The organism is Flavobacterium suzhouense, assembly GCF_042684765.1.
GTDB classification, from domain to species: Bacteria; Bacteroidota; Bacteroidia; order Flavobacteriales; family Flavobacteriaceae; genus Flavobacterium; species Flavobacterium suzhouense.
On the sequence record NZ_JBHUMD010000013.1, the window covers coordinates 1 to 47,302 of the forward strand.

The window sequence follows — 47,302 nt, forward strand, 5'->3', positions numbered from 1 at the left end:
AGTTTATTGCTCCATCAGCAGGTGAATATTTTGTAACTATTACAACTGCCGAAGGTTGCACCGGTGAAGATTCTATCATTGTTTCTGATACTAGTTGTGAAATACAAAGAGGTATCTCTCCAAACGGGGATGGTATGAATGATGTATTTGACCTTGCAGCGCTTAACGTGAAAAAGCTGAGTATCTTTAACCGTTACGGTCAGGAAGTATATAGTAAAAACGATTATAAGAAAGAATGGGGGGGCCAGGACAACAATGGAAACGAACTGCCTACAGGAACTTATTTTTACGTTATTGAGTTTTCAATTAGTGATTCAAAAACCGGATGGATTTATATTAACAGACAGCAATAAGAATAATTATTATAAAAGTTCAACAAATGAGCCTGGTATTTTACCAGGCTTATTTATTTATTATCTCGTCCTGAAATAGCGATATGCAAAAGTATCGCACGAACAATTACTCAAAGCACAGAAAAAAATCATACACTTAACCTTAAGCTTGGTGCTGTTAAAGAAGTTGAGTCTGGTGTTTTTAATATGCTATGTTATTTAAATTTAATAACATATGCTTATTCTAAAAAGATAATGGGATATGATTGTCTGACTCTCTAAGCACACAATGATGTTTAATGCTCTTAAGGTGGTTAGTCATTAATAAGCCAATTTCTTCAGGTCCTGCATAAAATGGTTTGAAATTTGTCCCGTTGGAGTCACAAGCAAAAATCTCTAAATCAATATTATTTAGGGATTTTTTGTTTCAAATAGCACTTAAATGATCAACCTCAACGCCACACATTTTCATAATCTCTACAACATTCCTATGGCTTAAAATATATTGTCTGAAAAACAATAGGCTTAGGATAACCAATGACCCCTCAGTAATCTTTTAGGTATTTATTAAACTAAAGGGAAAAAGTTATCCCTCGATACGACATAACTCTTTTTTCAAAATAAATAAAATTATCAGAGAAATTAAAATCACGTAAAAATACGTGGAATTTTAGCATCAGGATTTAATACATTGTTCTCTCTAAGAGCGAGCTGTCTATGGCTCCAAGCCAGGCACAATAGCATAATTAGAAAACCTGAAAGACAATTTACAGTCGTATTTGATAACACTTGTAAACTGAGTTAACAATAGAACATTTTACAGGCGGTTGCCGGTCAAACCGGACTGAACAGGTAATTCAGGTACACGTATATCATTCATACCTATTTACAATATCTATAATTTAAAAAAAATACTAATGCCCGCATCGAACATTAAATCACCCGGTGTTTATATCAGCGAAATAAACGCTTTTGAGAATTCGGTAATTCCGGTAGCTACCGCTGTTCCAGCATTTATCGGTTACACACCACAGGCACAATGTAATGGAAAATCTTATACCAACAAAGTACAAAAAATCACCTCATTTGCAGAATTTCAGGCTATTTATTGCCTGCCAGCCCCAGCACCGCCAGCTAGCCCTTCAAAACAATATAACCCACAATACTACCTTGTTCAGCAAAAAAATAAGCCAGACAATGGGGATTTTATGGTAATTAATAATAATTACTATTTGTTGTTGCCTGATCCAAATACGATTTATTACCTGTATAATAGTATCAGGCTGTTTTATCAAAATGGTGGCGGTGATGCTTATATCGTTTCCGTTGGGGGTTATGGAAACCCGTCAGGCACGTCAATGGCCCCTGGTACACAAATTATAAACCCCAATGTACAGCTAAACGAGCTTATATACGGCTTGGCATTGCTTTTAAATGAACAGGAGCCTACCATGTATATATTCCCTGATGCGACACTGCTTTCCATAACCGATAATGGTACACTTATGCAGCAAATGCTGTTGCAGTGCTCTCAAATGCAAACTTCAATAGCTATATTTGATATAATAGGCGGGAGAAACCCCGACCCTATTATGTATACAAATGATATTACAAGTTTCCGTAACAATACAGGCTCACAGGGGCTCGATTATGGCACTGCCTACTACCCTTTCATTGGTACAACTGTAATGCAGAATCAGGATATTGACTACACTAACCTGTTCGGCGGCGATATAAAACAGTTATCATCTCTGCTTAGTCCTGCAGACAATCCGAATACGAGTGTAACAACCATTTTGGATATGATTGAAAATCCTGGTGCAAACCCACTAACAGTTACACAATATAACAGTGCTTTACTTAATGCAAGCAAAATCTATAGCCAAATAATAAAATATATATTAGCCGATGTGAACCTACTGCCACCGAGCGGAGGTATGGCAGGTGTAATGACAACTATAGACAACCTGCAGGGTGTATGGCAGGCTCCTGCAAACACAACCATAGTGGGTGCAGCATCCTTGCCTATAAGGTTATCGGAAAGTCAGCAAGCCAATCTTAACATGGATGCTTATTCCGGTAAATCAATAAATGCTATCCGTTTCTTTAACGGCTTAGGCATTTTGGTCTGGGGTGCCCGTACTCTCGATGGTAATAGTCAGGATTGGAAGTACCTTTCGGTACGAAGGACGATGATATTTTTAGAACAATCCTGCAAACTGGCTGTAAAACCTTATACTTCCCAGCCTAACGTAAAAAACACATGGGAAGCGGTAAAGGGAATGATTAGCAGTTTTCTTACTTCTGTATGGAAAGAAGGCGGCCTTCAGGGCGTATCAGCATCAGATGCTTTTTCGGTGGAATGCGGGCTTGGCAGTACGATGACATCTGATGATATCCTTAATGGATTTATGAATGTTACCGTAAAGGTAGCGGTAGTAAGGCCAGCCGAATTTATAGTTTTTACCTTTCAGCAACAAATGGCATCATCAAGTTAATAACGATTAGCTCTTATTAACTACTGACATTTTCATATACTCCGATTGTGTAAATCTAAGTGTAAAATATACTGCCTGAAGAATAATAGGTTACAGATAGCAATGACCTTTAGTGTTCTTTTTGGCGGTATTTATCAAATATAAAGGTAAAAGTTATTGGTATACGTAACAGAACCCTTCACTATTAACAGGTCCACCCATCGACATGATGAGTGATGATATGGTCATGCACAGTACGAGCTCTATACTGAGTCGTTCCCTAGCCATTTTGAAAGTATATCAACAATATTCTCTTCCCTTATAGGCTTTACTACATAATCGTTCATACCCGCATTAAGGCATTTTTCTTTTTCACCCAAAACATTGCCAGCCGTTAAGGCTACAATAGGAACGGATTGCCTTTGATCTTGTTTCCGTATGTTTTCGGTAGCTTCACAACCGTTCATTTCTGGCATCTGAATATCCATTAAAACAAGATCCGGTTTATGCTGACTGCAATATTCCACAGCTTCCAGACCATTACTGACTTCTATCAGGATAGCTCCAGGCACCAATCGGTTGAGAATAGAACGTACCAGCATCATATTTACCGGATTATCCTCAGCTATTAATATTGTTAGGTTTTCTGAAGTAACTGCTTCTTCTGACTCCGGGTCGGGCATAAAAACAGCTTGTTCTTCATGAGAGAGTCTTTCCAACGAACTGTAAATATCATCAATCTTTAAAGGTTTGACAAGGTGACTACTGACATTAAGTTCCTTACAGGCTTCAATGATCTTTTCGTCATCTGCCGAACTGTGAAGCAATATTATAGGCTGCTGCGCTGCACTTGGGTAAATATTTTGGCGTATTTTCGTTATGGTTTCCAGCCCATCCATAACCGGCATATGATAATCCATCAAAATAACATCATACTTGTTTCCACCAACCAACAACTGAAGAGCCTCGAGTCCGTTTCTGGCTTCTGTCACCTTTATGTTTTTTAATCCCAGGATTTGTTGTAGTATAATCCTGTTGTTTTCATTATCATCAACAATCAATACTTCTCTTATCTTCTCAATATCATGCCACACTATGGGTTCTCCCTTTTCTGATCTGAAGGAAACTTCAAAATAAAAAGTACTGCCTGAACCCGGACGACTTTCCAGTTCAAGATTACTACCCATGAGTGCGAGCAACTTATTGGATATGGTTAATCCAAGTCCTGTGCCACCATATTTTTTTGTGGTCGAAGTATCTTCCTGAGAAAAAGCCTCAAAAATAGTAAACTGCTTTTCCTTAGGTATCCCGATGCCTGTATCCCGTACCGAAAAGCGTAATCGGGTTTGGTTTTCATCGGATTGCACGCAGGCAATCTTTAATTCTATTTCTCCCTTTTGGGTAAATTTAGCGGCATTACTCAAAAGATTAACCAGTACCTGTTTTAGCCGGATGCTGTCCGCGTAAATGAAACGTGGCAATTCAGTAGAAACATCTAAAAGCATTTCCAGTCCATTTTTCTGTACCTGATAACTGATGATATTAGCGGTCTGGCTTGCAAGTTCGTAAACATCGCACTTCTCTATATTTAACTCCAATTTGCCGGCTTCAATTTTGGAAAAATCGAGTATGTCATTAATTATGCCCAGGAGCGCATTGGCTGACTGGTTCACTATCGAGAGATACTGCTGCTGTGTATCGTTCAAATGGGTCTTCATCAAAAGATCCGTAAAGCCAATAACACCATTTAAGGGAGTACGTATTTCGTGACTCATATTGGCAAGGAACTCTGATTTAGCACTATTAGCATTCTCAGCTTTCTGCATAGCAAACACCAGTGCTTCCCTCTGTTCCACGATGGATGTAATGTCCTGAAATGTACCATAAAGGCGTTTGTAATTCCCCGGTTCTCCTTCGGCATTACCTATAACCCTTACCCATATTTCCCTTCCTTTTCCGGTTATAACCTGTAGTTCGATATCCCATGCCTTTCCGTTTACCAGTGCCTGCTGTACTATTTTACCTATAGTTTCACGGCTGGATCCTTCTTTATAAAAATTAATTGCCTCATCAAGGGTTGGTTGAAAATCGGCTGGCATTTCGTGAATCTCCTTTGTTATAGATGTCCAGCTCAGTTTTTGCCGTTGCAAATCAAGTTCCCATCCGCCAACTCTGGCAACGCGATTCGTCTGCTCAAGGGTTTCTTTGGTTCTGCGGAGATCCTCTTCGAGCCTGTAACGTTCTGTCACGTCTATTGCATTGCCTATTACATAAGGCTCACCGGTAAGGTCACGTTCTAATATGTTATTATATTGCCATATATGATACTCTCCATTCTTATGTGTGGTTACCATCTGCCCTTTGGCACTACCGGCTCTTTTTATTTCCGCCAGATAGTCCACCACAAGTTCATGCCTTCGTTGGGGAACAATATTAAACAAATCCTTGCTTAGTATTTCTGCTTTGGTATAGCCCAGTATCGCTGCTCCTGCCTCGTTAACCGAGGTAAATTTACCATTAAGGTCGTGTGTGCACATAAAACCCTGTGAATTTTCGAAAAAGATTCGGGCACGTTCCTCACTTAATGACAACTCCATGTCTTTTTGATTTTCCTGAGTGATATCCCTGGCAATTGCATACAACTTTCCTTCTTTAGGTTCCGGGGTGGCCGACCACTGAAGTGTTTTGTATTCACCATATTTATTCCTGAACCTATGTACAAAATTGATAGTCTTGTTTCCCTGTTTCAAACTTTCGATTTCGTTTTGGGTAGCCTCGCGATCATCTGGATGCACAAGGTCAATAAATGAAGTGCTAAGAAGATAATTTTCGTCCCATCCTAACACTTTTTCAAATGCAGGATTAATACTTTTAAAGTAACCATCGACACCCGCTATGCACATCATTTCATCAGAAAGATTAAACAGATCAAGATAAGTCTGCAACGCCTTGCGTTCTGATCTGGTCTTTAAATGTGTCATTACTTCTTTTGCCAACAGTCCTAAGGCTTGTATTTGAGACGGTGTAAGTTCTTTAGTCTCATAGCCAAGTACGCAAATTGTGCCAATCGCAAATCCACTAGTATCCACAAGGGGATAACCCGCATAAAAAGCAACGGAAGCATTGCCTTTTACGGGATAATGCTTTCCTGAATCTGACGAAGATATGCTAATGCTGGTTTGATAGAATTCTCTTTTTTCAATAACCGTTTCACAAAAGGATTCCTTCCTAATCCCTGAAGTGTCCGTAAGTCCTATTGATGCGCTGAATAGTAACTGATCTTCATCTACAAAGGAAAGTACCGCAATAGGGGTATTGCATACTACTGCAGCAAGTTTTATAATATTGTCAAAAACTTCACCAGAAAGAGTATCAGAAACGGTATGTTTTCGTAATGCCCTTAGTCTTTGCTGTTCGTTGTTTGGTAGATGATCCATAATATATTTAACTTATCATATCTCAGTATTATATACCAAGTTAGCATATTTGATTTTATAAAACCAATACATATAGAAAAAACAACTAAAACACGGACAAATATCAACTTAAATAGAATACAAATTTATTTGTTACTTCATTCAATGAAAGTAAAGACTTATAAACGCAATTCATAACTATTTAATACTCCATTAATTTAAAAATGTAAAATCCGTTAAACTTCTCAAAACCTTATATTATCAAAGAAATACAGTTTGTAACTTTATATAAAACTGTAAAAATGAAACAGCCCCTGCTCGCTTTTAATGATAAAGGTATTTACTGTTCACAGGCCGACGTGTATCTGGATCCATGGCGTGCTGTGCCTAAAGCAATTATTACGCATGGGCACAGCGACCACGCTCGTTGGGGGCATGGCAGTTACATCACGCAACATATGAATGTCCCTATTATCAAACATCGCTTAGGAGACATTAATGTTACCGGTAAAGACTGGGGAGAAACGTTTACCATAAATGGAGTTACCTTTAGTTTTCATCCTGCGGGTCACATTGTAGGAAGCTCGCAGGTTCGGGTAGAATATAAAGGAGAAATATGGGTATTTACCGGAGACTATAAAACCGAAGATGATGGCTTATCTACACCTTATGAAGTTATAAAATGCCATACTTTCATCACTGAAAACACTTTTGGCCTCCCCTGTTTTAAATGGACACCTCAGCAGGAAGTTATGAACGACATAAACACCTGGTGGTCTCAAAACAAAGCTGAAGGGCAAACATCAGTATTATTTGGTTACACATTAGGTAAAGCGCAACGCTTATTAAAACATCTTGATCCGTCAATCGGGCGAATTTTCACCCATGGAGCCGTTGAAAACATGACTAATATAATACGTACGATGGTTGACCTACCTGAAACTGTACTAATAACTGCCGAAACCAGAAAAGAAGATTTGCCGGGTAGTATCGTACTAGCACCACCGAGTGCACACGGAAGCCCATGGATAAAACGTATGACACCTTATGTAACCGGTACTGCGAGCGGTTGGATGGCATTTCGCGGAGCAAGGAGAAGACGTGCAATTGATAAAGGATTCGTTCTTAGCGACCATTGCGACTGGACGGGTTTACTGGAAAGTATACAGGCTACGGGGGCAGAAAAAATTATTTGTACCCATGGCTATAGTGATATTTTTAGCACTTACCTGCGTGAGTTGGGTTATGATGCAAGAACCGAACAATCTCAATATGAAGGTGACGAAGGGGAAACTGACACCAAAGAATCCAATGAAACAGTCACTATGGAAGGAGGTGATTTATGAAATATTTTGCCGAACTCATTAAAACGCTTGACAGTAGCAACAAAACCAATATAAAGGTGGATGCCCTGACCCAATATTTTCGTAAAGCAAGCGACACAGATAAAGTATGGACCATTGCCATACTCTCTCACAGAAGGCCGCCACGTCCGGTAAATACAACTTTGTTACGACTTTGGGCTGCCGAATTGGCTAATATTCCACTATGGCTCTTTGAAGATTCTTATCACATAGTAGGTGATTTGGCCGAAACCATTGCTTTAGTCATACCTGCCTCTAAAAATCATAGTGAAAAAACCCTGACAGAGTTTGTAGAGGAAATGATTCTTCTCAAAAAAAAGACAGATACTGAGAAAAAAGAGTACCTGCACAATAACTGGTTATCGCTTAACTATTATGAGCGATTTGTATTTACTAAACTTATAACCGGAAGTTTCCGAATTGGGGTGAGCCAAAAACTGATGACCCGTGCCCTGAGCAAGGCTACAGGCGTAGATGAGGATATATTAGCTTACAAACTAATGGGCGACTGGGATCCGGCCAGCATTAGTTTTCAGGATTTAGTACTGGAGGAAAAAGCTCAGGATTTCCTCTCTAAGCCCTACCCTTTTTACCTTGCCTATGCTATTGAAGGTGAAATTGAAGATTTAGGAGATGTAAGCAACTGGAGCACCGAGCATAAATGGGATGGTATTCGCAGTCAGACAATAGTTCGCAACGATCAATTATATGTATGGAGTCGCGGTGAAGAGTTGGTTACTGACAAATATCCTGAATTCAATAGTTTTTTAGGAGTTATTCCAAATGGTACTGTAATCGATGGAGAAATATTGCCGTGGATTGAGGATAACATCGGTTCATTTAACGACCTGCAAACGCGCATCGGGCGTAAAGTGGTAACTCCTGCCTTATTGAAAAAAACACCTGTTATCATCCGTGCGTATGATCTATTGGAATGGAACGGCAACGACATAAGAAACCTGCCTTACAACGAAAGACGTAATCTTCTTGAAAATTTATACGAGCAGGTAAAAAATTTTCAACTACCGCTTCAGATCTCAGAGAGAATTCAGCTGAAGGACTGGAAAGAAGCATTACGCGAAAAAGCTAAAGCCAGGGATTTGCGAAGCGAAGGACTGATGTTTAAACGAAATGATTCTACCTATGGTGTTGGTCGCAAAAAAGGTGACTGGTGGAAATGGAAACTTGACCCTTTTAGCATTGATGCAGTACTTACATATGCCATGCGTGGCAGTGGCCGTCGGGCTAACCTGTTTACCGACTACACATTCGCCTTATGGCAAACAAACGACGATGGAAATAAAGAACTGGTAACATTTGCCAAAGCTTACTCGGGACTTACAGATGCTGAATTTCGTATGGTGGACGATTACATAAAAAAGAACACTCTGGAACGTTTCGGTCCCGTACGCAGTGTGACACCAAAGCTAGTTTTTGAGATAGGCTTTGAGGGAATTGCTTTTTCAGGCAGGCATAAAAGTGGTGTAGCCACACGTTTTCCACGCATATTACGCTGGCGGCATGATAAAACAATTGAGGAAGCGAACACTATTGACGACTTAAAAGCTATGATACCGGGATAAATCACACATAGAACTACATTTCAATATATGAATAGGGAAGAACTTTTTGATATCGCTACAAACTGGTTTACAGGCCGAGGCTGGAAACCTTTTCCTTTCCAGACGCAAACGTGGACAGCATTTTTGCAAGGCAGGAACGGCCTGCTTAATGCTCCTACCGGTAGCGGAAAAACCTATGCGCTCTGGATCCCCGTTATATTGGATTACATAAAAAACAACCCGGATTATAAGACAAAACATAAACCCGGACTTAAAGCCATCTGGATAACCCCCTTAAGGGCACTATCTACAGAGATTAAACAGGCGGCTGAACGCGTAGCCGACGATCTTGAAACCGGACTAACAGTTGGAGTGCGCACTGGTGACACATCTGCATCTGAGCGTTCAAAACAAAAAAATAAAATGCCCGACCTGCTTATAACCACTCCCGAAAGTATGCAGCTTATGTTGGCTTCCAAAGGTTACGAATCTGTTTTTAAAACATGCGGGGCTATTATAATCGATGAATGGCATGAGCTGTTAGGAACCAAACGAGGTGTACAGGTAGAACTGGCACTAAGCAGGCTAAAACATATAAATCCACGGTTACGGACTTGGGGAATATCTGCAACAATAGGTAATTTAAAACAGGCTTTAGAAGTACTTCTGGGGCCAAACAGCCCAGCTCTTCAAAATTCAGTAATGATACGTGCGCATATAAACAAAAAAATAAATGTGATATCAGTCATTCCTGAAAAAATGGATACTTATCCCTGGCGGGGACATATGGGGCTACATCTTGTTGATGAAGTGGCCAATATTATAAAAAAGAGTAAAACAACACTAATTTTCTGCAACACCCGTTCGCAATGCGAATTATGGTTTCAGGCGCTGCTTACCAAATATCCTGAATTTGCAGGTGAACTTGCTATGCACCATGGCAGTATTGCTCGAGAAACCCGGCAATGGGTAGAACAGGCAATACGTGATGAGCAGCTTAGAGCCGTAGTTTGTACCTCTAGCCTTGATTTGGGTGTCGATTTTGCCCCGGTAGAAACAGTGGTTCAAATAGGTGGTCCAAAAGGTGTGGCGCGTTTTTTACAGCGGGCAGGCCGTAGTGGGCATCAACCGGTACAGGAAAGTAACATTTACTTTCTGGCTACGCATGCCATAGAATTAGTTGAGGCCTCTGCCCTACGCCGCGCTGTAAAAGAAACGGTAGTTGAAGATCGTGTACCTTACCTTAATAGCTGGGATGTATTAATACAATACTTAGTTACTCTTGCAGTGAGTGATGGTTTTTACCCTGCTGATATTTTTAAAGAAATACAAGACACCTTTTGCTATCAGGGTATTACAGCAGAAGAGTGGCAGTTTTGCCTCAACTTTATTACTCGTGGCAGTCAAAGCCTGCAGGCGTATGATGAATATAAAAAAGTGGAAATTGAAGCCGACGGCAAATTTAAAGTTAACAGTAAAACAACTGCGCTCAGACACAGGATGCAGATAGGCACGATTGTAGGCGACTCAGTAATGAATGTCAAGTTTTTAGGAGGTGGCTATATTGGCAGTATTGAAGAATGGTTTGTCTCTAAGCTTATTCCCGGAGACATATTTATTTTTGCAGGCCGCAAATTGGAACTCATACGCATACGTAATATGGAAGTAATCGTACGAATGGCAAACCCAGGTGCAAAAGCCGTACATGCCAGCTGGATGGGTGGACGACTTACATTATCAAGCCAGATGAGTGAGCTGATAAGAGAAGAACTGTATGCTGCAAATACAGAATCCATGAGCAGGGAGCTAAAATCGCTAGAGCCTATGTTTACCCGTCAGCGAAAGGAAAGCATTGTACCAACAGATAACCAGTTCCTTATAGAGACATTTAAAACCCGTGAGGGTTACCATGCTATATTTTATCCCTTTGAAGGACGTTATGTACATGAAGCATTAGCTAGCGTTATGGCCTACCGCATCAGTCTGCTCAGTCCTATAACATTTTCACTAGCCTATAATGACTATGGTTTTGAATTGCTTTCGGATAAGGAAATTGATATGCAGCAGGTTCTTGATAACAACTTATTTACACCATTACACCTGCATACTGATTTACAGCAAAGCCTTAATGCAACCGAAATGGCCAGGCGAAAATTCAGGGATATTGCTGTAATCGCAGGACTGGTATTTACCGGTTATCCCGGAAAAAATGTCAAGACAAAACATCTGCAAAGCAGCAGCCAGCTTATTTTTGAAGTGTTTCGTGATTATGAGCCTAACAACCTTTTATTTCAACAGGCCTATCGGGAAACCTTTGAACATCAGTTGGAAGAAGGTCGTCTGATACTGGCTCTGGAACGTATACAAAATCAGGAAATTGTATGGAAACAATGCGAGAAGCCAACACCGTTCAGCTTCCCAATAATAACAGATAGACTCAGGGAACGTTTATCAAGCGAAACGCTGGCTGAAAGGATTAAAAAAATGACTGCGAATTATATGAAGTAATTTATTTAGCCATAGCTTTAATAATACGATTGGCTCGTCTGTCTGCATACATTCGGTTTAAAGCCGTTACTGCCCATATAAATGCAGGTATCCAGCCAATTATAGTTATTTGCAGGATAAGACAAATTATTCCACTGAGAATTTTACCTTGCAGCATTAATGATAACCAGGGCAAAAAGAAAGCAATAACATATCTCATATACTAATAAAATTAAAGGTCTAAATATAATGACTTTAGAAATAGAAATTAATAGAAATACATTTGTTTTGCATAATTCAGGGGCACTTTACTGGACAGAAAAGCGTGTGCTCCTTATCAGCGATGCGCACCTTGGAAAGGTATCTCACTTCAGAAAATATGGTGCAGCAATACCTGAAGCTGTGATAAATAAAAACTTTATAAAACTGGACGAAGTGGTAAATTACTTTGATCCTGAAAGCATTTATTTTTTAGGTGATTTATTTCATAGCGAACTAAATAATGAGTGGTACTTATTTCAGCGATGGGTAGAAAAAACAAACATCCCTATAATACTTATTGCAGGCAATCATGACATTATAAATCCGGCTAAATACTGCGAATTAAACATACAAATTACTAACGAATGGAAACTAAATGGAATTCTGCTTACGCATTACCCTGAAATCCGTGAAGGTTTTTTTAATTTATGCGGACATGTGCATCCGGCCGTAAAATTACGTGGAGCAGGAAGGCAATCTTTAAAGCTTCCATGCTTTTTTCAATCCGAAAATCAGATGATACTTCCGGCATTTGGAGAATTTACAGGAACTTATGTAATTGAACCAAAAGAAGGTGATATGGTATATGGCATTACAAAAGACACAGTACTACCAGTCATAATAACTTTTTAATCCAATAAAATTAATTAAGCTGTAACTATGGAATATATCGCGTAATCATAAGAGAGAAAAAGAATTGTATTAATTTTCGTTATTCTACAGCTTACATACTACTTACATGATTGGGTATTAACCACTTTTCTCTTCCTTCAAGAGTAACCTTCCTATACTTGTCAGTATCCATCAACAATCGCGTGTTATCCCCGATAATTATCACTTCAGATGTTTTAAAAAGGTCTGCGAATTTTTTTATCAATTTCTGCTCATTCCATTTAAAGTCTATTTTCCGTTGGTATGGTATTTCAGTATCACATTGGTAAATTGGTTTTGCTTACCGGAGGCTTCTGCTCTATTTGGGCCGTTGAGACCCGCTTTGATGAGTTTTGCCTCACCTGACTCTAATGCTTTAAGTATCATGTCACAAATCTGCTGGCGGCGCTCTTTAGTACGTGTATAAAGGGGAAGCCTGATTTTATTAGGCAGATTGACCCACATATAATATAATTTTGAGTTCTCCATAACATTTTATTTAGGTTGTTAGTATGATGTATTGGATACAAGGTATAAAAGTACCATAGTACAAGTTCTCAGTTTTACAAATGATTAACCCAATATTAACCGCATATTTGGCATTACTGACAACCAAGGTTAATGAACTACAAAATATTTTATATAAAAACCTTAAATAATACTTTCTCTTTCAGTCTTTAACAATGATTTAAATAGCACTTGTTACCCATTTGGCTAACTTTAAATATTAGCATTAACAAAATACCTGAAAACCGTTATTATAGGAACTATTAATGTAAACATTCTTAGTAACTTGAAAGTAAGTAAGGGATAAATAAAAGGGGCTATGTAACAATGATACTAACGTAAATAAACATTATGAAAAATACTCAACAACTAAAGCACAAGACAGTGGTCATTACCGGTGCAAGCAGCGGCGTGGGAAGGGCTGCAGCTGAAGCCTTTGCCGAGAAAGGCGCTAACCTTGTTATTGTAGCCAGAGGACAACAAGGCATTGACGAAGTTGTGGAAATATGCAGGAATCTGAATGCAAACGCCATTGGTGTATCAGCCGATATGTCAGTAGAAGAGGATGTAGAGAAGGTTGCTCAACAAGCACTGAGCATCTATGGTACCATTGATGTATGGGTTAATAATGCCGGGGTAATGGCCAGTGGCAAATTCGAAGAAATACCTATGCCTGTCCACGAGCAGGTGATAAAGACAAATTTATTTGGTTATCTGCATGGCGCTTACAATGCACTTAAAATTTTTAAAAAACAGAATCACGGAATAGTAATAAACAATATATCCATTGGAGGTTTTATGCCTGCTCCCTATAGTTCAGTCTACACCGCTACAAAATACGGGATCAGGGGTATGATGGAAGGTTTACAAGGGGAAATCTCTAACCGAAGGAACATCCATATCTGCAATCTTTATCCTCAATTGCAAAACTCAACAGGAAATCTGCATTCGGCAAAATACTCAGGATTTGATATGAAAATTCCTCCGATTGCATCAGATCCCCGCGACACCGCCGAAAAAATGGTTCAGCTTGCATTACATCCCCAAAAAGACCTTTTCCCTGATTTCAGAGCGGCTGCGATTACAAATATATATCGGATGTTCCCTAAAACAACCATAAATATGGCCTCCGGTGCAGTTCGGCTCATGATGAAGATGAATGAAGACAAAACGGGAAATGCCGGGAATATACTGGCCAACTCAAAAGAGCCCATGCGTATATATGGAAAAAAACCAATTTCAAAATCCATAAAAGAAATTGGTCTGTCTATGTTCGCAGGTGCGACAGTCGGTTTATTACTGATGTCACTCTCAAAACGCAATGCTTAAAAGCATGAATCACCAAAAACAATATAAATAATCATTAAAAACAAAAAAGTAATGAAAAGTTCAAAAATCGTAGGAATAGTACTTATAGTTTTAAGCCTGGCTATAGGTTATATTGGCCTGAATAAAATAGCTGACAACACCAAAGAAATTAATTTCCTGGGCATAAAAATTGATGCTTCAAATGAATCCGGCAAACAGCAGGGCTTTATCTACACAGGGGTCGCGGTGCTGCTTTTTGCAGGAGGGTTATATTCAATGAAAAAAGCTGAATAAGAAAAAGATTCCCATCTCTCTTTCGGGCTGAGACCTAAAAATTCAATTTGATGAACTTCCACTGCAAAGTATCATAAATTATCAGTTCATCATGTAAAACCGATAGGTCTGTAATTAGCTTAATTGTCTCGTGAGCCATCATACTGCCTAAAATACCCGGCAAAGTTCCCATAACGCCGTTAAGGCTACAATTAGGAACGTCTTTTGGATCAGGTGGGGATGGAAACAAGTCTCTTAAGTTCTTACTCCCTTTATGATTAAACACTGCCATCTGTCCTTCAAAATTCAGTATGCTGCCATATACAAGCGGTTTATTTAGCAAAACACATTTATCATTGACTAAATAGCGTGTTGAAAAATTATCGCTCCCATCTACAACCATATCAAAGTCGCGTATGAGGTCAGCTGCATTTTCACTTGTAAGCTTTTGGTCATAAACATTATAGTTCAAGCCCGGATTCAGCTTTTGCAGTACCTTTTTTGCCGTTACTGCTTTTGATTCCCCTATTTGTTCATCGTTGTAAAGTATCTGACGGTGCAGGTTGTGTAATTCAACAATATCAAAATCAACAATGCCTAATGTTCCTATGCCGGCTGCTGCCAGATATTGTAAAACAGGACAGCCAAGTCCCCCTGCACCTATCACAAGCACTTTAGCCTGCTGAATTTTTTCCTGCCCCGCCTCTCCTATCCCGGGAAGCATCATCTGGCGATTATAACGCAAAAAGCTATCTATTGAAATCATATTTTAAGAAGTATATATTTTATCCCAGTCTTTCCATACCGGCTCATAACCAGCTGCTCTAATCTTTTCGGCAACTTCCTCGGCTGAACGTTCGTCACTGGTCTCAAACTGTTCGAGCGATTCCGGTGCCACCACATACCCGCCCGGATTGGTCCTGGAGCCGGCACTCATGCTGGTAGCCCCTAAATGGATAATGTTATCCCTGAATTTTTCATTTTCCCTTGTTGAGACGGATACTTCAAGATCTTCATTCCATATCCTGTAGGCACAAATAAGCTGCACCATATCTTTATCATCCATAATAAAGTTTGGTTCAATAATACCCTCAGCAGGCCTCAGCCTTGGGAAAGATACCGAATACCTGCTCTGCCAGTATTTTTTCTGAAGGTAATCCAGATGGAGTGCAGTAAAGAAACTGTCGGTACGCCAATCTTCCAAACCAAGCAATACACCGAGCCCTATCTTATGGATTCCTGCCTTACCTATCCTATCTGGTGTTTCCAGCCTAAAATCAAAATTTGATTTTTTCCCTTTGGGATGGTACTGCTTATACACTTGCCTATGATAGGTTTCCTGATAAACCAGTACCGTATGTACGCCAGCTGTATGTAATGCCTGATATTCTTCAGTACTTAAAGGCTGCACTTCTACAGAGATATTAGCAAATTTTGCCCTTAACAAACTGATGGCATTCAGGAAATAATTAATATTAACTGTATAATTAGCTTCACCGGTAACTAAGAGCACATGTTCGAAACCTGCTTGTTTTATAGCTTCGGCTTCTTTTAGAATCTCGGCATCGTTCAGAGTCTTTCTCTTTAGTTTGTTGTCCAGACTAAAACCACAATAAGTACAAATGTTCTGGCATTCATTGCTAAGATACATAGGTACATACATCTGTATGGTCCTGCCGAAACGTTTTTGTGTCAGTTCTTTACTCATCGCAGCCATTTCTTCCAAAAACGGCATAGCTGCAGGAGAAATAAGTATTAAAAAATCATCTATAGTACGCTTTCTTTTGGAAAGGCTATGTTGTACCTCAGCTGCTGTAACATACTGTATTTTCTGTTGAATACTATCCCAGTGGTATTGTTCAAAGAGGCTTTTAAAAGTCGTCATTGGAAATTAGTATTAGTCATATAAAAATGAAGTAAGGGGGCTGGATGCCGAGGCTGTACTAACGCTTCCTGCCAGTTGGCTTTCAAAAGCTTTACGTCCGGCAATAACAGCCTCTTTAAAACTCTCTGCCATTAATACCGGATTACCCGCAACAGCTATAGCAGTATTGACCAATACTGCATCAGCTCCCATCTCCATAGCCAAAGCTGCATGAGAAGGCGCACCAATTCCTGCATCTACAATCACAGGAACCCTGCTTTGCTCAATAATGATTTCTAAGAAATCCAGTGTTTTCAAACCCTTATTGGAGCCTATAGGTGCCCCTAAAGGCATGACCGCTGATGTACCGGCATCTTCGAGACGCTTGCATAAAACAGGATCGGCATGTATGTACGGCAAGATGATAAAGCCCAGCTTTGCCAATTCTTCAGTGGCTTTTAGGGTTTCTATAGGGTCCGGAAGCAGGTATTTAGGATCAGGGTGTATTTCCAGCTTAAGCCAGTTGGTTTCCATCGCTTCGCGTGCCAATTGTGCTGCAAATATGGCTTCTTTCGCATTTCTTGCCCCTGATGTATTGGGCAAAAGATTAATATGACTATGGTTCAGATGTGATAAGAGGCTATCTGTATCCTTTGCAAAATCGATCCGTTTGAGTGCAACAGTGACCAGTTCACTACCTGAAGCCAGGACAGCCTCTTCCATCTGGGTGGCAGATCCAAATTTTCCTGTACCTAAAAACAGTCGTGATTCAAATTTCTTATCTCCTATTACTAATGGTTTCATACTATATTTAATTGACTGAATAGTTCTTTTTTTTGAGTGTGCGAAGTGATATAGCCCGATAATGCTACCCCATAGATACCCGTATCAATAATATGTTTGATATCATCTTGTGTTATACCTCCTATGGCATAAACCGGTGTATGAATTTGATATTCATTCATTCCCGCCATAATACTTTGTATGCCTTTTAATCCTAAAATAGGACTCAATTTATCTTTAGTTGCTGTAAAACGAAATGGTCCAAGGCCTATATAATCGCATTGTTCTGTATGGCGTTTAATCACGTCATTGAGTGTGTTTGCTGTACCTCCTATGATTTTCCCAGGCCCTATAATAGATCTCGCTTGTTCTATATCCATATCGTCAAGTCCTAAATGGATGCCATCCGCATCAACAGCTTTTGCTATATGAGGATAATCATTGATTATAAATGTGCAATCATATCCCAGCATTATTTTTTTAATCTGTTCTGCTACTGTCAGCACCTCCAATTCCGATACACTTTTAAAGCGTAATTGCACCCAATTACACCCGGCGTCAAGTACTGATCTTATATTTTGTATCTGAGCGTCAGCAGTCTCTCCCTGAGATATATATTGTATTTTACTTCTCATCATTAAACGTTTTAAATTCGCATATGGGGTCGCCTGAGTTCCATATATTTCCTAAAACGGCTACACCATCAAAACCTGCCTCAAGTATTTGTTTGTTATTTTTATAACTTATTCCTCCCAACGCTATCAGTTTTGTATTAAAATTACTACGTCTTTTTGTTGATTCGATAATATCTGTATCGGGCGCATATCCCGGTTTAGAAATGCTGTTATACACCGGACTTAAAAAGGCATATTCGTAACGATGGGATAATCTGTTAAAATCTTCAATACTGTGTGTTGAAGTTGAAAATATCCACTCTTGGTCGTTGCCAAGCATCTTGAGTGTCTTATCAAAATCAGGCCTGTTACTTTCCGTAAAGTGAATTCTGTTGATGCCGTACTGTCCTGCCAGATTATAATGCTGATGCAGTACCAGCCTATCATAATATTCCTCATGTATCAAACGCAAAAGAGATTTGAGATTGTAGATGTCTATACCAGGTTTTCGTATATGAAGCAACTGCAGTCCTTCTTCAAAAAGCCTGTTAATGATATGCGCTTCATCAGTCAAAATTCCCGGATTTGTAATAACAATCATCACTACAAATAAATTTCTTTTCCGGCCCCAACGAACTCTTCTGATTTTTCTCTCATCCCTTTTTCAGCTACCTCCCTTATTTCCTGTGATATTTTCATTGAACAAAATTTCGGACCGCACATAGAGCAAAAATGTGCCACTTTTGCGCCATCTGCCGGCAGGGTTTCATCATGAAATTCCCTTGCTGTATCCGGATCAAGCGCCAGATTAAACTGATCTTCCCAACGAAATTCGAAGCGTGCTTTACTAAGGGCATTGTCACGGTACTGTGCCCCTGGGTGACCTTTAGCCAGATCAGCAGCATGAGCGGCTATTTTATATGTTATCACACCATCCTTCACATCTTTTTTGTTGGGTAATCCCAGGTGTTCCTTAGGCGTAACATAACAGAGCATAGCTGTTCCATACCAACCTATCATAGCAGCACCAATGGCAGAGGTTATATGATCATACCCCGGAGCTATATCTGTGGTAAGTGGCCCCAAAGTGTAAAAGGGTGCCTCTCCGCAATGTGCTAACTGCTTATCCATGTTTTCCTTTATCATATGCATGGGAACATGGCCCGGTCCTTCTATAAATACCTGAACGTCATGCTTCCATGCAATTTTAGTGAGTTCGCCTAACGTTTCGAGTTCTGCGAATTGCGCTGCATCATTGGCATCGGCAATAGAACCCGGACGAAGGCCATCGCCAAGCGAAAAAGCAACGTCATAGGCTTTCATAATTTCACATATTTCTTCGAAATGGGTATATAGAAAATTTTCTTTATGATGAAACAGGCACCACTTAGCCATAATTGATCCCCCTCTGGAAACAATACCGGTAACCCTGTTAGCGGTGAGATGGATATAGCGCAACAGTACACCGGCATGAATCGTAAAATAAGATACTCCCTGTTCTGCCTGCTCTATAAGCGTATCACGGAAAACTTCCCAAGTGAGATCCTCTGCAATACCCTTCACTTTTTCAAGTGCCTGATATATAGGAACTGTACCAATAGGAACCGGGGAGTTGCGAATTATCCACTCTCTTGTCTCATGGATGTTTTTCCCTGTAGACAAATCCATTATCGTGTCCGCTCCCCAGCGACAGGCCCAAACAGCTTTTTCAACCTCTTCTTCAATACTTGAGGTAACCGCACTAATGCCGATATTAGCGTTTATTTTCACAAGAAAGTTTCGCCCAACAATCATGGGTTCACTTTCAGGATGATTAATATTATTAGGTATAATGGCCCGTCCACAGGCAACTTCATTACGAACAAACTCAGGTGTAATTTTTGTCTTGGGCGTATTTGCCCCGAAACTATTTCCAATATGCTGAGAGGCAAGTGAAGGGTTTTGCTGTTCAAAAGCTTCTAAACGCTGATTTTCACGTATTGCTATGTACTCCATCTCCGGAGTAATGATTCCCTGTTTTGCATAATGCAACTGTGTTACATTTGCGCCTGCTTTAGCGCGTTTCGGCTTGTGTAAGTATGAAAACCGTAAATGATCCAGTTTAGAATCATTAAGCCTTTGCTTACCATAGTCAGATGTAATCTGTTGTAATTCATCCACGTCATTGCGCTCCATTATCCATTGTTCCCGAATGCGTGGCAATCCTTTACGAATGTCTATTTCGGCATCAATGTCAGTATAAGGCCCGGAAGTATCATAAACCGTAACGGGTGGATTTTTCTCCAGGCCGCCATTAGAAAGCCTGGTATCGTGTAGTGAAATTTCACGCATTGCTACCTTTATAGGATGCATATTTCCTTCAACATATATTTTTTTAGAATTAGGAAAAGGAGTGCGGGAAATCTGATGTTCTGTATTTTCCATTAGAAAGTCTGTTTGATTTATAGCAATAAAATTCTATCCGCCCTGAGTGGCAGAAATAATTAATATCTGGTCTGTTGAAGAGAGGGTAAAGCTATTCCACTGCGTTTTAGGAATAACAGTATTGTTAACGGCTACAGCAATACCTTTTTGCTTCAAAGGTATTTCTATATCAAGCATAGTCTGTATAGTGACTGTACTTTCAGTAAAATGTCTTGTCTGATTATTGATTGTAAGCTCCATTCCTTGTTGGTATATATTGATATACTTTAGGAATGGCTACGACTGTACACGGAGGAACGTCAAAGTCATCTTACTTTTCCCTACGGCAGTATGAGCTGCATCAGGTTCAGAGGGTAAAATCTCAGCCTACGGTAGTAGACACCCCTAAAGTTGCAGCAAATGTAATGGTATATTCTATAAATACCATAAAAATTATTTTTTTAACAAACCAAATTCTTAAATCAATAATTTAAAATCGGGTAAATCTACGTGATTCCGAGTCCTTTTTAGTGCTTAGTTTTAGCACTCCTTAAACCTGGATCTATAATAATTAGAGGCCAACAAAAATTAAAAAAACAAGGACAGCCAAAAAAACAAACCGATAAAATTAATTAAACCAAAAATACTATGTCAAAAACTGATAAAAATCAATTGAAAAATATTGTAAACAGCAAATTAATTGCCACTGTTAACGTTGGTGTGAATCCTACAGCAATGGCAATAACATCCGATTCTGCTAAATTATATGTAGCCAATGGCAATAATTACGGAATTGCAGGAAGTGATACCGTGACGCTTATAGACTTAACAACCATGATGCCAGTCTTAACAATATCTAGCGGAACATTTAATCAGCCGTACACCATAACGCTATCTAAAGACGAAACTAAAGCTTACGTTACTAACTCCAATGCATCTACAGTGAGCATAATTGACACTGCAACAAATAAAGTTACCGGAATAATAGACGGATTTAATGGGCCATCAGGTATGGTAATTACCCCCGACGGCACTAAAGCCTATGTTAATAATTATGGTGCGAGTACAGCAATTCCATCCGGATCCGGCAATACTGTAAGTGTAGTAGATTTGATTAGCGAAAAAATTATTCAGGAAATTACTTTAAGTGAATATACACAGGCTGCAGCACCATCTGCAATTGCTATTAGTCCAAAAGGTGATTTTGTTTATACTGCAAACTACACAAATGGTGAGCCATGGCAAGGAACGCTATCAAAGATTTCTACGGCTACTAACGTTGTGGTTGATACTATAGGCGGTACTCCTTTTCTTGGAGGAACCCCATTTCTATTTGGTATGTTCGCTTTAAAAATTGATGCTTCCGGTAAGTTTGCATACCTTACCAACTTTGGGAGTAATAACTTTGCACCTTATGGCACAACGGTTTGTGTAGTAGATCTTGAACAAAATACTCAATCGGCGCTGATTGAAGTAGGAATACAACCATCCGGATTTGATATTACTCCAGATGGACTTTATGGTTTTGTTTCAAACTACAATACATTATACAGTTCAGGTGCACCTGATTACACGGGGTTGACAGCCGGACAGGGAACTGTGAATATCATAGATCTATCTACTAATTTGTTAGTCCCAATTACTATTAATGTTGGATTGTCGCCAGGATGTATCAAGATGAGCCCAGATGGTAAGTATGCTATTGTTTCTAATTATACCGGGAATACAGTAAGTATTATCAGTCTATATGGTGAATAATAATTTAGACTTTTAATATAAACATTTTGGAATTTATCCATTTATGACAACAAATTAAAAAAGCTCAAAATTATTGATTTTGAGCTTTTTTTCATATTCAAGATACTTTTTATATTATTAAAAAATTTTTAATAAAACCCTAACACTAAATATAATTACAAGAATTGCAACCAGTATCAGTGCAGTACGTCTTGGCAATTTTCCTGAAAGCCTCGCCGCAAGAGGAGCTGCGGCCGAACCTCCTGCAATAAGTCCAACAATTACATGCCAATGTGTTAACCCGAGAGAAGCAAAAAAAGCTATTGCGGCAGATAATGTAACAAAAAATTCAGCGAGGCTGACTGTTCCTACCACAAAGTTCATTTTTCTGCCTTTAGCCAATAGTGTTGAAGTAACTATAGGTCCCCATCCTCCTCCTCCAAATGAATCCATAAACCCTCCAACAAAACCTAAAACACCTACACGTTTCACTGGGCTTTTACGCCTTGCGGTCTTCAATGCCAATAAAATAAGACGTATACCTATAATCATTGTGTAGATAGAAAGGGCAGCGTATGCAAAAGCCTCGTATTTATTTCCCAAATAAATCAATGCTATGGCTCCGGCTACAGCACCTAGTACCCCAGGAACAGCAAGCCAAAGAAGCAATTTCTTATTAACATTACCAAAACGATAGTGAGTATAGCCGCTCACTGCACTTGAAAAGACCTCAGCAGTATGTATACTTCCACTAATAGCCGGCAGTTTTACCCCAAAAAGCATCATAGTAGTAGCACACATAATACCATACCCCATACCCAGGGCACCGTCTACCAGTTGAGCGAAGAAGCCAACAATCAGCATATCATAAAACCCTGAGGGTATATTGCCGACATATGTTTTTAGTTCATTACCAGAAATGATAGTTGAAAGGCCATATCCGATTACGAAAACAATGAATAGTAATGATATCTGCCCTACCAGTCTTTTATTTCGCTTCGCTATACTCTTTTCATGCGAAAGATATGATGTTGCTTTATTAAGATCGTTTAGTTTAGCGGCGAGGTCACCTGTATGTTCTCTTCGGATTATCTCAAGCTGATCAATGGAATTTTCAATACTGTTAGGAATTACATACTCAAAATATTCTCTTAGTCTTCTGGCAAGTACAGGGGAACGTCCATTGGTTGATATTGCAATTTTAAGACTGCCTTTATTTACTATAGAACCAAGATAAAAGTCACACAGTTCGGGCTGATCTGCTGCATTTACCAATAATCTTTTAGCATTAGCCAAAGCTTTTATATGCTTGTTAAGCTCTGTATCATTGGTAGCGATAATAACAATATCGGCATCATCAAGGTCAGTTTGCTTAAATTCTCTTTGTTTACTCTTCACATTTGGGTTCCACAGAATTAGTTTGTGAAGTTCAGATGTGATTTCGGGAGCCACAATGGTAATGGAAACCTCCGGATTCTGCTTAAGCAGCGTATTAGTCTTTTCAAGACCTACCTTACCGCCTCCTACTATAAGGAAGCGGCGGTTTTCTGTTTTAAGATAAATGGGAAATAACGTATTAGCCATATTTTTTTATTAAAAAGTTTTAGTTTAGGGCATATTTAAGCGTTATACCATAAGTGGCCGGATCACCTAGTACTGCCGCATATTGCCCGGCATTTCCTGCTGCAGGCAATAACTGCTCATAATAATTGCGATTAAGGATATTCCTCCCCCATATATAAGCTGACAGGCCTTTACTTACCCTAAAGCCAATACGACCATTCAGCAGGGCATATCCACCTATGTTAAGGTATTTTGATGGTGACGGACTCGATGAAAAATCACTTCTGAAATAGGTATCTATAGCCGCAAAGAAAAGACCTTGCTCGCTAAAAAATTTAGCATCGGTAGTATATTCAGCACCAATGGCACCGCTCCATTTTGAAATACCCGGAAGACGTCCCCCGGAAATATCTTTAAAGGCTTGAGTCCCTCCGGTCTCTTCGAGCGGTACGGGTGCATTTTTAAAAGAGTCGTATTTACCTTCAGTAAAAGAAATACTAAGATTAGCTGAAAAATGTTTAGCAAACTGACTATTAGCCTCTAACTCAACTCCTTTAACACTAACCTGGTCGGCATTGGAAAGATATCCCCTGTTAACACCCAACTCAGCAGTCTGAACCAGAGTCTGATAATCTTCAATTATGGTTTTATAAATTGTCAGATTAAGCCTAGTATTGTTAAACGGCGTTGATTTAAAGCCTGCCTCAAAATGCTGTACATTTTCAGGTTTGACAGTAGCAAGGTTTAACATAGGTTGACCATCAGCTGTCGGGAGTCCCCCCAGATTTACTCCTACCGGCTTGAAGCTCTGCGCATAAGTAGCATAAGCATTAGCCTTCTCAGAAAACCTATACTGTATGGTAAGCTGTCCGCTAAAATTATCATCCGAAACTTCAGTGCTGAATTTTTGATCCGAATACACCAGTTTCTTTAATGCCAACAGTTCAGGGTCAGTTGTTTCCAATCCTCCATAGGTTTCCCGATTGTAGTTTACCTTTTTCTTGTCATAATTATATCGTAGCCCCGGCAATACATGAAGTTTACTTGTTATGGACCAATCGAGCTGGCCGAATATTGCTGCACTTGTGGATTGTAATCTTGACTTGGTACGTATCCCATAACCATCAAAAAGCCCTGGTGTAGCCCAGAGTTCACTTGTAGTACTTTGGGAGAATCTCCATTGCGCAGCACCGGATTCTTCAATATGGTATGGGCTTGTTTTTAGGTCCTGTTCAATAGCATACAGCCCGATTACTCCTGATAATTTTTCACTAAAATTACCTGCATACCTGACTTCCTGTGATAGTTGATTATGTTTTGAGGGAGCTTGTGATTTGGTCAGCACAGGCAATCCCGTATAGTCCCTGTCATTCGATGGGTTCCAGTCCCAGAAACGCCATGCAGTTGTAGAGACAAGCTTGCCGTTGCCTATGGTGTGTTCATAGTTAACAGAGATACCTCCCAGATCATTATCAGAACGCCAGGCTGTATCCTGGTCCACTTTCCTGTCAAAAGCACTTTTATAAGGAAGACTATAGCCAAGATCAGCCACTATCTGGTCAAATTGACGGTAATCAGCCCTTTGGGTCCTCACGACTCCTGCAATAGCCTGCGCATAACCGTTGGGACGCTGTGATGCATAATCCGCTGAAAGTAAAAGCTCTGCATTTTCATTAAGAATGTATAATAACTGTCCTTTAACTCCAATATTATTCAGGTCATTGACACCTTGTCCTGTAGTAACATTTTCAATTACTCCATTACGTTGAGTTCCCGAAAAAGATAAGCGCCCCGCAATATTTTCAAGTAATCCACCGTTTAAAGACGTCTTAGCTTGTATGTAACCATAGTTACCATAACTTACCTCTGCCACAGCTGTTGGATTAAAAGTAGGCCTTTTAGAAGTAATATTAAACGCCCCGGCAGTAGTATTCTTACCAAAGAGCGTTCCTTGTGGTCCGCGTAAAACCTCGATCCGTTCAATATCGACAAAATCCAGTGTTGTGGCTGCCGGTCTGGCATGATAAACACCATCAATGTAAAAACCTACACCTGGGTCTATCCCATCATTGGTTAAGCCAAACGTGGAGCCTATACCTCTGACATTAAGCGTAGTATTCCTTGGATTTGATGAATATAACTGAACTGAAGGTACTAGTTCCTTTACTCTATTTACATTGAATGATCCGCTTTGTTCAATTTTAGAAGCACCAATTACAGCTATTGGAATTGGTATATCCTGAACCTCTTCTCTCCTTCGACGGGAGGTAATCTGAACTTCATTCAATACGGTTGATATCGGAGTCAGATATACGGCAAGCTGTTGATCGCTATTAAGAATTTCTACTTCTTTATCTTTATAATCCCCATGTGATAAAGTAAGATAAACAGGAAAAATCAAAGCTTCTCTGATTTCAAATTTTCCATTTTCATCCGTAAATACACTGATGGGAGAATCTTTAATTATTATTTTCACATTAGTTACAGGATGCCCGTCAGTGCCACTTGTTATTACTCCTGAAATTAAATGTTGGTTTTCCTGGGCAAAGCTATTGTAAGTCTGTAAAACAACTATAATTAATGCCTTGTTAGCCAGTTTCTGTAATAGTTTAAGCATCGTGGTTAGTTTAATAAAGTTTTAATTCCCGGTTAGCAAAATCACCAAAAGTTTCATTCAGGTTTTTTTCGGTTTTGTATTTATAGAATAATTCATCTAATACCGAAAGTATCTCTGTTTCATTTACTTTTTCTTTATAAATTTTGTTGAGCCTTGTTCCATAACGGTCTCCGCCAAGCATCAAATTGTACTGACCGGGACCAGTTCCTACAAACCCAATTTCTGCAACATATGGTCTGCCGCAACCATTAGGACAGCCTGTCATACGTATAACAATGTCTTCTTCCTGCAACTGATGCCTTTGCAAAAGCGGTTCCAGCTTAGTAACCAGTTCCGGTAGATAGCGTTGCGCTTCTGCAAGGGCTAAAGGACAGGTAGGAAGCGCAACACAGGCCATAGAGTTTTTTCGCAGGGCACTTATATTTAAGTCGATTTGATACTCCAGGAACAATTTTTCTATAACCTTTTTATCACTTTCGCTTACCTCTCCAATAATGAGATTCTGATTTGCTGAGAATATAAAATTGGATATTCCAAGCTGGGCTACTTTGTACAGAAATTCCTTTTGATAAGGTTTAACTACACCATGCTCCACAAAAAGCGTATAATACCATTTTCCGTCTTCACTCTGTTCCCAGCCATAACGATCACTGCGTTCTGTGAAAGTGTAAGCTCTTGCAGGTTCAAGGTCAAAACCTATGCGCCTTTCCAATTCTTCTTTAAACCATTCTACCGAAACTTTATCAATTGTATACTTAAGCCTTGAGAATTTGCGGTCCTCACGGTTTCCGTAATCACGCTGTATCGTCAGTATCTCATAGACAGCTTTCAGGGTCTTCTCTTCTGTATCTGTAAAACCAAGTATACTCCCCAGCCTTGCATAGGTATTAGGGTTACCGTGGGTAGTGGCCAGCCCGCCACCTGCAACAATATTGAAACCCTTAAGTTCATTATTCTCAATTACAGCTATGAGACCAATATCGTTGGTAAATACATCTACATCATTAGATGGCGGAATCGCAATACCGATTTTAAATTTGCGCGGTAAATAACGGTCCTGATAAAGCGGATCGGCCTCTGCAGATCGCTCATATATTTTCTCGCCATCAATAAATACTTCATAATATGCTTGTGTTTTTGGCAACAGCAATGTTGAAATCTTTTCTGCATAAGCATGTATTTTCCCATGGAGCGCTGAAACTTGGGGATGAGAACTTACAATAACATTCCGGTTAACATCACCGCAAGCTGCTATTGCATCCAGTTTTGCTGTATTAAAAGACTGAATAGTTGGACGCAACTGATGTTTCAATAGCCCATGAAGCTGCACAGTTTGCCTTGTAGTAATCTTAAGTGTACCTGTGCCGTACTGTTCGGAGGTTTCATGCAAATTAAGCCACTGGTCTGCAGTTATTGTTCCTCCCGGAATACGCAGTCTTATCATAAAAGAATACAGTTTGTCGAGCTTCTTTTCAGCACGTTCGGCACGTCTGTCCCTATCATCCTGTACATACATTCCATGAAACTTTACAAGCGTCTGGTCATCCGGACGTACATTACCTGTATAATTGTCTTCAAGGCTTTCTTTTAATGTTCCGCGTAGCCCATCGCTACTGGTTTTTATCTTTTCTATTGGCGATAACTTCTCACTCATAATTCTTTATTTAATAAACGTCTTTTAGTAATCTTCCCTCATCTATCAGGGTACTAACAATTTCTTTAGCTTGTTCAAAGCTTATTTTTCTTTGGGTACTGACAACTTCAGTTATAGCTTGTATTACATCTATACTCATGGGAGCCTTTTGCCCACATATATAAATTATTGCCCCATCTTCTATCCATTGATTAAGCTCTTCTCCTTTTTCACGTATACGATCCTGCACATAAATTTTTTGTTGTTGGTCTCTCGAAAAAGCCGTTTCCAAACGCGTCAATATACCCGATGCTAACCAATCCTGTACTTCGGTCTGATAATAAAAATCGTGAACAAAATGTTGCTCCCCAAAGAAAAGCCAGTTTCTTCCCTGTGCCCCAACGGAATCTCTTTCTGCTATAAAACTTCTAAAAGGAGCTATGCCGGTTCCCGGACCAATCATTATGATGTCTTTATCTTCAGGAGGCAATCTGAAATTATTGTTCTTATGGATGTAGAAACTTATTGCTGATCCGACGGGATAATCCGCCAGGTACCCCGATGCCAGACCATGTTTTGTCGCGCCGTTAGCATCAAAAGTATTGAGATTGACCGTGAGATGAACCTGCCCATCGTGCGCTTCCGCTGAAGACGAGATGGAATATAGCCTTGGTGCTATAGGAAGCAGTAACTTTACCAGACTTTCAATACTAAACTCTTCAGGAATCTCTACACCAGCAAGTAAATATTCAAGGTCGGCAACATCATCAGGAAATGATACTCCAAATAATTCTCCTATGAGACCGACAGATCTTTTGCTTAGCCCAAGCACATTTCTATCAATAAACCAGTCATTAGCAGATTTTGTCTCTGTATCGATTTTAATCTGTAGCTCAGATTCTATTTTAAGAATGGATAAAATAGAATCCACTACAGTAATATCATTTTTTGGGTATATTCCAAGTGCATCACCCGGCTCATATAGCACTTCTTCATCCGGTGTAATCTCTATATGATAAGTTTGTTTATTTGAGCCGATATCATTCAAAATCACCTTGTGTGTAATAACGCCTGTATATAATTTTTTATGACCCTGATCTGACTGTTGTGTTTTTTCTGCCGATAATACTCTTTGATGGTTTGCAACGTCTAAAAATTTTGAGAACAAGTCAACTTCCCATTTATTTGCTAAATCACTGTAGTCAACATCTGCTTTCACCAGTGGCAACAGGCGAGTTGCTCCACGCTCTTCCAGTATTTTGTCCAGAAGCACCGCTGCATTATTATATAATGGATAGGAAGAATCTCCTAAACCCAACACAGCATAAGTTAAATTCTGCAGATTTACCTCCTGTAACTGTAAGCTTTCATAAAATTTCTGAGCATTTTGCGGAAATTCACCTTCTCCCTGAGTACTGATTACAAATAGTGCCAGACTTTCTTTTTTTAGTTTCTCAACATCATATTGAAAAACGTCAATTACTTTAGAATTGATTTTTTTCTTTTTAAGACCTGCCAGCAGCGTAGAGGCAACTTTTTTAGAATTACCAGTCTCTGTTCCGTAAATAATTACAGGCTTAACGGTTATAGCCTGCGACTCAGTAATAGCTACGCTACTTTTAGACTGATGGTTTCCGTCTAAAAAGCCCGCTATATAACCTTTAGAAAAGATTAGTTCTTCATTTGAAGCGTCTTTAACCAACTCCTTTAATAAGGCATATTTAGATTCCGATAGCATTTTGGTATGTATTTATGTGGTTATCAAAATAAGATTTGTGGGACTGTGACTCACCAATCCACTTAAATTCATCGTGCAGACTCACTACCGAACCTACAATAAGCAATGTTGGTACATAAGCGAATTCTGGCAACAATGTATTCTGAAGCTGTTCGAAGCGGAAAACCTGCGTCTTTTGTAAAGGTGTAGTGGCTTGCTGCACTACAGCTATCCCTTTATTTTTGTCAATTCCGGCATTCAGCAGCTTACTTACAAGTGCATCAAGTTTCTGACCACTCATGTAATACACCAGGGTATCATCAGTAAGTGCCCAATCATTCCATTGCTGCTCATTAACCGACTCAATATCAAATAAAGTCAGGAAACGTACTCCTCTTGAATATTCCCTTGCTGTAAGGGGTATTCCCGTATAAGCCGCTGCTCCAAAAGCCGCCGATATTCCGGGAATAATCTCATAAGGAATCCTGTACTCTTTCAGTACCTTCAATTCATCAAGTACGTTAGAAAATAATGAAACATCCCCTCCTTTTAGCCTAAGCACTAGTAATCCTTCACCTGCCAACTCAACCATAAGTTCGTTAATGTCCTGCTGTGGGGTATGAATTCCTCTGGAACATTGCTTACCAACATAAATTACATGCGCATCCTTTCTGGCATTTTGCGCAATCAGTTCAGGAGATACCAGCCTGTCAGTTAGTACTACATCTGCCTGTTGCAGATAGCGAAGCGCTTTTACGCTTATAAGTTCCGGATCACCCGGACCGGCACCTGCAAGTATTACTTTTCCTTTTTTCAATTTCATATCATTTGTTTTTAGATAATGACATTCCATTAAATATGTCATTACCTATGAATTAAATTTAAAACAAGCCGTCTACCGAAAGGTATCGTTCACCTGTATCATAATTAAATGTCAACACTACGGCATCATCAGGCAGGGTTTTAATCCTTTTGGCAACAGCAGCGAGAGATGCCCCTGTAGAAATTCCTCCCAGTACACCTTCCTTACCGGCAAGATCTCTGGCATAGGCAAAGGCTTCTTCCTTCCCAACCTGTATGATCTCATCCACTAGTTGAGCTCCATAGATTCCGGGTACAAATCCGGCTCCTATACCCTGTAGGGGATGTGGTGCAGGAGCTCCACCAGAAAGTACCGGAGATAACTCCGGCTCCACAGCAATAACTTTAAGCCCTGGGAACTTCTCCTTTAATACTGATGCTACACCTGTTATATGCCCTCCGGTTCCCACACCAGTAATCAGGTAGTCAATACCCGAAGGAAAATCCTGAAGTATCTCTTCTGCGGTTGTTCTTTTATGTACTTCTACGTTCGAATTATTATCAAACTGGGAAGGAGACCAGGCGTTTGGAATTTCATTAACAAGCTCGGCCGCCCTGGCAATAGCACCTTTCATTCCTTTTTCACGTGGAGTAAGTTCAAATTCAGCTCCATAAATCTGCATCAGCTTCCTTCGCTCTATACTCATAGATTCCGGCATTACAAGAATAACTCTGTAGCCTTTTACGGCTGCCACAAGGGCCAGTCCAATACCTGTATTTCCTGAGGTAGGTTCTACAATCACGCTGTCTTGGGTAAGAAGTCCCTGTTTTTCCGCATCTTCGATCATAGCAAGCGCAATCCTGTCCTTAATGCTGTTGCCCGGATTATTGCGTTCCAGCTTAATAAATACATTTTTTCCTTCACCGAAAAGTCTGTTTATCTTTACAACAGGAGTTTTCCCTATTGTTTCTAAAATATTATTTGCTTTCATTTTTATTATAATTCGTTTATATTGTATAATTATCTGCCAGAACTTTAAGCTTTCGCTTTTGTTTTATTATCTCTCTTTTATGAAAAACCTGAGTATCTGGAGGAACCGATTCGGTTAGCCATACGTTGCCGCCTATTACTGATCCTTCTCCTACTATAGTTTCTCCTCCCAGTACAGTAGCGTTAGCATATAGTATCACTTTATCTTCAATAGTAGGATGCCGTTTAAGAGAGGCTTTGTCCTTGTCTACACTTAATGCTCCAAGCGTTACACCCTGATAGATTTTTACATCGTTGCCAATTTTAGCCGTTTCACCAATAACAATCCCGGTACCATGGTCGATAAAAAACCTTTTACCAATTTCAGCAGCAGGATGTATATCAATTCCCGTTTTACTGTGAGTATATTCGCTAATAAGTCTGGGAAGTATCTGCATACCTAACTGCCATAATTCGTGAGCCAGCCTATGTATTGTAAGGGCATAAAATCCGGGATATGCAATGAGCACCTCATCTTTAGATTTAGCAGCCGGATCAAACTGAAGTACGGCATTCAAATCTTCCAGTAGCATACTGTGTATTTCGCCTATTCGACCGAAAAATATTCCGGACAGCGTCATTGACTCTGTCATAGTCATTTTTTCCTGAAGCAAAAATCCTTTTAAACTATCCCTTAGTTCAATCTCCTTGTTATTGAATATGGAATAGGTAATATAACGTTCCTCAAGGCTGAATAGCCAGCTATAAAGTTCATCTACCCATTGCCTTACCTTGTGGTAATCCAAATAAATGCGGGGTTCAAGAAGGTTCTTTCTGTAAATAGCCCTGGTATTGTAATCTCCTACTGTTTCCATTACACTGTATTTTCTAAAAACATAAGTCCTCCTACTGTAGAAAATGTAGTTTCGTCAATGAGGATACCATTTCCTGTTTTGCTATTCTTTTCAAAAGCATCAAAATGTACAGGCTGATTGGTTCTTATTACAATTTGTGCTATATCGTTTTGACTTATCTCATTGGCATCTGTAAATTCCCATTGATTAACATCCCATTTGTTGGTGATACCTATAATTTTTGCACGTAGGTTCCTGAAACGATGCTGAAGGATATAGGTCTTATCAAGCTTCAAAGGTTCCTTGTCAAGCCATGATATCCAGGCTCTTATCTCTGTAGAGTTTTCTATATATCCGTCAGACGCTATTATGCCATCTCCTCGGCTGATATCTATATTGTCACTGAAATGCAATACAATATTTTGTCCAGCCGTAGCTTCTGATATGTTTTTACCATCCTGTTCTATACTGCTTATTGTAGTTTCTATCCCCGAAGAGAGAATCCTGACTTTATCGCCAACAGAATAATTACCACTAAGAACCGGCCCGGCATATCCTCTGTAATCATGATACTTATCGTCTTTTGGGCGGATTACCCATTGTACCTGAAATCGGGCCGGAAGTTCTTTGCCTGAAGAGATTTCTATTTCTTCCAGTATTTGTAATAATGGTTTTCCCGGATACCACGCCGTAAAAAGCGATTTAGTTACAATATTATCTCCTTCAAGTGCACTCACCGGTACGTAACTAATCTCATCAAAATTGAGCTTATCGCTTATGCCAATAAAATCTTCCTTTATTCGTTCAAATACCTGGGCCGAATAATTTACCAGGTCTATTTTGTTTATTGCAACTATTGCTTTGCGGATACCAATCAGTGATGCAATACTTGCATGTCTTCGGGTTTGTTCGGTAATACCTTTACGGGCATCCACCAAAATGATTATTACATCTGAATTAGATGCTCCTGTAATCATATTCCGGGTATACTGTTCATGTCCGGGTGCATCGGCAATTATGAATTTGCGTTTGGTTGTACTGAAATATTTATAGGCAACATCTATTGTTATTCCCTGTTCTCGTTCGGATCTCAATCCGTCAGTAATCAATGACAGATCAATGTTACTTCCCGATATTTCACCCTGCTTTTTGAGCAATCCCAGCTGATCAGTATGAATACTGCCCGAGTCATATAATAATCTTCCAATTAAAGTGCTCTTTCCATCATCTACATTACCTGCTGTTATAAATCGTAAAGTGTTCATGTTTTCTAATTTTTTTGTTTTTAAAAATACCCTTGCTTTTTGCGGTCTTCCATTGCAGCTTCTGACAACTGATCATCTAGTCTTGTCTGGCCCCTTTCACTAATCCTGGTATTGATGATGTCAGAAATTATATCATCAATATTCCCTGCTTCTGAAGGCACTGCAGCCGTACAGGTCATATCACCTACTGTTCTGTAGCGAACGCTTTGGTAAACAACTTTATCTTCAGGTAAGGGCCTGATAAAAGGCGAGGTAGCAACCAGCCTGTCCTGAAATACAATAAGCTCCCTTTCATGTGCAAAATATAGAGGCGGCAGGGCGATATCGTATTTCTTGATATAATTCCATACATCAAGTTCAGTCCAGTTACTTAAAGGAAATACTCTCACATTATGTCCTTTGGAAATCTTACCATTCAGAATATCCCATAACTCCGGACGCTGGAGTTTAGGTTCCCATTGTCCAAAATCATCTCTCACTGAAAAGATTCTTTCTTTAGCACGTGCTTTTTCCTCGTCCCTCCTTGCGCCCCCAATACAAGCATCAAAGCCATGTTCCTGTATAGTATCAAGTAAGGCATAAGTTTGTAGTGAATTTCTCGAAGGAAATCGTCCCGGTGTTTCCTTTAGATTGTATTTCTTTATACTATCCTCTACTGATCCTATAATCAGTCTCTCGCCTATTTTTCCAACTAATGAATCACGGAATTCCAGAGCTTCCGGAAAGTTATGCCCTGTATCAATGTGCACCAATGGGAAAGGTAATTTTCCGGGGCTAAATGCTTTTAGTGCCAAATGCACCAGTACTATAGAGTCTTTGCCTCCTGAAAAGAGAAGTGCCGGTTTCTCGAATTGCGCGGCTGTTTCTCTTAAGATGTAAACAGCTTCATTCTCAAGCTGTTCAAGGTAATCTGTTATATTGCTCATGATTTATCTTATTTTAGTCTTATCTATGTAATCCACATTCTTTTTTACTGCTATCTTCCCACCACCATCGCCCTGCCCTTAAATCTTCCCCTTCACGGACTGCTCTTGTACATGGAGCACATCCTATACTGAGAAAACCCCTGTCATGCAATGGATTATATGGTATTCCATGTTTTTTGATATAAGCCAACACATCATCAGTAGTCCAATGTAATAAGGGACTGTATTTGTAAAGCTGATATTCCGAATCCCACTCAACAACATCAGATTTTATCCTGTTATCTGATTGTTCGGCTCTCAGTCCTGTTATCCAAACTTTCGCATCTTTCAACGCTCTTTTAAGTGGTCCTACCTTGCGGATATAACAGCATTCTTTGCGAAGCTCCTGTGATTCATAAAATCCATTAATACCATTACTGTCTACAAAATGCTCAAGATCATGAGTATTGGGACTATAGCTTTTGATATTGATGCCATATTGAAGCTGTGTCTTTTCCCATGTGGCATATGTTTCAGGAAAAAGCCTTCCCGTATCCAGGGTAAAAGCTTCAATATTGCGTAATCCCTGACTGAAAATAGCATGGGTAAGTACCTGATCCTCTATACCAAAACTTGTTGAAAAAACTATTTTACCTTTCGTACCAGTAGAAAGCTTATAAAGATCACTTTCAAGATGTTGCTTACCTTCAAAACCGTCTAAAAAACTAATATTCATATTTGATTAGGTTAAAAAAAAAGCCCCTTGGAATCCAAGGGGCTTTTAGTTATTATATATACTTATTGCTCTCAACAGTAATATAAATAGCGTAACATGCCCCAGGAGACCTGACACATACAACATACCGCTACAACTGTTAAAGAAAATTTCATAATGTTTGTTCTATAATGATTTCAAAAGATTCGGCTAAAAATAAAAAAAGCCCCTGCAGATGCAGAGGCTTAATAATGTATAATTCGGTTCAGATTATGCAATAAGGCTCCCTGCGGAAAATTCCGACATGATACAGCACATATTACAAGTTCCTAAATTCATTTTCGTTTTTTAACGGTACAAACTTGCGAATAATATTTTTATCACGCAACTACATTTTTAATTTTTATTTAAAAAACATGAAAAAAAACTAGTTTTAGAGTCTTTTCATATAAAAAAGACGTCGAAAACATGAATTTCAGGCCATAAACACATTAATTAGTTCACGCAACATTTTCAAAAAAACACTGTCCTATACAGAATAATTAATAAATTAAAACCTAATCATTAAATAAGGCCCATTTGGTGTTAAATGAACTAATATCTGTAAATTATGAATAAAAACTTAAGTAATTGTCCCGTTAAGCCTGTAAAAGTCACTTTTCATAAAGACTAATAGGTAAAGGCAATACCTCCACCCATGCCCATATCACTATCATAATGTGCCGAAAGGGACCAGTACCGGGTCAATATATAGCGGCTGCCTACACTGTATTCAAAATCAGTATTCCAGCTTCCCCATAATCGTAATCTGGAAGTAACAGGTATATTTTGTCTCGTGAACTGCAAGCGAACATTGCCTTTATGGTCTACCCGTAAATCACTCTCTACAAACCAGGGTAAAACATAAATAATCCCAAAACACGCTACTGCCCTTTTTGCCTGTGTGCTTCGCTGCCCAAAAAGATTGCGCTGTTTATCCATCTCGTTATGATACCTGAAATCCCAACCTGTATATACAGCAAAAAATTGCTTATTGTCCAGAAAACGACCAATGTGCGCTTCGGTTTCATAACCGGATTCATCATTATAGCCCACTCTCCATTCAGCATCTATAAAATTGCGTGTGTTTTCAAGTCGTAGCTCTCCATCACTACCATTACTTTCAAGACCAATATCCGCCGAAAAATAATAGCGCTTATCGTCTGCATATACTTTTTTTAGTGATGCTTCAGCATCAGGCAACTGTGGATTAGGTGGCGAATCCTCATAGGTAAATATTCTGCCCATACCGCTCATCATATGATAGAGTATATGACAATGAAAAAACCAGTCACCATATTCTTCGGAAGCATTAAATTCAATAGTATCGGTTTCCATAGGCATAATGTCAAGTACACTTTTTAGTGGTGAATATTCTCCATATTGGTTGACTACCCTAAAAAAATGTCCATGAAGATGCATGGGATGTCGCATCATTGAATTATTGGTTATGATAATACGTATATTCTCTCCTGCTTTAATTAGAATCTTATCGGTTTCTGATATGGTTTTATTATCAACAGTCCATACATAGCGATTCATATTTCCGGTAAGCGTAAAATGCAACGTACGATAAGGCCTGTCGGGCAAAGTGGTCTTTACCGGCGATTTAAGCATATTGTAATTAAGTGTAACAATATCCTTATTCTCTTTCAGTGCATGATGATCATGTTCTTTAATGCCTTCCATACCATCTGCTTTTGTAGTATCCGGACCTTGCATGTCAGTCATTGCCATATCTGCTATTTCAGGATACATAACTGCATTCATATCCATCTGCTGCAAACTCATATTCATCCCCATATCTTTCATGTTCCCTCCCACAGTCATCATATCATTCATCATCTGCATCCCCTCAAAATAATTAAGCCTTTTCAAAGGATTGGCCAACTGCTTAATTCCGTTACCAAGCCATAAAGATGTATGCCCGGTTCGGTCTTCAGAAGTGGCAACTAACTCATAAGCTATGCCTTTAGGAGGAATAGTCACAATTACATCGTAAGTTTCTGAAGTTCCTACTATAAAACGATCTACACTCACCGGTACGACCTCTGCCCCATCAGATGCTACCACAGCCATCTTACCACCTGCATAATTAACCCAAAAATAAGTAGAGGAACTCCCATTAATGATTCGTACGCGCACTTTTTCTCCGGGCTTAAAATCTGCAGCCTGAACTTCGGTTTTACCATTAGCAAAAAAGCGCTCGTAATATACATCGCTCACGTCCATAGCCCGCATACGCTTCCATTCGTTATTGAACTTTGTTCCAAACTTATTCTCCTTTATAGCCTGTCCGTAATTTTGGGTAGCTCCTTTTTTGATACTGAACCAATCATTTTCCTTGTGAAGCATACGTTCAACCTGATGCGGATTCATATCAGTCCAGTCACTTAAGAGCATTGTATATTCCGGCATCTTAGGTTCATCTTTTTTATGGATGATAAACGCTCCATACATACCTGACTGTTCCTGTAACATAGTGTGCGAGTGATACCAATAAGTACCACTCTGTTTTAAGGGAAATTTAAACGTATGCACACTCATAGGTTTTATGGGAGCCGTAGTAAGATATGGTACACCATCCTGCTCATTAGGAAGCAGAAGCCCATGCCAATGTACTGAAGTTTCATGATGCATCATATTATGCACTCTTATTACAGCTGTATCACCCTCAGTAAAATGCAGCTCCGGACCTGGTATCATGCCATTAATAGCGATAGCACTTACAGTTTTACCGGTATAGTTTACTACTGTATCAGTAACATACAGGTCATATTCCTTAATTTTCTGCGCCTGCATTGCCATAGAAAACAGCAGTAAGCAAATAAAAATTAGCTTTTGCATAGGCATTATTTAAGGGTTTCAACAGTGTTTCCGCAACTTAACATCTTATTTCCGTAATAAGGATTCTTTATTTCTTTTCCTAAACTCAGCCAGTTAGCCCCTTTGCCACTATTATACATTGGACAATGCTGGTAATAAATGGTTTCACCTGTATTAAAAGCCTTTGCTACATTATAAAAAGCATCCGACAAGGTTACAAAATGATCACGTTGATGTTTTATATCATTAGTGCTGGCAATATGTTCAGCATCTTCCTGTATAGTCGGCAGATTTTTCATCCATACCATATGGGCAGCATCTTGCATCTTATCCATTGGCACCGCTTTTAGCGTTTTCTCTAATTCTGATGCAGCCTTAGCTGCCGCTGATCCGTCTGACTTTACCAAAGCATCTTTTAGAGTAAAATAAGACCTATAGACATCTTTTAAAATAATATTGCTTTGGCCTGAATTTTCAGCAGCCAGAGTTTCATGACCTTCATGATTATCCTTATTAGCAGTAGTTTCAGCAGGGCGCTCATACTGGCAACATCCCGGAAGTTTATTATAAGCTTCAGAGGGTGCGAGGTATTTCTCATTATCGTAACCTGCATAGGCTACTTTTTTTAGGAGTGCATCGGCAGTGGTTTTAGTAGTATCGTAAGTAAGAGTTAGTTTTTGTGAGTCCTTATCCCATACAGCTTCAGATATTTTCTTTTCTGTAGCGGCTTTTTCAATCGTCTTTTTACACATATCACAGTTACCATAGACGGTAACTATTTCGGTTTGGGTATTTTTTAACTGCGCGTTAGCATATGACGATACCAGCATAAATACAGGTATCGCTATTTTATAAAATAGGTTCATGATTTTTAATATTTATAAGTAAACAAATAATTCAGTTTGTGTGACTTGCTTAAACACACTTATGGCTATTACAATTATGGTTTAGCTTATTTTAGGAGGAAGGCGAAGTCCGTGAGTATCGGACTCAAAATATGATTCTGAATAAACAAATTTTTCTTTTGTTTCTAATGCAGAATTAAACAGCTCTCCCGTTTCCAAAGAAGCAATTGGCAAAAATTTCAGCATACCTATAGTCAGGCATTGACAGCAATTTCCGTCACATTTTCCTTTATGTTCCTGCTTACAAACATCAGCATGATTTGTATTAGTTACCGAACATTCTGTATAAGACTTGTTTTGGGGAGTATGATTTGAATTATTACAGGCAAAAGAAGTCTCTGGGGTTAAAATAAACCCTAAAACCATCAGCACTATAATATATAAGTTTTTCATATCCAACCGGTTTCAAAAAACCTTTAATAAAGTAATGTAAATGTACTACCTATTTCTCTATGGTCACTTATACAATTTTATAAAGATTATATAAAATTTTGGTATTGTCCGTTTTCAGTAAATATTCAAAGACATATATACATCTGAAAATCAGGCACAATATTTTAATCTCAAAGCAAAATAAAAATATAATTTCTGGTCAAATAATTTTGTTTTTTAAAAATAGTTCTATATTTGCTACGTTATTTCAGACAAATAACCCTTAAGTATGAGATTTAATCAACTACATCATCATCATCATTTTAATACTGGCTCAAATGCGAGAAGGAAATGATATGTAGTTAATCCAAATATTTTTCTAAAACCCGTTTGAGTAAAATCAGACGGGTTTTTTATTTAATCGAGCGCTCCCCCTTCTTTTTTTACTCAGGCATTATTTCTAATAAAAATGAGTAAATTAAAAATTGCCATTCAGAAGAATGGCCGGCTTAGCGAAAAATCGCTCCAGTTACTAAAGGAGTGCGGGATAAAACTTTCTAACGGCGAACGCACTTTAAAAGCAGTATCTACAAATTTTCCGATTGAGATCCTGTTTCTAAGGGATGATGACATCCCTCAATACGTAGAGCAAGGTATTGCAGACGTAGGGATACTGGGTGAAAACGAAGTATGGGAAAAAAACAAACAGGTTACAATTAACACCAAACTTGGTTTTGCTAACTGTCGTCTTTCCCTGGCTATTGCAAAAGATGTTGAATATAATGATACATTATACTTCAATAACAAAAAAATAGCAACAAGTTACCCGGTTATTTTACAGCAATACCTTGATAAAAATAACATTGTCGCCGAAATCGAACCTATCAATGGCAGTGTAGAGATTGCCCCGGGTATCGGGCTTGCAGATGCTATTTTTGACATTGTTAGCACGGGAAGCACTTTACAAATTAACGGGTTAAAGGAAGTTGAGGTAGTTAGCAAAAGTGAAGCTGTATTAATTTCTAACCCCAGCCTCGAAAGTAATAAAAAGGAAATCCTTGAAAAATTGCTTTTCAGGATACAGTCTGTTAAGAACGCTTCCGAAAACAAATACATCCTGTTAAATGCTCCCAATTCTTCAATAAAAAAGATATCTGAGGTATTACCCGGCATGAAAAGTCCAACTGTCCTATCTCTTGAAGAGCCTGGTTGGAGCAGTATTCATTCTGTAATACGTGAAGATGATTTTTGGAATAATATAGACCGCCTAAAAGCATTAGGCGCTCAGGGAATATTAGTAGTTAATGTTGAAAAAATGATACTGTAAACAAATGAAAACATACTACAACCCTACTAAAAAGGAATGGTCGTCGCTATGCGAAAGACCTGTTATAAAAAGCTATAACCTGGAAGAACTGACTACCCAGATATTTACAGAAATTCAAAGGAAAGGAGACGTTGCAGTTAGAAAGTATACCAGCATTTTCGACGGTGTTGTACCTGATAGCTTAAAACTAACAGAACAGGAAATAGCACTATCGGCTAAGCTAATACCTGAAGAGCTAAAACAAGCCATACAACTGGCGAAAACCAACATTGAAAAATTTCACATTTCTCAGAAAGAGGCAAAAACTATAATTGAAACAACTGAAGGTGTATACTGCTGGAGAGAGAGCCGTGCGATAGAGAATGTAGGTATTTACATTCCGGGTGGCTCTGCCCCTCTTTTTTCAACAGTACTTATGCTCGCTATTCCGGCACAAATAGCAGGCTGTAAAAACATTGTATTGTGTACACCGCCTGATAAGAATGGAAAGATCAATGATGCAATTCTTTATGCGGCACAGCTAACCGGAATTAAAGATATTTATTGCATTGGTGGCATTCAGGCTATTGGTGCTATGACTCTGGGTACTGAAAGTGTACCAAAAACCGATAAAATTTTCGGCCCTGGAAATCAGTATGTAACCGCCGCTAAACAACTGGCATTAAAATATGGTGTAACCATAGATATTCCTGCTGGCCCAAGTGAACTATTAATTATTGCCGATACCTCTGCAAATCCTGAATATCTGGCTGCCGATTTACTTTCACAGGCCGAACATGGTTCTGACAGCCAGGTGATTTTGTTATGCACGGAAGAATCTTTGGCTAAGGCAACTATAACTGAAGTGAACAGGCAAATTCAGGATTTACCCAGAAGAGAAATAGCTGGAAAAGCATTACAAAACAGCAAGATCATTGTTTTTGATGATTTGGAGTCATGCTTCGGCCTGAGTAATCAATATGCCCCTGAACACCTTATAATTGCCTGTGAAAATGCTGAAAATTATACCGATAAGATAATAAATGTCGGCTCTGTCTTTCTTGGTAATCTAAGCTGTGAAAGTGCCGGAGATTATGCCAGTGGAACCAACCACACCTTACCTACAAATGGTTATGCTAAAAATTATAGCGGAGTATCCCTCGACAGTTTTATACGAAAAATTACTTTTCAAAAAATCAGTGAGAAGGGTCTGCAGAATATCGGTCCGGCTATCGAAATAATGGCTGAAGCCGAACAGCTACAGGCTCATAAAAATGCAGTTACAATACGATTAAAAGACTTATACAATGTTTGATTTAAATACGATAGTACGTCCAAATATTCTGGCACTGCAGCCCTATTCCTCAGCCCGGGATGAATATTCCGGTAAACAGGGAATATTTCTCGATGCTAATGAAAATCCTTTCGGAGAATTAAATCGTTACCCTGATCCTTATCAAAGCGAATTAAAAGATAAAATAGCATTGGTATACTCTATTGCTCCTGAAAACATCTTTATTGGTAATGGCAGTGACGAGGCAATAGACCTTTGCCTGAGAATATTTTGCGAACCGGGAAAAGACAAAGCCCTAACTTTTACACCTACCTATGGTATGTATAAAGTATCGGCAGCCATAAACAATATAGAGTTATTGGAAATCCCGCTTAATGCCGAATTTCAGATAGATATAAACAGCGCTATAGCTTCCTTGAAAGATCCCGCTATAAAAGTACTGTTCATTTGTTCGCCAAATAATCCCTCTGGTAACACAATTGAGGAAATTGAAACGATGATCAAAAACTTTAAGGGTATAGTAATAGTAGATGAGGCATATGCCGATTTTACCAATAGCTCTCTGCTTGAAAAACTTGGAATGTATCCTAATCTGGTTATACTAAAAACACTAAGCAAAGCCTGGGGACTTGCGGCTGTACGTTTAGGAATGGCATTTGGATCTAAAGCTATAATTGATCTCTTCAATAAGGTAAAGCCACCATACAACATCAGTACGCTCAATTATAAGGCCGCGATTGAAAAACTTGGGGATATACAAGGCTTTGAAAAAGCAAAATTTCTACTGATTAGCGAAAGAGAAAGAATGGCCGAAGCTCTTACAAAGTTACCTCAGGTCGTTAAAGTATATCCGTCTCAGGCAAACTTCCTCTTGATTGAAGTGCGTAACGCTAATAGAATCTATGATTATTTAAAACAAAACAACATTATAGTAAGAAACAGAAATCAGGAAATACCCAATTGTATAAGGATAACTGTTGGTACTCCTGATGAAAACAAAAAACTTCTTACCATATTAGAAAATAGCACTTTATGAAAAAAATACTTTTTATAGATCGTGACGGAACAATCGTTATTGAGCCGCCTGTCGACCTTCAGCTTGATAGTTTGGAAAAACTGGAATTTTATCCCGGCGTATTTAATGGGTTATCCAAAATAGTAAACGAACTGGATTATGAACTTGTAATGGTTACCAATCAGGATGGCCTGGGAACAGATTCTTTTCCCGAAGATACATTTTGGCCTGCTCAGAATAAGATAATTCAGGCATTAAAAAATGAAGGTATCTCTTTTAGAGAAATTATCATTGATAAAAGTTTCGAACACGAGAACCTTCCCACCCGTAAACCAGGAACGGCATTACTAACCCATTATCTAAAAGGAGATTTTGACCTCGCAAATTCTTATGTCATCGGAGACAGGCAAACCGATATCGACCTGGCAAAGAACCTTGGAAGCAAATCAATATTTATTGGCGACAATAACAAACAGGCAACATTTGTAACAAAGAGCTGGAATGAAATTTACAATCATCTGAAAGCACTTCCCCGAATTGCTTCGGTATTCAGGAAAACTAAGGAAACAGAAATCAGTATACTTTTAAACCTTGATGGTACAGGAAAAAGCGACATAGCCACAGGTATTTCATTTTTTGACCACATGCTGGATCAGGTAGCTAAACATGGAAGCGTGGACCTTTCGATAACAGTTAAGGGCGATTTACACATAGACGAGCATCACACTATAGAAGATACCGCATTGACATTAGGTGAAGCCTTCAAAGTTGCGTTAGCGAGTAAAAAAGGAATAGACAGATATGGATTCCTTTTACCCATGGATGATTGCCTGGCACAGGTAGCCATTGATTTTGGAGGCAGACCCTGGTTAGTTTGGGATGCTCTGTTTACCCGTGAAAAAATTGGTGAGATGCCTACGGAAATGTTCATGCATTTTTTCAAATCGTTTAGTGATACGGCAAAATGCAATCTCAATATCAAAGCAGAAGGAACCAATGAGCATCATAAAATTGAAGCAATATTTAAGGCTTTTGCTAAAGCAATTAAAATGGCAATTAAAAAGAATAATGATTTTTCAATCCCAAGCACAAAAGGAACATTATGATAGCAATACTAAAATATAATGCCGGCAATGTCACGTCAGTAAAAAATACTGTCGAACGTTTGGGCTATCAATGTATTATAACTGATGATCCTAAACTTCTTGCATACGCAGACAAAGTGATTTTTCCCGGAGTGGGTCAGGCAGCAACAGCTATGGAATATTTAAAAGCAAAAGGATTAGATACAGTAATTAAATCGCTTACACAACCTGTATTAGGAATTTGCCTTGGCATGCAGCTTATGTGTAATTCAACCTCAGAAGGAAATACTGAAGGACTTGGAATATTCGATATAGAAGTCAAAAAATTCCCGCCCGATGAAATTGTCCCCCACATGGGATGGAATACCTTAAATATCAAGGGATCAAAATTATTCAAAAACATTCCAACTGATGCTCATTTTTACTTCGTCCATAGCTATTATGCCGAAATGTCCAAATATGCTATAGCTGAATGTAGCTATATATTACCCTACAGTGCAGTATTGGAAAAAGATAATTTTTATGCTGTTCAGTTTCATCCTGAAAAGTCAGGTGTGTTTGGAGAAATACTAATTAAAAACTTTCTGGAATTATGAGAATTATACCCGCAATAGATATAATAGATGGTAAGTGTGTCCGGCTTACTCAGGGAAACTATGATACCCAAAAAATATACAATACAAATCCTGTTGATGTGGCAAAAAAATTTGAAGATTCAGGTATAAAATATCTGCATCTGGTTGATCTTGACGGAGCAAAAGCAGGTAAAATAGTTAATAGTAAAGTTCTTGAAGATATTGCCAGCCAAACAAATTTGATAATAGACTATGGTGGCGGAATTACATCTGACTGCCAGATCGAAAAAGCGTTCAACAGTGGCGCGAACCAAATAACAGCGGGGAGTATTGCTGTCAGAAGGCCCGATATAGTTTCTAAATGGCTTGAAGTATACGGTTCAGAAAAAATAATACTCGGTGCCGATTGCAACAATCGCAAAATAGCTCTTAACGGATGGCTGGATCAAAGTGAGGATGATGTTTTGGTTTATATTAAGAATTATCAGCAAAAAGGAATTCAGCAGGTAATTTGTACTGACATGGCTAAAGACGGTATGTTATTGGGCCCCTCAACGGCATTGTATCTCGAAATACTTACTTCTCACGATATTAAACTTATCGCCAGTGGCGGCATATCTTCTATTAAAGATATTTATGGCATGAAAGAAATTGGATGTGAAGGTGTAATCATTGGTAAAGCCATCTATGAAGGACAAATCAAACTAAAAGAATTAAGCAGGTTATGTTAAAAAAAAGAATCATACCATGCCTTGATATCAAGGATGGACGTGTGGTAAAAGGTATAAATTTCCTGGGGCTTAATGATGCAGGAAATCCAATTGAATTAGCGGCTAAATATGTAAAGGATGGTGCTGACGAATTGGTATTTCTTGATATTACTGCTACACTTGAAAAAAGAAAAACATTAGTAGAGCTTGTCAGGACAATCGCGAAAGAGATAAACATTCCATTTACAGTTGGTGGTGGAATAGCTACAGTTCTGGATGCTGAAATACTAATCAATAGTGGTGCCGACAAAATAAGCCTTAATACCGCTGCCGTGCGAAATCCAGAGTTAATAAGTGAAATAGCCCATAAAATGGGTAGCCAGGCTGTAGTTGTTGCAATAGACACCAAATTAGTCAATAACACAAATGAAGTAATTATTAACGCCGGCAAAACTACTACCGGTATTGAACTGGGAAGCTGGGCGAGGTATGTGGAACAGATGGGAGCCGGTGAGATACTGCTCACTTCTATGAATCAGGATGGAACAAAAAAAGGATTTGATATTGCTACTATTAATGCTGTAAGCAATGCCGTAAATATACCTGTCATTGCCTCCGGAGGAGCTGGAAACAAGGAACATTTTAAAGATGTTTTTTCTAAAACAAATGTTACTGCAGCTTTAGCCGCAAGCATTTTTCATTATGATGAGATTACGCTATCTGAACTTAAATATTATTTAAAAGAACAAAACATTCCTATACGATGACACCCGACTTTACAAAATCAAATGGACTCTTACCTGTTATAATTCAGGATGCCGGAACAATGAAAGTATTAATGTTAGGCTACATGGATCAGGAAGCTTACACAAAAACTTTTGAAACCGGATATGTAACTTTTTACAGCCGTAGCCGTAAAAGCTTATGGACAAAAGGCGAGACTTCCGGAAATTATCTTATTGTTCAGTCCTGTTCTCTTGATTGTGATTCTGATGCTTTATTGATAAATGCTATACCAAAAGGCCCAACTTGCCACACCGGAAATGAATCCTGTTTTTCCCTTCCGGACGAAAAAGGTTTTCTTTACAAATTAGAGCAGATAATAAATGAACGAATTATATCCGGATCTGAGGAGTCCTCTTACACCAAAAAGTTATTTAATGAAGGAATTAATAAAGTTGCTCAGAAAGTAGGTGAAGAAGCTGTTGAACTTATTATTGAAGCAAAGGATAATAATATCGAGCTATTTAAAAATGAAGCAGCCGATTTACTATTCCATTTGTTAATTTTACTTAAAGCTAAAGGACTTGAATTAAAAGATATTGAAAGCACACTTTTATCAAGGCAGCGATAAAATCTTTAAACCCACAATCTCGCTATAAAAACAAAAACCGGGCAGCTATTGGCTGCCCGGTTCTTTTTATTGCTTTTGCATTCTTATCTCTTCAGTGAGAAATGCGATTTAAATTCACGTATCACGGTTGTTGTACCGTCAAATTCAGGGTAGGTTACCGTAAACCAGTAGTCGGTTGCCGGTACCGGTGTACCGTTGAAGGTACCATCCCATCCGTCACTGTCAGGGCTGATCTGCTTGATCAGTTTGCCATAACGGTCAAAGATGTAGATGACCGATCCTGTCTCCTGTAGCCCGATGATGTTCCACGTATCGTGGAAGCCATCGCCATTCGGGGTGAAGAAGTTAGGGTAATCCACAATGCTTGCATCGGTGATCACAAGCTCATCACACGAGTCCGGGTTGGTATCCCTTACCCTTACCGTATGGCTGCCCGGTGCCACATTGCTGAAGATATTACTATCCTGCCATGGGCCGTTGTCAAGGCTGTACTGGTATACGCCATAACCTTCTACCGTTACCGTGATGGTCTGGTTGTCGCTAAAGTAGTTGGTCACATAATAACCCCTGCCTACTTTAACGGCCGATCCGCTTTTGATCACTACTGCCGCTGCTGATTCTTCAGACTCACAGCCTGTAGCGCTCGTTGCAATTACCGTATAGCTTCCTTCTGCCTGTGCGAGTAATGTCGGGCCTGTCTCGTTCGGTAGCTCTTCTCCGTTCAGGAACCATCGGAAGCTAT

Annotated in this window: 41 protein-coding genes and 1 riboswitch; of the genes, 17 read left to right on the plus strand and 24 right to left on the minus strand. The window is 39.1% G+C overall.

The window, feature by feature from the left end; genetic code table 11:
* Both ACFSR3_RS08730 and ACFSR3_RS08735 read left to right on the plus strand, forming a co-directional pair.
* Window positions 1–353, plus strand: a 353-nt coding sequence (locus ACFSR3_RS08730; RefSeq protein ID WP_379820632.1) for a gliding motility-associated C-terminal domain-containing protein, incomplete at its 5' end; no start/stop codon positions are given.
* Window positions 354–1,249: 896 nt separating this feature from the next.
* Window positions 1,250–2,830 (plus strand): phage tail sheath family protein, encoded by a 1,581-nt coding sequence (locus tag ACFSR3_RS08735; RefSeq protein WP_379820633.1) that lies wholly within the window; start codon window positions 1,250–1,252, stop codon window positions 2,828–2,830.
* Between the two features lie 242 nt (window positions 2,831–3,072).
* On the opposite strand, the gene ACFSR3_RS08740 is transcribed toward ACFSR3_RS08735, so the two are convergent.
* Complete coding sequence (locus ACFSR3_RS08740) at window positions 3,073–6,246, minus strand: response regulator (protein WP_379820634.1); 3,174 nt, start codon at window positions 6,244–6,246, stop codon at window positions 3,073–3,075.
* A 281-nt stretch (window positions 6,247–6,527) separates the two neighbouring features.
* On the opposite strand from ACFSR3_RS08740, the gene ACFSR3_RS08745 reads away from it, so the two are divergent.
* The 3 genes from ACFSR3_RS08745 to ACFSR3_RS08755 are packed head-to-tail and all read left to right on the plus strand — an operon-like array spanning window position 6,528 to window position 11,659.
* Window positions 6,528–7,571, plus strand: coding sequence for a ligase-associated DNA damage response exonuclease (locus ACFSR3_RS08745; protein WP_379820635.1), 1,044 nt, complete (start codon window positions 6,528–6,530; stop codon window positions 7,569–7,571).
* A complete protein-coding gene (locus tag ACFSR3_RS08750) occupies window positions 7,568–9,172 on the plus strand; it encodes an ATP-dependent DNA ligase (RefSeq protein WP_379820636.1) in 1,605 nt (534 codons plus the stop codon). Before ACFSR3_RS08745 ends, ACFSR3_RS08750 begins: the two co-directional genes overlap by 4 nt.
* A 27-nt stretch (window positions 9,173–9,199) precedes the next feature.
* Window positions 9,200–11,659 (plus strand): ligase-associated DNA damage response DEXH box helicase, encoded by a 2,460-nt coding sequence (locus tag ACFSR3_RS08755; protein ID WP_379820637.1) that lies wholly within the window; start codon window positions 9,200–9,202, stop codon window positions 11,657–11,659.
* A gap of 1 nt (window position 11,660) precedes the next feature.
* Here ACFSR3_RS08755 and ACFSR3_RS08760 read toward each other — a convergent pair whose 3' ends face one another.
* Window positions 11,661–11,858 carry a YqaE/Pmp3 family membrane protein gene (locus tag ACFSR3_RS08760; RefSeq protein WP_379820638.1) on the minus strand — a complete coding sequence of 66 codons (198 nt, stop codon included), beginning with the start codon at window positions 11,856–11,858 and terminating at the stop codon, window positions 11,661–11,663.
* A 29-nt stretch (window positions 11,859–11,887) separates the two neighbouring features.
* Here ACFSR3_RS08760 and pdeM point away from each other — a divergent pair, with 29 nt between their 5' ends.
* Window positions 11,888–12,532, plus strand: a complete 645-nt coding sequence (gene pdeM, locus ACFSR3_RS08765; RefSeq protein WP_379820639.1) for a ligase-associated DNA damage response endonuclease PdeM — start codon at window positions 11,888–11,890, stop codon at window positions 12,530–12,532.
* Between the two features lie 267 nt (window positions 12,533–12,799).
* On the opposite strand, the gene ACFSR3_RS08770 is transcribed toward pdeM, so the two are convergent.
* Window positions 12,800–13,039 (minus strand): hypothetical protein, encoded by a 240-nt coding sequence (locus ACFSR3_RS08770; RefSeq protein ID WP_379820640.1) that lies wholly within the window; start codon window positions 13,037–13,039, stop codon window positions 12,800–12,802.
* Between the two features lie 369 nt (window positions 13,040–13,408).
* Here ACFSR3_RS08770 and ACFSR3_RS08775 point away from each other — a divergent pair, with 369 nt between their 5' ends.
* The gene (locus ACFSR3_RS08775) at window positions 13,409–14,386 is read left to right on the plus strand and encodes an SDR family NAD(P)-dependent oxidoreductase (RefSeq protein WP_379820641.1); all 978 of its coding nucleotides are present in this window, start codon (window positions 13,409–13,411) and stop codon (window positions 14,384–14,386) included.
* 51 nt (window positions 14,387–14,437) lie between these two features.
* The gene (locus ACFSR3_RS08780) at window positions 14,438–14,659 is read left to right on the plus strand and encodes a hypothetical protein (RefSeq protein WP_379820642.1); all 222 of its coding nucleotides are present in this window, start codon (window positions 14,438–14,440) and stop codon (window positions 14,657–14,659) included.
* Window positions 14,660–14,693: 34 nt separating this feature from the next.
* Here the strand turns inward: ACFSR3_RS08780 and ACFSR3_RS08785 are convergent, their stop codons facing one another.
* The 7 genes from ACFSR3_RS08785 to thiS are packed head-to-tail and all read right to left on the minus strand — an operon-like array spanning window position 14,694 to window position 20,563.
* Window positions 14,694–15,404 (minus strand): HesA/MoeB/ThiF family protein, encoded by a 711-nt coding sequence (locus tag ACFSR3_RS08785; protein WP_379820643.1) that lies wholly within the window; start codon window positions 15,402–15,404, stop codon window positions 14,694–14,696.
* A 3-nt stretch (window positions 15,405–15,407) separates the two neighbouring features.
* Window positions 15,408–16,523 (minus strand): 2-iminoacetate synthase ThiH, encoded by a 1,116-nt coding sequence (gene thiH, locus ACFSR3_RS08790; RefSeq protein WP_379820644.1) that lies wholly within the window; start codon window positions 16,521–16,523, stop codon window positions 15,408–15,410.
* 12 nt (window positions 16,524–16,535) lie between these two features.
* A complete protein-coding gene (locus ACFSR3_RS08795; RefSeq protein ID WP_379820645.1) occupies window positions 16,536–17,306 on the minus strand; it encodes a thiazole synthase in 771 nt (256 codons plus the stop codon).
* Complete coding sequence (locus tag ACFSR3_RS08800; RefSeq protein WP_379820646.1) at window positions 17,303–17,923, minus strand: thiamine phosphate synthase; 621 nt, start codon at window positions 17,921–17,923, stop codon at window positions 17,303–17,305. The genes ACFSR3_RS08795 and ACFSR3_RS08800 overlap by 4 nt, the downstream gene beginning before the upstream one ends.
* Window positions 17,910–18,500, minus strand: coding sequence for a thiamine phosphate synthase (locus ACFSR3_RS08805; RefSeq protein ID WP_379820647.1), 591 nt, complete (start codon window positions 18,498–18,500; stop codon window positions 17,910–17,912). The genes ACFSR3_RS08800 and ACFSR3_RS08805 overlap by 14 nt, the downstream gene beginning before the upstream one ends.
* 2 nt (window positions 18,501–18,502) lie before the next feature.
* The gene (gene thiC / locus ACFSR3_RS08810) at window positions 18,503–20,323 is read right to left on the minus strand and encodes a phosphomethylpyrimidine synthase ThiC (protein ID WP_379820648.1); all 1,821 of its coding nucleotides are present in this window, start codon (window positions 20,321–20,323) and stop codon (window positions 18,503–18,505) included.
* Between the two features lie 33 nt (window positions 20,324–20,356).
* The gene (gene thiS / locus ACFSR3_RS08815) at window positions 20,357–20,563 is read right to left on the minus strand and encodes a sulfur carrier protein ThiS (RefSeq protein WP_114758070.1); all 207 of its coding nucleotides are present in this window, start codon (window positions 20,561–20,563) and stop codon (window positions 20,357–20,359) included.
* A 60-nt stretch (window positions 20,564–20,623) separates the two neighbouring features.
* Window positions 20,624–20,719: riboswitch (TPP riboswitch) on the minus strand.
* Between the two features lie 231 nt (window positions 20,720–20,950).
* Here thiS and ACFSR3_RS08820 point away from each other — a divergent pair.
* Complete coding sequence (locus ACFSR3_RS08820; protein ID WP_379820649.1) at window positions 20,951–22,060, plus strand: YncE family protein; 1,110 nt, start codon at window positions 20,951–20,953, stop codon at window positions 22,058–22,060.
* Between the two features lie 117 nt (window positions 22,061–22,177).
* On the opposite strand, the gene ACFSR3_RS08825 is transcribed toward ACFSR3_RS08820, so the two are convergent.
* The 13 genes from ACFSR3_RS08825 to ACFSR3_RS08885 all read right to left on the minus strand — a co-directional run bounded on the left by ACFSR3_RS08825 (window position 22,178) and on the right by ACFSR3_RS08885 (window position 39,242).
* Entirely contained in the window at window positions 22,178–23,623 is a 1,446-nt protein-coding gene (locus tag ACFSR3_RS08825; protein WP_379820650.1) for a TSUP family transporter, read from the minus strand.
* Window positions 23,624–23,642: 19 nt separating this feature from the next.
* On the minus strand, window positions 23,643–26,219 hold the full coding sequence (locus ACFSR3_RS08830; RefSeq protein WP_379820651.1) for a TonB-dependent receptor: 2,577 nt from the start codon (window positions 26,217–26,219) through the stop codon (window positions 23,643–23,645).
* Window positions 26,220–26,229: 10 nt separating this feature from the next.
* Complete coding sequence (locus ACFSR3_RS08835) at window positions 26,230–27,873, minus strand: NADPH-dependent assimilatory sulfite reductase hemoprotein subunit (RefSeq protein WP_379820652.1); 1,644 nt, start codon at window positions 27,871–27,873, stop codon at window positions 26,230–26,232.
* Window positions 27,874–27,883: 10 nt separating this feature from the next.
* Window positions 27,884–29,590, minus strand: a complete 1,707-nt coding sequence (locus ACFSR3_RS08840) for a diflavin oxidoreductase (protein ID WP_379820653.1) — start codon at window positions 29,588–29,590, stop codon at window positions 27,884–27,886.
* A complete protein-coding gene (gene cobA, locus ACFSR3_RS08845; protein WP_379820654.1) occupies window positions 29,574–30,392 on the minus strand; it encodes a uroporphyrinogen-III C-methyltransferase in 819 nt (272 codons plus the stop codon). Before cobA ends, ACFSR3_RS08840 begins: the two co-directional genes overlap by 17 nt.
* A gap of 58 nt (window positions 30,393–30,450) precedes the next feature.
* The gene (gene cysK / locus ACFSR3_RS08850; RefSeq protein WP_379820655.1) at window positions 30,451–31,362 is read right to left on the minus strand and encodes a cysteine synthase A; all 912 of its coding nucleotides are present in this window, start codon (window positions 31,360–31,362) and stop codon (window positions 30,451–30,453) included.
* A 16-nt stretch (window positions 31,363–31,378) separates the two neighbouring features.
* Window positions 31,379–32,215: a serine O-acetyltransferase EpsC gene (gene epsC / locus ACFSR3_RS08855; protein WP_379820656.1), complete on the minus strand. Its 837-nt coding sequence runs from the start codon at window positions 32,213–32,215 to the stop codon at window positions 31,379–31,381.
* The gene (locus ACFSR3_RS08860; RefSeq protein WP_379820657.1) at window positions 32,215–33,459 is read right to left on the minus strand and encodes a sulfate adenylyltransferase subunit 1; all 1,245 of its coding nucleotides are present in this window, start codon (window positions 33,457–33,459) and stop codon (window positions 32,215–32,217) included. The genes epsC and ACFSR3_RS08860 overlap by 1 nt, the downstream gene beginning before the upstream one ends.
* A 20-nt stretch (window positions 33,460–33,479) precedes the next feature.
* A complete protein-coding gene (gene cysD / locus ACFSR3_RS08865; protein ID WP_379820658.1) occupies window positions 33,480–34,385 on the minus strand; it encodes a sulfate adenylyltransferase subunit CysD in 906 nt (301 codons plus the stop codon).
* A gap of 19 nt (window positions 34,386–34,404) precedes the next feature.
* Window positions 34,405–35,100: a phosphoadenylyl-sulfate reductase gene (locus tag ACFSR3_RS08870; protein WP_379820659.1), complete on the minus strand. Its 696-nt coding sequence runs from the start codon at window positions 35,098–35,100 to the stop codon at window positions 34,405–34,407.
* A gap of 648 nt (window positions 35,101–35,748) precedes the next feature.
* Window positions 35,749–37,965 (minus strand): multicopper oxidase domain-containing protein, encoded by a 2,217-nt coding sequence (locus tag ACFSR3_RS08875; RefSeq protein WP_379820660.1) that lies wholly within the window; start codon window positions 37,963–37,965, stop codon window positions 35,749–35,751.
* Between the two features lie 5 nt (window positions 37,966–37,970).
* The gene (locus ACFSR3_RS08880) at window positions 37,971–38,810 is read right to left on the minus strand and encodes a DUF3347 domain-containing protein (RefSeq protein WP_379820661.1); all 840 of its coding nucleotides are present in this window, start codon (window positions 38,808–38,810) and stop codon (window positions 37,971–37,973) included.
* Between the two features lie 81 nt (window positions 38,811–38,891).
* On the minus strand, window positions 38,892–39,242 hold the full coding sequence (locus ACFSR3_RS08885; RefSeq protein WP_379820662.1) for a hypothetical protein: 351 nt from the start codon (window positions 39,240–39,242) through the stop codon (window positions 38,892–38,894).
* A 448-nt stretch (window positions 39,243–39,690) separates the two neighbouring features.
* On the opposite strand from ACFSR3_RS08885, the gene hisG reads away from it, so the two are divergent.
* Genes hisG through hisIE form a run of 8 tightly spaced genes read left to right on the plus strand, consistent with a single transcriptional unit; the run spans window position 39,691 to window position 46,560 of the window.
* Window positions 39,691–40,548 (plus strand): ATP phosphoribosyltransferase, encoded by an 858-nt coding sequence (gene hisG, locus ACFSR3_RS08890; protein ID WP_379820663.1) that lies wholly within the window; start codon window positions 39,691–39,693, stop codon window positions 40,546–40,548.
* A gap of 4 nt (window positions 40,549–40,552) precedes the next feature.
* Window positions 40,553–41,842 carry a histidinol dehydrogenase gene (gene hisD, locus ACFSR3_RS08895; protein ID WP_379820664.1) on the plus strand — a complete coding sequence of 430 codons (1,290 nt, stop codon included), beginning with the start codon at window positions 40,553–40,555 and terminating at the stop codon, window positions 41,840–41,842.
* Window positions 41,835–42,857: a histidinol-phosphate transaminase gene (gene hisC / locus ACFSR3_RS08900; protein WP_379820665.1), complete on the plus strand. Its 1,023-nt coding sequence runs from the start codon at window positions 41,835–41,837 to the stop codon at window positions 42,855–42,857. Before hisD ends, hisC begins: the two co-directional genes overlap by 8 nt.
* Complete coding sequence (gene hisB, locus ACFSR3_RS08905) at window positions 42,854–43,942, plus strand: bifunctional histidinol-phosphatase/imidazoleglycerol-phosphate dehydratase HisB (RefSeq protein ID WP_379820666.1); 1,089 nt, start codon at window positions 42,854–42,856, stop codon at window positions 43,940–43,942. Before hisC ends, hisB begins: the two co-directional genes overlap by 4 nt.
* The gene (gene hisH / locus ACFSR3_RS08910) at window positions 43,939–44,517 is read left to right on the plus strand and encodes an imidazole glycerol phosphate synthase subunit HisH (RefSeq protein WP_379820667.1); all 579 of its coding nucleotides are present in this window, start codon (window positions 43,939–43,941) and stop codon (window positions 44,515–44,517) included. Before hisB ends, hisH begins: the two co-directional genes overlap by 4 nt.
* On the plus strand, window positions 44,514–45,227 hold the full coding sequence (hisA, locus tag ACFSR3_RS08915; protein WP_379820668.1) for a 1-(5-phosphoribosyl)-5-[(5-phosphoribosylamino)methylideneamino]imidazole-4-carboxamide isomerase: 714 nt from the start codon (window positions 44,514–44,516) through the stop codon (window positions 45,225–45,227). The genes hisH and hisA overlap by 4 nt, the downstream gene beginning before the upstream one ends.
* Window positions 45,221–45,973, plus strand: coding sequence for an imidazole glycerol phosphate synthase subunit HisF (hisF, locus tag ACFSR3_RS08920; protein ID WP_379820669.1), 753 nt, complete (start codon window positions 45,221–45,223; stop codon window positions 45,971–45,973). The genes hisA and hisF overlap by 7 nt, the downstream gene beginning before the upstream one ends.
* Complete coding sequence (hisIE, locus tag ACFSR3_RS08925; RefSeq protein ID WP_379820670.1) at window positions 45,970–46,560, plus strand: bifunctional phosphoribosyl-AMP cyclohydrolase/phosphoribosyl-ATP diphosphatase HisIE; 591 nt, start codon at window positions 45,970–45,972, stop codon at window positions 46,558–46,560. The genes hisF and hisIE overlap by 4 nt, the downstream gene beginning before the upstream one ends.
* An 83-nt stretch (window positions 46,561–46,643) precedes the next feature.
* On the opposite strand, the gene ACFSR3_RS08930 is transcribed toward hisIE, so the two are convergent.
* Window positions 46,644–47,302, minus strand: a 659-nt coding sequence (locus tag ACFSR3_RS08930) for a T9SS type B sorting domain-containing protein (protein ID WP_379820671.1), incomplete at its 5' end; no start/stop codon positions are given.

Coding starts and splice junctions, on each gene's coding strand:
- ACFSR3_RS08735 (WP_379820633.1), top strand. CDS start 1,250: ATGCCCGCATCGAACATTAAATCACCCGGTGTTTATATCAGCGAAATA.
- ACFSR3_RS08740 (WP_379820634.1), bottom strand. CDS start 6,246: ATGGATCATCTACCAAACAACGAACAGCAAAGACTAAGGGCATTACGA.
- ACFSR3_RS08745 (WP_379820635.1), top strand. CDS start 6,528: ATGAAACAGCCCCTGCTCGCTTTTAATGATAAAGGTATTTACTGTTCA.
- ACFSR3_RS08750 (WP_379820636.1), top strand. CDS start 7,568: ATGAAATATTTTGCCGAACTCATTAAAACGCTTGACAGTAGCAACAAA.
- ACFSR3_RS08755 (WP_379820637.1), top strand. CDS start 9,200: ATGAATAGGGAAGAACTTTTTGATATCGCTACAAACTGGTTTACAGGC.
- ACFSR3_RS08760 (WP_379820638.1), bottom strand. CDS start 11,858: ATGAGATATGTTATTGCTTTCTTTTTGCCCTGGTTATCATTAATGCTG.
- pdeM (WP_379820639.1), top strand. CDS start 11,888: ATGACTTTAGAAATAGAAATTAATAGAAATACATTTGTTTTGCATAAT.
- ACFSR3_RS08770 (WP_379820640.1), bottom strand. CDS start 13,039: ATGGAGAACTCAAAATTATATTATATGTGGGTCAATCTGCCTAATAAA.
- ACFSR3_RS08775 (WP_379820641.1), top strand. CDS start 13,409: ATGAAAAATACTCAACAACTAAAGCACAAGACAGTGGTCATTACCGGT.
- ACFSR3_RS08780 (WP_379820642.1), top strand. CDS start 14,438: ATGAAAAGTTCAAAAATCGTAGGAATAGTACTTATAGTTTTAAGCCTG.
- ACFSR3_RS08785 (WP_379820643.1), bottom strand. CDS start 15,404: ATGATTTCAATAGATAGCTTTTTGCGTTATAATCGCCAGATGATGCTT.
- thiH (WP_379820644.1), bottom strand. CDS start 16,523: ATGACGACTTTTAAAAGCCTCTTTGAACAATACCACTGGGATAGTATT.
- ACFSR3_RS08795 (WP_379820645.1), bottom strand. CDS start 17,306: ATGAAACCATTAGTAATAGGAGATAAGAAATTTGAATCACGACTGTTT.
- ACFSR3_RS08800 (WP_379820646.1), bottom strand. CDS start 17,923: ATGATGAGAAGTAAAATACAATATATATCTCAGGGAGAGACTGCTGAC.
- ACFSR3_RS08805 (WP_379820647.1), bottom strand. CDS start 18,500: ATGATTGTTATTACAAATCCGGGAATTTTGACTGATGAAGCGCATATC.
- thiC (WP_379820648.1), bottom strand. CDS start 20,323: ATGGAAAATACAGAACATCAGATTTCCCGCACTCCTTTTCCTAATTCT.
- thiS (WP_114758070.1), bottom strand. CDS start 20,563: ATGGAGCTTACAATCAATAATCAGACAAGACATTTTACTGAAAGTACA.
- ACFSR3_RS08820 (WP_379820649.1), top strand. CDS start 20,951: ATGTCAAAAACTGATAAAAATCAATTGAAAAATATTGTAAACAGCAAA.
- ACFSR3_RS08825 (WP_379820650.1), bottom strand. CDS start 23,623: ATGGCTAATACGTTATTTCCCATTTATCTTAAAACAGAAAACCGCCGC.
- ACFSR3_RS08830 (WP_379820651.1), bottom strand. CDS start 26,219: ATGCTTAAACTATTACAGAAACTGGCTAACAAGGCATTAATTATAGTT.
- ACFSR3_RS08835 (WP_379820652.1), bottom strand. CDS start 27,873: ATGAGTGAGAAGTTATCGCCAATAGAAAAGATAAAAACCAGTAGCGAT.
- ACFSR3_RS08840 (WP_379820653.1), bottom strand. CDS start 29,590: ATGCTATCGGAATCTAAATATGCCTTATTAAAGGAGTTGGTTAAAGAC.
- cobA (WP_379820654.1), bottom strand. CDS start 30,392: ATGAAATTGAAAAAAGGAAAAGTAATACTTGCAGGTGCCGGTCCGGGT.
- cysK (WP_379820655.1), bottom strand. CDS start 31,362: ATGAAAGCAAATAATATTTTAGAAACAATAGGGAAAACTCCTGTTGTA.
- epsC (WP_379820656.1), bottom strand. CDS start 32,215: ATGGAAACAGTAGGAGATTACAATACCAGGGCTATTTACAGAAAGAAC.
- ACFSR3_RS08860 (WP_379820657.1), bottom strand. CDS start 33,459: ATGAACACTTTACGATTTATAACAGCAGGTAATGTAGATGATGGAAAG.
- cysD (WP_379820658.1), bottom strand. CDS start 34,385: ATGAGCAATATAACAGATTACCTTGAACAGCTTGAGAATGAAGCTGTT.
- ACFSR3_RS08870 (WP_379820659.1), bottom strand. CDS start 35,100: ATGAATATTAGTTTTTTAGACGGTTTTGAAGGTAAGCAACATCTTGAA.
- ACFSR3_RS08875 (WP_379820660.1), bottom strand. CDS start 37,965: ATGCAAAAGCTAATTTTTATTTGCTTACTGCTGTTTTCTATGGCAATG.
- ACFSR3_RS08880 (WP_379820661.1), bottom strand. CDS start 38,810: ATGAACCTATTTTATAAAATAGCGATACCTGTATTTATGCTGGTATCG.
- ACFSR3_RS08885 (WP_379820662.1), bottom strand. CDS start 39,242: ATGAAAAACTTATATATTATAGTGCTGATGGTTTTAGGGTTTATTTTA.
- hisG (WP_379820663.1), top strand. CDS start 39,691: ATGAGTAAATTAAAAATTGCCATTCAGAAGAATGGCCGGCTTAGCGAA.
- hisD (WP_379820664.1), top strand. CDS start 40,553: ATGAAAACATACTACAACCCTACTAAAAAGGAATGGTCGTCGCTATGC.
- hisC (WP_379820665.1), top strand. CDS start 41,835: ATGTTTGATTTAAATACGATAGTACGTCCAAATATTCTGGCACTGCAG.
- hisB (WP_379820666.1), top strand. CDS start 42,854: ATGAAAAAAATACTTTTTATAGATCGTGACGGAACAATCGTTATTGAG.
- hisH (WP_379820667.1), top strand. CDS start 43,939: ATGATAGCAATACTAAAATATAATGCCGGCAATGTCACGTCAGTAAAA.
- hisA (WP_379820668.1), top strand. CDS start 44,514: ATGAGAATTATACCCGCAATAGATATAATAGATGGTAAGTGTGTCCGG.
- hisF (WP_379820669.1), top strand. CDS start 45,221: ATGTTAAAAAAAAGAATCATACCATGCCTTGATATCAAGGATGGACGT.
- hisIE (WP_379820670.1), top strand. CDS start 45,970: ATGACACCCGACTTTACAAAATCAAATGGACTCTTACCTGTTATAATT.